This is a genomic window from Winogradskyella wichelsiae (assembly GCF_013403925.1).
GTDB classification, from domain to species: domain Bacteria; phylum Bacteroidota; class Bacteroidia; order Flavobacteriales; family Flavobacteriaceae; genus Winogradskyella; species Winogradskyella wichelsiae.
Map to the genome: position 1 here is coordinate 346,029 of NZ_JABFDJ010000002.1, position 57,671 is coordinate 403,699.

Here is a 57,671-nt window from a genome sequence, read left to right on the forward strand (position 1 = left end):
ATTCAGTACCAGTAGTTATATTTCCCCATTGGTCACTTCCTCCCATTTGTAATTTACAACCCATAGTTTTGTACAAATGATGAAAATCGTAACCTTGAATTAATTGGTAAGTAAACTCCGTAAAAGACATTCCAACATTACCTTCGTCACCACTTAAACGTTTCTTTACAGAATCTTTAGCCATCATGTAGTTTACTGTGATACGTTTACCAACATCACGAGCAAAATCAATGAAACTAAAATTTTTCATCCAATCGTAGTTATTAACTAAAACCGGAGCATTATCATTTGTTGAATTAAAATCTAAAAAACGAGATAATACACTTTTTATTCCTGCTACATTATGAGCTAAAGCTACTTCATCTAACAAGTTTCTTTCGTCACTTTTCCCTGAAGGATCGCCAATCATACCAGTAGCACCACCGACTAAAGCTACAGGTTTATGACCTGCCTTTTCTAAATGGACTAATAAAATTATTGGCACCAAACTACCGATATGTAAAGAATCTGATGTAGGATCAAAACCAATATAAGCCGTGGTCATTTCTTTATCTAATTGCTCTTCCGTTCCTGGCATCATATCATGTACCATTCCTCTCCAACGTAACTCTTCTACAAATTTATTTGCCATTGCTTTTTTCTTTCAAAATTGATTTGTACAAAGATAAGTTTCCACTCTTAAAGACAAAAGACAATTTTAACTCAATTTACTTCTTCATATTTATTAGAAGTAAAATCTTTAAAACAAAAAATGCCTCATAAGAAAAGTCTGAAATTAATGTAACTTTGCTTTATGATTTTAGTTACAGGAGGTACAGGTTTGGTTGGTTCGCATTTACTTTTTCAACTTTTGAAAAGTGATCAACCGATACGTGCAACTTATAGAAATGAAAAGACTTTAAAGCGTGTAAAACATGTTTTTTCTTATTTTTCAGAAGATGTAGAAATGCTTTTCAATAAAATTGAATGGATCGAAGCTGATATCAATAATGTTCCTCAACTTCAAGATGCTTTTAAAAACATTACACATGTATACCATTGTGCTGCTTTTGTATCTTTTGAGCCCAACAAATACAAATTATTACGAACCATAAATATTAAAGGAACTGCAAATATTGTTAACCTATGCGTAGCATATAAAATTAAAAAGCTCTGCTATGTTAGTTCTATTGCAGCTGTAGGACACCATACCGATCCTGAAAAACTGATTGATGAGGAAACTGATTGGAATCCCGAAGATGACAATACTATTTATGCTATTACAAAATATGGTGCTGAACTAGAAGTTTGGCGAGGCACACAAGAAGGCTTAGACGCTGTTATTGTAAACCCTGGAATTATATTAGGCGCTGGTTATTGGAACGGTGGCAGTAGTGGTAATTTATTTAAACGCATCTATAACGGATTACCTTTTTACACTAACGGAATTACGGGTTATGTTGATGTTTGGGATGTTGTAAGTATTATGGAAAACCTCATGAAAAGCACCATTAAAAATGAAGGATTTATTTTGATCTCTGAGAGTTTAACTTTTAAATCCTTTTTTATAAAAACAGCAAAAGCGTTAAAAGTAAAAGCACCAAAAAGAGAAGCAAAACCTTGGCTACTGTCAATAGGATGGCGATTAGATTGGTTGACTCACAAACTTTTAAGAAGACGCAGAACGCTTTCTAAACAAGCCTCTAAATCTGCAATAAGCATCACTAAATATGATGCTTCAAAAATAAAAGATACTTTGAATTTTAAATTTAAGTCAATAGATCAAAGCATTAAAGAAGTAAGTGAATTATTTATTAGAGACTCTTCTCTTTTTTAAGCTATCACGAACTTTTACGTCAATTTTACTCTTCTGTAAATCCTTCTTTACTTTTTTCTTTTCATTTAGAGAGTCTTTCCTATTTTTTATAGAGTCGGTTTCTTTAACTCTTAAATCTTCTAAAATTTCCTTTTCAGATTCTAAACGTGCTTTTGCAACATCTACTATAGTTTTATATGTTTCTGAATCATGAGCATAATACGTATTACTTTTTGCAAACTGAATACTATCTACATTATATTTAGCTAAAATAAAAGCCTCTGGATTAAATTTATTATCCTCTAATACTTTTCTATTAACTCCTTTAGCTCCATTAACAATATATAAGTCGTACAATAAATCAGACATTTGCTTCTTAGATATCAAATTATCTGGCTTATCAATTTTTTTGTGATTATTACAAGCTAAAACCAAAGCCCCTAAAACTATTATAATACCAATACGCTTCAACATCCTTAATTCTATCTATCAAAAGTTAATCGTTCACCTGCTTTAACATCTAAAATATTAAAATTATTGTAAACCAACCTTCCATTTACAAAAGTATGTGTAATTCTACTTTTAAAGGTATTGCCTTCAAATGGAGACCAGCCACATTTGTAAAGAATGTTACTCTTATTCACAGTCCACGGACTCTGGGGATTTATAATGACTAAATCTGCAAAATAACCTTCTCTTATATAACCACGCTTTTCTACATTAAATAATATAGCTGGGTTATGACACGCTTTCTCTACAATCTTTTCTACTGAAATTTTACCTTGATGATGCGCTTCCATCAGCGCCATTAGTGCATGTTGAACTAAAGGTCCACCAGAAGGTGCTTTAGTGTAAGGATTCGTTTTTTCTTCTAAAGTATGCGGTGCATGATCTGTAGCAATAACATCAATTCTATCATCTAATAAAGCTTTCCATAATTGATCTCTATCTTTAGTCGATTTTACGGCAGGATTCCATTTTATATGACTTCCTTTTTTTTCATAATCTTCATCAGAAAACCATAAATGATGAACACAAACCTCAGCCGTAATCTTTTTATCTTTTAATGGAATTTTATTTGAAAACAAACTCGTTTCCTTCCCTGTTGAAAGGTGAAATACATGTAATCGTGCTCCGGTCTTCTTAGCTAACTCAATAGCCTTAGAAGACGAAATATAACACGCTTCTTCACTTCTAATTACAGGATGTAATTCCATTGGAATATCATCACCATATTCTGCTTCGTATTTGGCCAAGTTTTTTTTAATGGTAGCTTCATCCTCACAGTGTACAGAAATAACCATATCTGTACTCGAAAATATTTTTTCAATAACCTTAGGGTCATCAACCAACATATTTCCTGTAGAAGAACCTAAAAATAATTTTAAACCTGCCACTTTTTTAGGATCGACTTTTAAAATTTCCTCTAAATTATCATTTGTACCACCAAACATAAACGAATAGTTAGCGTAAGATGAGTTTGCTGCGATTTCAAACTTTTCGTCTAACTTTTCTATTGTTGTTGTTTGCGGATTGGTATTGGGCATCTCTATAAAAGACGTAATACCACCAGCAATTGCTGCTTTAGACTCCGTTTCTATATTCGCTTTATGTGTTAGTCCAGGCTCTCTAAAGTGCACTTGATCATCGATCATTCCTGGAAATACATAGTTACCCTCAGCGTCAATCACTAAAACATCAGCCGACTTAACACTAATAGAACTATCAATTTTTTTTATAATATTATTTTCAATAAAAATATCACCTTCAACAATTTTTCCTTCGTTGACGATTCTTGCATTTTTTATGAGGGTATTTTGTATCATGCTTTTTTTTACTTACTAAATAAACTTTTAATCTTTAAACTAATCACTCCAAAAATAGCTTCAGTGATTATACCTCCACTCATTTTTGACTTTCCTTTTGTTCTATCTTTAAATATAACAGGTATTTCTTCTATTTTAAAACCTTTTTTATAAGCTTTAAATTTCATTTCAATCTGAAAAGCATAACCTACAAATTTTATCTTTTTAAGGTTAATCGCTTCTAAAACAACTCTTTTATAACAAATGAATCCTGCTGTAGAATCCTTAACTTTCATTCTTGTTATTAATCTTACGTAACGTGAAGCACCATAAGACAAAAGAATACGAGATAAAGGCCAGTTTACCACTGTAATTCCTTTAACATATCTAGATCCGACTGCTATATCTGCACCAGCCACACACGCATTATATAATCTAGGAAGATCATCTGGATTATGCGAAAAATCGGCATCCATTTCAAAAATGTATTGATAAGATTTTTCTAATGCCCATTCAAACCCAGAAATATAAGCCGTACCTAAACCACTCTTTTCTTTGCGCTCTAAGATAAACAATTGATTTTTAAATTCTTGCTGTAAACCCTTAACAATTTCTCCAGTTTTATCTGGTGAGTTGTCATCTACGATTAAAACATGAAAGTCTCTTTTTTGAGAAAATACTGCTCTAATGATTGATTCTGCATTTTCAATCTCATTATATGTAGGGATGATGACAATTACGTCTGACATTAACACACTTTTAGATCCACTTATTTGTGGTATTTTAGAATTTCAACAAAAATAAAGTTTTTAATGGATAAAATGTGCGAATTAACTTTTTTGATAGATATGAATACGACTATTCATAATAAGCGCATTTTTTTATAATTTAGCAGCATGCGAAATTATATAACACACGAGTGGTTTACCATCTTTACAGTCATTGGATTGTTTACCATTGCTGTTGCTAAATACTTAAATACACTTCGTTTTAAGGACTTTATGTATGTTATAGGAAATTCTAAATATTTAAAAATATATTCTAAAGATCAGAAATTTGTAGATCAATTTGATAGTTTTCTTTTTGTAAACCTTACTTTATCTTTAAGCATTTTTATCTACTTTGCCTACACAACGTTTGTTACCCCTGTTGACTTTGAATTGATTTCATTTTTAAAATTAATCTTCGCAATTTCTACAATTATTATAATAAAGACACTTTTAGAACGGTTAATAGGAAGCTTATTTGAAATGGATCGGTTAATTGACAACTATTTGTTTCAAAAAACAACATTCAAAAATTTCTCGGGGCTCATTTTTTTAGTGGCTAATTTGTTTTTGCTTTACACAGATATAGGCATGGAAATCACTCTAATAACTGCATTTACTATAGTTTGCATTATAAACGTTATAGGCTTTTTTTCTTCATTTAAAACACATCAAAAGTTAATAAATCTTAATTTTTTCTATTTTTTGTTGTACCTTTGCGCTCTCGAAATTAGCCCTTATATTCTTTTATATAAGGTTATTAGCGAGTATAACGCTTAAAAACACAAGCATTCCGTATGAAAGTGAAAACAATTTTAGTATCACAACCAGAGCCTAAAATAGAGAACTCACCATACTTTGATTTGCAAGAAAAGCAAAAAGTAAAAGTAGACTTTAGACCCTTTATCCATGTTGAAGGTGTATCTTCTAAAGACGTGAGACAACAAAAAGTTGACCTAAGTAAATTCACAGCTATAATTCTTACAAGTAGAAATTCAGTCGATCATTTTTTTAGAGTTGCAGATGAAATGCGCTTTAAAGTTCCTGATTCACTAAAGTACTTCTGTCAGTCTGAAGCTGTTGCTTATTATTTACAAAAATACGTGGTGTATAGAAAACGAAAAATCTATGTTGGTAAACGTACGTTTGAAGATCTTATCCCTTTAATTAAAAAATATAAGGACGAGGCTTTTTTATTACCAACTACAGATAAGGTTAAACCTATTATACCAGAATCTTTAGACGCCTTAAACGTAAATTGGAAGCAAGCTACTTTTTACAAAACAGTGATTAGTGATTTATCTGATTTATCAAATGTTACTTATGATATCTTAGTCTTTTTTAGCCCTTCTGGCATTGAATCTTTATTTCATAATTTTCCAGACTTTAAGCAAAACGAAACGCGAATTGCTGTATTTGGGAACACCACAGTTCAAGCGGTTAAAGAAAAAGGATTACGTGTAGATATTTCTGCACCAACACCAGAAACACCTTCTATGACTATGGCTTTACAGAAATATATTGATTCTGTAAACAAAGGGAAGTAGTTAAGACATTAGTAAAAAGCATAAAAAAAGCGATTCTAAATTTAGAATCGCTTTTTTAGTTTATATAAGTTTTTATTTAAAACGAATAACGTTGTGGACCTCCACGCCTTACCTCCTCAGAAGCGTAAGACTCAAATTCCTTAAAGTTCTTTCTAAATGCATTTGATAACTTAAATGCCATAGTATAATAAGCTTTGTCATCGTTCCATGTTGTTCTAGGACTTAATACTTCTGTTGGTACACCAGGACAACTTCTTGGTTGTGCCACACCAAATACTGAATGAATGTGGTAATCCTCGTAAGTATAATCTCCGAGATCACCATTTAAAGCTGCATTAATCATAGCACGCGTATATTTTAATTTCATTCGTGTGCCTATACCATAAGGACCACCTGTCCAACCTGTGTTTACCAACCAAACATTTACGCCTGCATCTTTCATCTTTTTACTTAGCATTTTAGCATATTCTGTTGGATGCAAAGGCATAAAAGGTGCACCAAAGCAAGCTGAGAAACTTGGCACAGGCTCTACAACACCAGCTTCTGTACCAGCAACCTTAGCGGTATACCCAGAAATGAAATGGTATGCGGCTTGACTTGGTGTTAGTTTAGATATTGGAGGTAATACACCAAAAGCATCTGCTGTTAAGAAAAATATGTTTTTAGGATTTTCACCTATTGAAGGTTTTCTTATATTTTCTATATGATAGATTGGATAACTAACTCTTGTATTTTGTGTAATCGATGTATCTTCAAAATCAACCTGACCTCTAGCATCCATTATTACATTTTCTAAAATTGCTCCTTTTTTAATTGCAGCAAAAATTTCAGGTTCTTGTTCTTTAGATAAGTTAATGACTTTAGCGTAACAACCTCCTTCAAAATTAAAAACGGTGTTTTCAGCAGTCCAACCATGTTCATCATCACCAATTAAACTACGATTAGGATCTGTAGAGAGTGTTGTTTTACCGGTTCCTGATAAACCAAAGAAAATAGCAGTATCATCATCCTTACCAACATTTGCACTACAATGCATTGGTAAAGTATTTTTTAATACAGGAAGTATAAAATTTAAGGCTGAGAAAATTCCTTTTTTAATTTCACCTGTGTAACCTGTCCCTCCAATTAAGGCAATTTTACGTGTAAAATCTAAAATGGCAAAGTTATGCTGACGTGTTCCGTCAACTTCAGGATTTGCCATAAAACCTGGCGCATTAACAACTGTCCATTCTGGTGAAAAATCTTTTAATTCTTCCTTGGTAGGGCGTAAAAACATGTTGTAAGCAAACATATTGCTCCAAGCATATTCATTAATGACCCTAATATTTAACTTATAATTCTCGTCTGCACATGCATAACTGTCTCGCACGTAAATTTCTTTCTCTGATAAATAAGCGACCACTTTATCATAAAGCTTTTGAAACTTATCAGGGTTAAAAGGAATATTAATATCACCCCACCAAATTTTATCTTTGGTAATAGCATCTTTTACAATAAACCGATCCATTGGAGAGCGTCCAGTAAATTCGCCTGTATTAACTGCTAGAGCACCTGAAGATGATTCTACGCCTTGACCTTTAGAGATTGTTTCAGCATGAAGTTCTTCTGATGATAGTTGATAATTAACTTTTGCATTTGTAATTCCATATTGATTTAACGAAATCGTTTTCGTAAATTGGGAATGCTTTGCCATAATATTAGTGTTGTTTAGTTATGCAAAACTAAAATATTATTTTGAAACACCACATTTGAATGCATTTAATTAACCTTATTTGTAATTATACCGACCAATAACAACACCCATCCAATAATAAGGAACAAACCTCCTAATGGAGTAATTAAGGCAATCGTCTTAAAGTTAAAAGCCGAAAGTACATTTGTTGCCAATCCATAAATAGAGCCAGAAAAGCATATGACACCAAAAAGGATAAAATAGAAAATAATCTTTTTCATTTTTAAACTCACCATAGAGGTACTTCCTATAATTAGTAGAAAAAAGGCATGATAAAGTTGATATCGCACACCTGTTTCAAAAGTTTGAATAGCATCTACACCAACTAATTTTTGAAGACCATGAGCCGCAAATGCTCCTAAAATAATCCCTAAAATTCCAAAAATAGATCCGGTAACTAATAGCTTCTTGTTCATAAGATAAATGTGGTTTGCCTCTTTATTACTTATTGTATTTCTTATTTTCGTAGGACACAAATTTAGTCATATATACTCATTATGCGAAACATATTAATTATCGGAGCAGGTAAATCTTGCTCTTATCTTATAAAATATTTACTAGACCATTCTAAAACAGAAAAACTACATCTTACCATAGGAGATCTTAATGTAGAAAACGCAAAAAAACTCGTTGGATCTCATCCTAACACAGCAGTTATTCCCTTAGATGTTTTTAATTCAGAATCTAGAACTGCTGCTGTAAAAAAAGCAGATATTGTTATTTCAATGCTTCCTGCTCGTTTTCATATTGAGGTAGCTAAAGATTGTATTACTTACAAAAAAAACATGGTAACGGCTTCTTACGTAAGCCCAGAGATGCAAGCCTTAGATGAAGATGCTAAAGCCAACAACCTTATTTTTATGAATGAGATTGGGGTAGATCCAGGTATTGACCATATGAGTGCCATGCATGTTATTGACCGCATTAGGGATAAAGGCGGAAAAATGATTTTATTTGAATCTTTTACGGGGGGTTTAGTTGCACCTGAAAGTGATAACAACCTTTGGAATTATAAATTCACCTGGAATCCTAGAAATGTGGTGGTGGCAGGACAAGGCGGTGCAGCTAAATTTTTACAAGAAGATCAATTTAAATACATTCCTTACAATAGATTATTTAGACGTACTGAATTTTTAGATGTTGAAGAATATGGAAGATTTGAAGGCTATGCCAATAGAGACTCTTTAAAATACCAAGAAGTTTATGGATTAGAACACGTAAAAACGCTGTACCGTGGTACTATTAGACGTGTAGGATTTAGTAGAGCATGGAATGTTTTTGTACAATTAGGAATGACCGATGACAGCTATACTATTGATGATAGTATTAACATGAGTTATCGCGATTTTGTAAATGCATTTTTACCCTATAGCCCAACAGATTCTGTAGAACTAAAGTTTAGACATGCGCTTAAAATTGACCAAGATGATATGGTTTGGGACAAATTTTTAGAACTCGATATTTTCAATCCTGAAAAAATGGTGACATTAGACAAAGGAACGCCTGCTCAAATTCTACAACAAATTTTAATGGATAGTTGGACGCTTAATTCTGACGATAAAGATATGATTGTAATGTATCATAAGTTTGGCTACGAACTTAACGGTGAAAAACACCAAATTGATGCCACTATGGTAACACTTGGTGATGACCAAACTTATACTGCGATGTCTAAAACGGTTGGTTTACCTGTAGCTATAGCAACGTTAGCCATATTAAATGGAAAAATAAAAACTCCAGGTGTTCAAATTCCGATTACCAAAGAAGTTTATACTCCAATTTTAAAAGAATTAGAAGCTTACGATATTGTCTTTAAAGAATATGATGTCCCCTATTTAGGTTATAACCCTTTAAATGTTTAAAATTGAGAGTCATTAACTTTTTTTATTAAAAGTCAACACCAAATAAACGGTTATAAAATAAATTGTATATTGTCCGTCTTATTTATTTATAACCAAATTAATACTTAAACCAAATCGAAAACACATGAAAAACCTACGTCAATTACCCATTTTTATTTTAATAATTTGTTTTATGTCTTGCAGTAGCGATGATGATGGAGAGAACACATCACCACTTAATGAAGACCCAGGAGTAAGTGCAACTATAGATGGAGGCACTTACAATAATTATTCATTTAACGATGGTATTTCTCAAATTATAACAGGAACAAATAACACCTTGAGTATTGAAGCTTCAGATACTAGTGGTGAACAGATTACATTATTTCTAAATAGCACTGGAGGTTTTGATTCTGGAACAGTAAAAACAATGGGAGATGTAGACTCTAATAATTCTGTAACTTATGCACTTATAAGACAATCTAATCCACAAACCAGCTACTATTCTACAACAGGTAACGTTACAATTACAGAAAATAGAACACACCCTACTGAAGCAGGAATTCGTTTGCTTTCTGGAACTTTTAATATCTCAGCATCTACTATAAACGGAGAAAACAGTACAACTTTAGGTGGCTCATTTACAGAATTAGAATACGAAGATTAAATTTTAAATGACTTATAATTGACTTGTTATTACGAACCTGTCATTTTATAAACAAAGCGACCAATGAAGGTTAATGAGAATGGTATTTACATAGACGGTATTGACAAAAAAATACTAAGAGCCTTAATGCAAGATGCAAGAACTCCAATTCTTGAAATTGCACGTAATGTCGGTATTTCTGGTGCTGCAATACATCAGCGTCTAAAGAAATTAGAAAAATCGGGATTGATTGCTGGGTCTAAATTTATAATCAACCCTAAAGTCTTAGGATATACCACCATGGCTTTTGTTGGCGTATATCTTGATAAGGCCATTAGTAATCCTGAAGCTGTAAAACAATTACAAAAAATACCAGAAGTAATTGAATGTCACTATACCACAGGTAACTGGTCAATTTTCATTAAAATACTTTCTAGAGATAATGAGCATTTAATGCATGTCCTTAATTCTGAAATACAAAGTATTAAAGGGGTTTCTAGAACAGAAACATTTATTTCTTTACAAGAACAAATTAATCGTCAGATTAAGATCTAAAAAAAGCACGTATTTTCATACGTGCTTTTTTAATTTTGTTTATTTCAATATTATGGTGCTGGATTAGGAATCTCTGCATGCACCGCGTTAATCGCTTTCATAACCTCATCTGACAATGAAATATTAATACTCTCAATATTTTCTGTTAACTGACTAAGATTGGTTGCTCCAATAATATTACTGGTAATAAATGGCCTTTCATTCACAAAGGCTAAAGCCATTTGTGCTAACGATAAATTATTATCTTCCGCAATTTTTAAATAGCGCTTAGTGGCCTCTGTGGCTTGCGCACTATTATAACGTGAAAATCTTGGAAATAATTTTAAACGCGCATCATCTGCAGCAGTACCCTTAATGTACTTTCCAGATAATACACCAAATGCCATTGGCGAATATGCTAAGAGTCCAATATCCTCGCGATGAGCAACCTCTGCCATATCACCTTCAAAAACCCTATTTATTAAAGAGTAGGCATTTTGAATGGTAATCATTCGAGGTAAACTATGCTGCTTAGATTCTTCTAGATAACGCATGGTTCCCCAAGCTTTTTCATTAGAAATACCAACTTGTCTAATTTTACCCGATTTTACAATGGCATCTAAACTTTGAAGAATTTCATTAAAATTATCTTCCCACTGATCGTCAGTATCTGGTGTATAATCACGTGTACCAAATGTGTTTGTATTACGTTCTGGCCAATGTAATTGGTATAAATCTATGTAATCTGTTTTAAGGCGTTTTAGACTGTTTTCTACAGCTTCATTAAGGGCATCTTTACTAAAACCATTAGTTCTAATATGTGCTGTATAATCTCCTGTTCCTGCAATTTTTGTAGCTAAAACAACCTTATCTCTATTTCCTGATTTTGCAAACCAATTACCGATAATGCGTTCCGTTGCTGCATAGGTTTTTTCTTCTGCAGGAACTGGGTAAAGTTCTGCACAATCAAAGAAATTAACACCTTTATCTAATGCTAAATCCATTTGAGAAAACCCTTCTTCTTGGGTGTTTTGGTTTCCCCAAGTCATGGTTCCCAGACAAATTTTACTAACTTTTATATCTGTATTTGGTAATGTTGTGTATTTCATAGCATTTCCCATAAAAAGGGATTATTTTAGTTGAATCTAATTTTTTATCTGTTTTAATTCTGACTCCGGAAACATCAACATTTTAGTTTTTACATACCTATAATCTACAATAACTTCATTTTTGCCAAACCCCAAAGTTTCTACATCTCCAATAAATTCATTACCGTATAATAGTTCTGGTGACACCTCTATTTTATCACCTTCTGTAGGTTTATAGGTCACAAATAATCGATTGTTTTTGTATTCTACAGTAAATATTTCAGGTAAAATTGGATCATCTGAAAAACTCCAAAAACTACTTTGAACTTCTGCACATGAAAAACATTTTAATCTGAGTTTATCAAATTTAAGCGTTTTAGCAAGCACATCTAATTGATCCATTGACATCACCTCATATTCATCTGTATTTACAACAGATCTAATTAACCTTAATTCACTATTATACACATAAGACTTATTCTTTACCTTACCAATGAACAAATGAAAAGAGCGATAATCTTCACCATAAACAAAGTCAAATTCATCAAACTTTTTTTGAGCAGCTAATGGTAAATCTTTATTGTTTTTTAATAACACCATCTTTCTAGAAGCTAATGCACCTACAATATAATCACGCTTCTTATTTGTCTTAGGGTCTAACAAGCTTACATTATACATTCTATCATATTTTAGAGATAAATTGATTGTATCCTGTCGCTTTAAATCTATTAAGGTTGATTTTTCATCCGTATTGAATAAAAAATAACGATGCTCTTCAATAGTTATACCGTTAGCGTAAATTCCTTCTGAATCTATTTTAACACCTTTATTAATATCAAAAAGTTGTTTACCATCAAATTGAACATAATCTAAATCTCCTAGCACCCTTAACCGCTTATATTGTGGTTCTATTATAATTTGCTGTGTTGTGTCAATAACACCCCAAAGGTTATCTTGTTTATAAGGTAAACTTCCTTTAAAATTTTGAGAAAAAGCTGTTAACTGATAACAAGACACAATTAATACTAAGATTTTAATTTTCATATTTTATATCTATTATTTCTAATTCGTAAAAGTTTGATATTAAATATAAAAATACCCTAATTTATTAGATATCATTTAAAAGCTTAGAAATCTCATCTAACTTAGGTGTTAAAATCACTTCAATTCTTCTGTTTTTAGCTTTACCTTCTGAAGTATCATTAGTTGCAACTGGCGCATATTCACCACGACCAGCCGCTGTTAAATTCTCAGGATTAATAGCATCATTTTCTCTTAAGATATTTACAATAGCTGTAGCACGTTTTGCAGATAAATCCCAATTACCACTTAATTGTGCATTTCCTTTATAGGGTACATTATCTGTATGTCCTTCAATTAATACAGAAATCTCAGGGTTTTCAGCTAAAACACTCCCTAATTGTTTTACGGCTTGTTTTCCTTGTGATCCTACGTACCAACTTCCAGATTCAAATAATAATTTGTTTTCCATTGAAATGTAGACTTTTCCGTTGCGTTGCTCAACCGTTAACCCTTTACCTTCAAAATTAGTTAAGGCTTTAGAAATTGCATCTTTTAATTTACGCATTGCTGCATCTTTACTTGCTATTACGTTTTCTAATTCTGCAACACGTTGTGAGCGGCTCTCTAATTCTTGTTTCAGTGTATTTAGACGTTCAATTTCTGCAGCTAATGCTTGTTCTTTTGCCTCTAATTCTGCTAAGAGTTCTCTATTTTTCTGTGAATTTTTGGCTATAGAAGCTGAACTATTTTCTTCTAAAGCTTGATAAGATGCCTTTAAAGTTTCTAAATTAGATTTGGCAGCAGCATAATCTGATTGCAATTTATCGCGCTCAGCAACAGCTTCATCATAAGATTTCTGTAAATCATTTAAATCATTAGTCAATTGTATTTTATCTCCAGACAATGTTTCCAACTCATCAGATAAACCTCTATTTTCTTGTTTTAAATCGGCATACTTGTCTTCAAGTTCTGTATATATTTTTTTAGACACACACGATGTGAATAAAGTAATGGTTAAGGCTAATATTGAAAGTTTTTTAATCATGATTCTTGTATTAAATGATGTTATATAAATTGTTGTTTGGAGTCTAATTTAATTTTTAAAGATCGAGTTCTAATAAAATAGGACAATGGTCACTGTGCACGGCCTCGGTTAATATAACGCTGCGTTTTATTTTTTCTTGTAACGGTGCGCTTACCATCGCATAATCTAATCGCCAACCTTTATTGTTTGCTCTAGAATTTGCTCTGTAACTCCACCAAGAATATTCTTGACGCTCTGGATGTAAGAATCTAAAACTATCTACAAATCCACTTTCTACAAATTCCCCTAACCATTCGCGCTCTTCTGGTAAAAACCCAGAAACACCTTTCATTTTAGGGTTATGAATATCAATTTCTTCATGACAAATATTATAATCGCCACAAACCACCAAATTTGGTTTTTCTTTTTGTAGCTCTATTAAATACTGTTGAATAAGGTTCATATATTCAAACTTATGAGATAATCTAGCGGCATTAGTTCCTGAAGGCAAATACATACTCATTACAGAAACCTCATCATAATCTACTCTTATATTTCGACCTTCAAAATCCATAGATTCTATTCCGGTTCCAAATTCTATATGCTTAGGTTCTTTTTTACATAAAACCGCTACACCACTATATCCTTTTTTCTGAGCACTAAACCAATAATTAAAATTATAACCTGCTTCGGTAAACAAATCTAAATCGAGTTGTTCTTCCATCGCTTTAATTTCTTGCAAACAAATAACATCAGGGCCTGTGGCTTTTAACCACTCTATAAATCCTTTGTTTATTGCTGCTCTGATACCGTTTACGTTATAAGAAACTATTTTCATGTGTTTAAATTTATTGTTTATTAATGCCTGCAAACTACTTACAATTAATCACGCTTTTAGGTGATAAAACTCTAAATATGTCCGTTTCATTTCGTCATTTTCAGATTAACTGCTAAATTAAATAATACTGTACTTTTACCCTATAATTTTATACTGCATTTAACGATAAAATATTTTTAGCTTTAAACAGTTATTATTCCACATGAAGTTTGCTCTACTTTTTATATTCATTCTGTCTACCACCTTGGGGTTTTCCCAGGATCAGGATGGTAATTTTAGACAAAAAAAAGTTGCTGTAAACGATTCTATTCAAATTGACTCTGTAAGTATTAATCCATCTCGATTTAAAATATTAACCAAAGATAATAAGGTCATAGATTCTACTTTATATGAAGTTGACTTCGCTAGATCAATATTGCGTTTTAAGCTTCCGACTGAAATAGACACCATTAAAATTGAATACTTGCGCTACCCCAAGTTTTTAACTAAAGTATATAAACAATTAGATGATGCTGTTGTTATAGACCGTTCTTCTAATGGGTATCGTCAATTATATAGCTTACAGAACAGTACAAAAAACAACACATTTACACCTTTTGATGGACTTACCACCTCTGGAAGTATTTCTCGTGGAATTACCATAGGAAATAATCAGAATTCAGTATTAAATAGTGAACTCGATCTACAAATCTCAGGAAAACTAAGTGACAAAGTTACACTTAGGGCTTCCATACAAGATGCTAATATTCCGCTTCAAGAGAGTGGCTATTCACAAAGCTTAGATGAATTTGACCAAGTATTTATTGAATTATTTAGTGATGATTGGAATATTAGAGCAGGGGATATTGATTTAGAAAATACCAAAAGTTATTTCGCTAATTTTTCAAAACGTGTACAAGGATTATTAGTCAATGCCAATTTAAGTGATAAAACCTCTGTTTTTGCTTCTGGTGCTTTAGTACGCGGACAGTTTACAACCACACAATTTACAGGAGAAGAAGGTAACCAAGGCCCCTATAAGTTAACAGGTTCTAATGATGAACTTTATGTTCTAGTCGTTTCTGGAAGTGAAACCGTTTACGTGAATGGTGTACCTTTAGAACGTGGTGAAAACAACGATTATGTAATTGATTATAGTGCAGGCGAAATAATTTTCAACTCTACATTTCCTATAACTTCAGAAATGCGAATTACAGTCGATTACCAATTTAGCGAACGTAATTATTCTAGATTTACTGTTTTTGGCGGTGCTAATTTTGTAACAGAAACCTTAAAATTAAATGTTTCTGTTTACTCTGAAAGCGATGCTAAAAACCAACCGCTACAGCAAAATTTATCTACAGAACAAACTCAAATTTTAGCTAATGCTGGTGATGACGTAGACTTAATGTCTGCATCTTCAGCATCACTCACAACGTATTCTGAGAATCGAATTTTATACCGAAAAGAATTTATAGGAACAGAAGAAATATATATTTACTCTAATAATTCTGAAGACGAATTGTACAGCCTCACCTTTACTTTTGTAGGAACAAATGAAGGAAATTATATATTAAGCAACACAAATGCGATTAATAATATTTATGAATATGTAGCACCAATTTCTGGTGTTCCACAAGGAAATTATGAACCTATCACGCAATTAATTGCGCCAGAACGTTTACAAATAGCAACAATTAACGGCCAATACAATCCCAGTACAAAAACCAATATCTTTTTTGAATTGGCAGGAAGTAAAAAGGATGATAACTTATTTTCAAATTTAGATGATGATAACAATGATGGTTATGCGGGAAAATTTACTTTGAATCAAAATCTTATAAAATCGGATAGCCTTTGGAACCTTTCTGCTTTGGTTGATGCTGATTTTATTCAAAAAAACTTCAATACGATAGAACGTCTATATAGAGCAGAATTTACGCGCGATTGGAATTTAGACACCTCTGAAACAACAGACGAAACTTTAGACTATGGAAACCAATTATTATTTACTTCCGGACTAAGTTTATCGCACATAAAAAAAGGGGTTGTTACTTATAATTTTGAACATTTAAACTATTCTGAAAACTTCATTGGAAACCGCCACAACGTTTCTGCTAATTTAAGACTGGGCGATTTCAAAATTTATTCAAACTCCAGTCTTCTAAACAATGAAAGCACTATTAATCGTTCTACATTCTTAAGATCCTTTAATAATGTCACTTACGGAAAGAACGACAAATGGACAGGCATAAAATTCTCAACTGAAGACAATGAGCAACGAGCCATAGAAACAGATTCATTAACCGAATTAAGTCAAAAATTTAAATCTTACGAAGCTTTTGTTGGTATCGGAGACAGCACAAAAGTTTATGCAGAAGTGGGGTATATTAAACGTTTTAACGACAGTTTACGAAGTAATAATCTTAAACGTGTAAATAGCTCTAATACTTATTATTTAAAATCACGCCTCGTTCAAAATAAAAATACAAGCCTTCAATTATTTTTAAATTATAGAGATTTAAAATCCGAAGATAGCAGCACAGAAAACGAGCAAAGCTTTAATAGCCGCTTGACTTTTAATCAAAAATTATGGAAAAATCTTGTTATTTTAAATACTAGTTACGAAACCAATTCTGGAACTTTAGCACAACAAGACTTTACTTATGTAGAAGTTGAAGCCGGACAAGGAGCTTACACTTGGATTGATTACAACGAGAATGGCATTCAGGAATTAGACGAGTTTGAAATTGCACAATTTACTGATCAAGGGAGTTACGTTAGGGTCCTATTACCTAACCAAGTTTATGTACAAACCCATCAAAACACTTTTGGACAAACCGTTACAATTAATCCACAAACCTGGAGTGTTTCAGAAGATAAAACGAGACAATTTTGGTCGCATTTTTATGACCAAGCGTCATTTATTGTAGATAGCGAAAAATATAAAGAAGATAATTCTTTTAATTTAGATCCGTTTGAAGCTTTAAAAGACGATTTAGACATTGAAGATTTTGTTGCCCTAAATTACAGCATTAGAAATGTTTTGTTTTTTAATAGAGGAAAACAACGCTATACCACATCTTACACCTACTTAACTAATAAAAGTAGAAACTTACTAACTACAGGAATTCAACAAAATAAAACAAATAGTCATCAGATAAATTTCAACCATAAAATTGATGTTAATTGGTTGGTTAACACGTTAGCCAGCTTAAGTAATGACGATAGTAAAAGCGAGAATTTTACGAGTAGAAATTACAACTTAGATGAATACCAATTTCAACCTAAATTAAGTTATTTATTTAGTGAAAACGCTCAGTTTGATATCTTCTATCAATATACTTCTAAAGAAAATACTATAGATAGTTTTGAAACCTTAATACAGAATAACTACGGACTATCCTTTACTTATAACAACGCACAAAAAATAGCATTAACAGGAGAGTTCAACTTTTTTGAAAATGATTTTGAAGGTGATTCAAACACACCTGTAGCCTACCAAATGCTTGAAGGTTTACAAGCTGGGAAAAACTTTACATGGAGTTTATTAGCTCAAAAAAAACTAACTAAATATTTAGATTTAAATTTGAATTATTTTGGACGAAAATCAGAAACTTCAAAAATGATCCATACTGGAACAGTTCAACTAAAAGCTTATTTCTAAGAAATAAAACACTTTTATATGCCGCTTTAATTTGTATAAAACTTTTAAAAACGGTATACTGTGCAAAGACCAACAAAAACTATTAATGAAAGACTTTGTAATCGTAGGAGCTGCACAAGCTGGTCTCTCTATGGCTTATTTTCTTAAACAGCAACAGAAAGATTTTTTAATCATTGATAAAGAAAAAGAAATCGGAGCTTCGTGGCTTAAACGTTGGGATTCTTTAAAACTATTTACACCTACCGAGTTTAATCATTTAATAGGAATGCCATTTCCGGCAGCAAAAGGTCATTATCCAGATAAATATGAAATAGCATCTTATTTTAAACAATATGCCAAAAAATTTGAATTCCCTATTCAATTAAAGACTCTAGCAGAAAGTATTGAAAAAATTGACCATGGGTTTCTTATTAAAACCAACCAAAAAGACATCGTTTGCAAACAAGTTATTATTGCTACAGGTCCTTTTCACATTCCTTTTACCCCCAAATTTCACAAAAACCTTTCAAACAGCATATATCAAGTTCATAGCAATTTTTATAAAAGCCCAAAGCAATTACAAAAGGGGCCTACTCTAGTTGTTGGTGGAGGAGATAGTGGATTTCAAATTTTAGACGAAGTTTCTAAAAACACAACAGAAACCACTTATTTTTCGGGGAGCACAGACATAAGAACATTGCCTCAAGAGATTTTAGGAAAAACCCTTTGGTGGTGGTTTACTAAAACAGGATTTTTAAGTTTTAGTAAAACATCTTGGATTGGTAAAAAAATCAATCAATCGAAGCAACCTATTATTGGTACGGATGTAAAAAGCATTATAAACCGTGACAATGTAGAAGTTGTGGGCCACACACTTGATACTGATGAGAACATCATAAAAACAGCAACCAAAGAACTGAATAATGTAAAAAACATTGTTTGGGCTACAGGTTATAAACCCAATTTTGAATGGATTAGAAACATTGAGCTTTGTAAGGATGGTTATCCAATTCACAAAAGAGGAATTAGCACTACAAAAGGGCTTTATTTTATTGGTTTACCTTGGTTACACACTAGAGGCTCTGCTACTTTAGGTGGCATAAAAAAAGATGCAACTTACTTAGCTGATAAAATTTTATAAAATCACTTTATCTAAAAAATGCCCAAACTTTAATAGTTTGGGCATTTTTTTATGTTTGAAAGCTTATTTTATTTCATTCTCTTTAGCCAATGCTTTACATCAACCTCAGCTTTAATAATATCTTTTAAATCTTCAATCTTCACACGTTTTTGTTCCATCGTGTCTCTATGACGAATCGTAACTGAATTATCTTCTAAAGTATCGTGATCTACAGTGATACAAAATGGTGTTCCGTTAGCATCTTGTCTTCTATAACGTCTTCCAACCGTATCTTTTTCTTCGTAGGCAACATTAAAGTCCCACTTTAAATCTTCAACAATTTGTTTTGCAACTTCTGGTAAACCATCTTTTGCTAACAAAGGAAATATTGCCGCTTTTACAGGTGCCAATACTGCTGGTAATCTTAAAACAGTACGTGTTTTTCCATCTTCTAGCTCTTCTTCTACTAAAGCGTTAGAAAACACAGCTAAAAACATACGATCTAAACCTATAGAAGTTTCTAAAACGTAAGGTGTATAGCTTTCTTTATCTTCTTGATCAAAGTACTGAAGTTTTTTACCAGAAAATTCTTCGTGTTGCTTTAAATCGAAATCTGTACGCGAATGAATTCCTTCTAATTCTTTAAACCCAAATGGGAATTTGAATTCGATATCTGTAGCCGCATCTGCGTAATGTGCTAATTTTTCATGATCGTGAAAACGGTAATTATCAGCGCCCATCCCTAGAGATAAATGCCATTTCATTCTAGTTTCTTTCCAATGCTCAAACCATTTTTTTTGTGTTCCTGGCTTAATAAAAAACTGCATTTCCATTTGTTCAAACTCACGCATTCTAAAAATAAATTGTCTAGCAACAATCTCGTTTCTAAAAGCTTTACCAGTTTGTGCAATTCCGAAAGGAATCTTTAAACGTCCTGTTTTCTGAACGTTTAAGAAATTAACAAAAATACCTTGAGCTGTTTCTGGTCTTAAATATAAGTCCATTGCAGATTCTGCTGAAGCACCTAATTTAGTCCCAAACATTAAGTTAAATTGCTTAACGTCGGTCCAGTTCTTACTTCCTGCTACAGGACAAGCAATACCCAACTCTTCAATCAACGCTTTTACGTCAGCTAAATCTTCTTTTTCTAAAGACTGACCTAAACGTTTTAAGATGGTATCGATTTTTTCTTGATAACCTACAACACGTCCGTTAGTAGAAACAAATTCTTCTTTATTAAAAGATTCACCAAAGCGTTTTTCTGCTTTTTTAACTTCCTTTTCAATTTTTGCTTCAATTTTTAAGCAATAATCTTCAACTAAGACATCGGCTCTATAACGTTTTTTAGAATCCTTATTATCAATTAATGGATCGCTAAACGCATCTACGTGACCAGAGGCTTTCCATGTGGTTGGATGCATAAATATTGCAGCATCAAGACCTACAATATTTTCATTCATCTGTACCATGGCCTTCCACCAATAGTCTCTAATATTTTTCTTTAATTCTACTCCATTTTGAGCATAATCGTACACTGCACTAAGTCCATCATAGATTTCACTACTCTGAAACACGTAACCATACTCCTTTGCGTGAGAGATTACTTTTTTAAATTGATCGTCGTTTGCCATAATACTGCAAAAATAGAAAACCGCTCTGATTAACAGAACGGTTTTCTAAAAATTATATCGTTAATTGTAAGTATTTATTATTTTAAAACAAGACTTGTACTCGCTAGCTTAGTATTTTCATGAAAAACATTAACAAAGTAGTGCCCTTTGGTTAATGGTTTTTCGTTTTCACTTGGTATAATAGCTGTACAAACTTCTATGTTTTCATTAGCATAATTAACAACTTCTTTCTTACTGAAATTTAAAGTATTATTCCCAAAAACCAATTCTCCTTTATCTGAAACAACATTACCTTGTGGACTTACAATTTGTATATAAATATCTTTTTTACCTTTTAATGTTAAAATATTCTCTGATAAAGTAATGCAGACATCGATAGCATTGGCACGTCTCGCCTTTTCCGTTAAACGTTTCTTACCAGACTTAAGTTTATAAGATTGCACATTGATATGACTAGCTTTTAATACTGCCGCATCAGTAATAGATCTATTTAAAACACTGTTTGTTTTTTCTAAATCACTAATTGTCGTTGTATTTTCTTTAATAGTATTTAAAGCGTATCGTTTCTCTTGTTGTAGTCTTTCATTTTCAGAATTTAAAGAATCAATCGTGCTAAGCAGCACTTTACTTTTAGATTTTAAAACAACAAGCTGACCTTTAAATTTAGTAATTATAGATAAATCTCCTTTAAGTAATCTTAGAGAATCTAATGCATTCTTAGTCTCCTGCTTTGCTTGTTGTAGCTGAGCAGACATAAGACTGTAATCTTCACTAAGTTCGTCGTAACTGGATAAAAGCTCTGATAATTCGGTCTCTATTAAAACTTTTTCTTGATTTAAAAAGGTTTCGTAAGATTCAATGGATTTGTATTTATCAAAACTATAGGCTCCTAAAACGGTTAAGACAATTAATAAAGAACTTATAATTAATCTATAATTTAATAGCTGAGGGTTAACTATCATAATTAATTTTATTAATTTGAAGCCAAAATAAAGGTTCTTATAGTGTAATCCTTATTTTAATCGTTTAAGTGATGAAAAACTTGTTAAACTTGTTCTTTCCAGTGATTTGCGAGGCATGTAATAATGTTCTAGGTGATAATGAGGTTGTTTTATGTACCTCTTGCAGACATCATTTGCCTGTTACCAACTTTCATTTCGATAATAATGATATGGTAAAAAAAACAGTTTATGGCAGGGTTAAACTAGAAAACGCTACAGCATTATTACATTTTTCAAAGAAAGGAATTGTACAACAGATTATTCATAATTTAAAATACAGAGGTCATGAAGATATTGGTGATTTTTTTGGCAAATGGCTAGGTGCTGAATTAGCTACATTAGATGTTTATAAGAAAATTGATGTTGTAATACCAGTACCTCTATATAAATCTAAATTAAGAAAACGAGGTTATAACCAAGTTGCAAAATTTAGCCAAGAAATTGCAAAAGCTTTAAATGCAGAATACAATGACACCGTTCTTGTAAAAATAAAATCTACAAAAACACAAGTTTTCAAAGCTAGAATTACACGATGGAAAGATGATGGAGCCTTATTTGATATCTCTGAAAATAAATCTTTAATCGGAAAACATATTTTATTAGTAGACGATATAATTACAACAGGTGCAACAGTTGAAGCTTGTGCAACGGTTTTACTAAAAATAGATAATATTAAGTTAAGTCTCGCCACCTTGGCAATTGCAGATTGATTTTTTCGTTTCTTTAATTTATAGTTGTTTCTTTGTATTAAATTATTTTAAAATAGATGCGTTTATCTTTTATCCGAATTTTAGGTCTACTATTAATTTTAGTGAGTATTGCAAGTTGTGCAAACCGAGGAACTCCAACTGGTGGAGAGAAAGATATTTTACCTCCTAAAATAACATCTTCTAATCCTAAAAATTTTTCAACCAATTTTAAAGGAGACGAGATTATCATAGAATTTAATGAATATGTTCAAATAAAAGATCTTCAGAAACAACTTATTGTATCACCACCAATGGATACAGCGCCTGTGGTTGCGCCTGCAAGTGGAGCAAGTAAAACAATTTCTATTAAGATAAAAGATACTTTAGATGCTAATACGACTTACGCTTTTAACTTTGGTGAAAGTATTGTAGATTATAATGAAAGCAATCCATATCCTTATTATCGCTACGTATTTTCTACAGGAAACACTATTGATTCACTTTCTGTAAAAGGTTATGTTGAAGATGCACTAAATCAAAAACCTGATAGCTTTATTTCTGTAATGCTATACGAAGTAGATTCTACTTATAACGATTCTATTGTTTATAAAGACAAACCAAGATATATAACAAATACTTTAGATAGCCTTACAAGTTTTAGTATTGATAATATAAAAGCAGGCACTTACAAATTGATTGCTTTAAAAGACAAAAATTCGAACTACAAGTTTAACCAAAAAGATGAAAAAATAGGATTTAAAGAAAGCTTCATTACTGTACCTTCAGATTCCATCTATGGTATAAAGCTTTTTAACGAAGAAGTCAACTACAAGGCTGTTAAGCCATCTCAAGATGGGGAAAAACGAATTATTTTCCCTTACGAAGGAGATTATAAAGATATTCAAATTCAAGTATTAGGTGACACGCCTGAAGATTACAAAACGAGAATAGTAAAAGACACAGAAACAGATACACTGTATTATTGGTACCAGCCAAAATTTGAAATTGACACCACCTTTTTCACGGTTTCTAACGGAAAACAGATTGACACCTTTAAGCATCGTTTTAGAGCTTTAAAAAGCGACTCTTTAAAAATCAAAGCCTTAGTACAAGGAGCTATAAATTTTGAACAAAACTTTACATTAGAGGCTAATACACCTCTATCTAAAATAGATACTACCAAAATCAAAGTTATAGATAAAGACTCTCTAACGGTATCTTATAAAGTAGAATACGATTCTATTTACAATAAATATAAATTTCCTATTAATAAAACTGAAGATCAGAAATACGATTTTACCTTACTACCAGGTACGTTTACTGATTTTTATGATGAAACGAATAAAGATACGCTGACCTATACGATTAGAACAAAATTGAAATCTGATTATGGTAATATTAGAGTTAACCTTATCAATGCAAAATTCCCAATGATAGTGCAATTGGTTAACGAAAAAGGAGATGTTCTATATGAACGTTATACCACAGAATCGCCAATTGTAGATTTCACAAATTTGGTACCAAGAAAATATAAATTACGTGCTATTTTTGATGCTAATAAAAATGAAAAATATGATACAGGAAACTTCTTATTAGGCATACAACCCGAACACGTTAGTTATCCTAAAGATGAATTAGATGATGTACGTGCTAATTTCGATTTTGTTATAGAGTTTAAACTTTTAGACTAAATTGATCACCATCATTTAAAAAATTTAATTTTTCTCGGTATTTAGTAATAGCACCTTTATGTAATGTAACGACTTCTATAGTTTCTTCGTTTTCAAGAATATGATCTAATCTATTTCCTAAAACATCGTAAACCACGGAGTGTCCTGAATGTTCATAATTATTACCATCTAGACCTACTCTATTAACACCAATACAATACGTCATATTCTCTATGGCTCTTGCCTGTAACAAAGCATCCCAAGCTTTAATGCGTACTTTTGGCCAATTAGCAACATATATCAAAAGGTCGTAATCCTCAACATTTCTAGCCCAAACAGGGAAACGTAAATCGTAGCATACCAACGGACAAATTTTCCAACCTTTATAACTAAATATTACTTTTTCTGAACCAGCAGTATATACTTTATCTTCACCTGCTAAAGTAAACGTATGTCGTTTGTCATAAGTCGTAATTTTTCCAGAAGGTTCTACACAAACCATACGATTATAGAAGTTATTATTTTCAGAAATTACAAGGCTTCCCATAATAACCGCATCTTTTTCATTTGCTAATTGTTGTAACCATGTTATGGTTTCTCCATCCATTGTTTCTGCAACTAATGTTGGATTCATCGTAAAACCAGAAGTAAACATTTCTGGTAAAACAATAAGATCAACACCAGTTATGGTATTGATCTTATCATTTAGTAATCGTCTATTTTCCTTTGGGTTCTCCCAAATTAAAGACGTTTGTATTATAGCTACGTTTAAAACGTTAGACATATTTATAATTTTCTTTTTGCTTTATTTACTTTGTCAGTAAGCTTTCCTATCTTATCCAACCACTTGTTTTCATCGACAGGAGACAATTCACCTTTTCTTTTTAATTTCTCATATTTCTTTTGTGTCTTGTCTAATTTATCTTCAGCTTTGGCCAAGTCAGCTTCTAATTTTTCTTCTTTTTTCAATGCTTTCTCAGCTTTCTTTTCTGCTTTCTCTGCCTTTTTCTCAGCTTTCTCAACAGCCTTTTTTTCCTTTTCTAACTCCTTAGCAGCATCTTCTTTTTCCTTTACTGCTTTAGCTTCTTCTTTTTCAAGCTTTTTTGCAGCTGCTTCCTTTTTCTTTATAGCCTCTTCTTCTTCTTTTTTAGCTTTAGCATCAGCAACCTTTGCCTTCTCTTCTTCAGCTTTTACTTTTGCCGCTTCTTCTTTTGCTTTAGCTTCTTCTTTTGCTTTAGCTTCTTCTAATTTTACTGCTGCTTCTACTTTAATTTTTTCTGAAATTGTAGCCGCTTCTTTAAAAATAACAGCTTTTTCTTCTAAACTTAAAGTTTCTGTCACATCCTTTCCTTCTAAAAAGATTTTCTCACTTTTAACCTCGTAGATTTTCCCTTCTTTGGTTACTTCTTGCGCGTTTAAAAACAACGCAAACACTAGACTTACACAAGTTAATATATATTTCATAATTTTTATTTATTTAAGTTATTCATTTTTTCTTTTGCTTCTTCAAACTCTTTTTCTAAATCGTCCAATTTTTCAGACCATTTTTCTTCATCATTAGGGGATAGCTTTCCTTTTTCTTTTAATTTTTCAAATTTCTTCTGTTGATTATCTAAACTTTTCTTTGCCTTTAAAAAATCTTTACGTGCATCTTCTTTATCTTCAATCTTTTTTTCTAATGCCTCTTGTTGCTCCTCTAGTTTTTCTTGTTTTACTTCCGCCTCTTCTTTTGCTTTTTTCAACTCTTTTTGCTGAGCTTTAAGAGACTCTTGTAACTGCTCTGCTTCTGCTTTAGCTTTATTATTTGCTTTTAGTGTCGCTTCTATTTCTGACTTACGTTCCTCCGATAAAGTTTCTGTAACATCGGCACCGTCGTTTTTAAAAGAATTACCTTTTACTTCATAAACTTTTCCATCTGTCATAATAACACGATCACTACTACCACAAGACAGCATTAAACTAAATAAAAAGAAAATAAATACATATTGAAATTTCATACTATATATAATTTTTGTTTCTATAAGTTAGACACTAAAGAATTGATAGCGTCACTACATTACGAAAGTTTTAACATTAAATCCTATTCAAAATTTCAGCAGCTTGTATTAAAGTTTCTTCTGTTTTTGCAAAACAAAACCGTAACACTTTATCATCCTTATTATTAGTATTAAATACAGACAATGGAATAGCAGCTATTCTAAATTCTTTTGTTAATCGTTTCGCAAAATCTACATCATATTCATCTGTAATATCACTATAATCTAATACTTGAAAATAGGTTCCTTTAGAGGCTTGAAATTTAAATCTAGATTCTGAAATTAAATTTAAGAACAAATCTCGTTTCCGCTGAAAAAAAATATTCAAACTTAAATAACTTTCTTCATCTTTCATATAATCCGCAATCCCTTTTTGAGACGGATGATGTACTGAAAACACATTAAACTGATGTACTTTTCTAAATTCGGACATTAATTGTTCTGGCGCACAACAATACCCAATTTTCCAACCCGTATTATGAAACGTTTTACCAAAGGAAGCCGTAATAAAACTACGTTGTTTTAAATCTTCAAATAAACAAACACTTTGATGTTGTTCAGCATCAAATATAATATGTTCATAAACCTCATCACTTAAAATTATAATATTAGTGTTTATTGTTATTTTTTGAAGTTGAAGCATATCCTCTTTAGACCAAATTGTCCCACTTGGATTATGAGGTGAATTGATAATAATCATCTTTGTTTTAGATGTTATTTTTGAAGCAACCTCTTCCCAATTCACTTTATAATTTGGTGCAGATAACTGAATAGCAACTGGTTTACCTCCGTTAATTTCAACTGCAGGCTCATAACAATCATAAGCGGGTTTAAAAATAACTACCTCATCATCTTTTCTAATAAATGTAGAAATAATTGTATAAATAGCTTGTGTTGCTCCTGCTGTTACTGTAATTTCTTTTTCTGGATGGTATTTGTTTTTATATAATAACTCATATTTATGAGCTATAGCCAACCGCAAATCTAAATTACCAGCCATTGGCGCATATTGATTATAGCCTTTATTCATGGCGTCATAAACCAAAGTATTCAGTTTCTGAGAACTAGGATAATTAGGAAAACCTTGCGATAAATTAATTGCATTATACTCTTTAGCCAAAGCACTCATAACAGTAAAAATCGTTGTCCCTGTGTTTGGTAATTTAGATGTGAAATTCATAAAAAAAGTAGGCTTTATGTACAAAAACATTAAAGATATAAAACAAGCTTTTCTATCTTTACAAAAACTAAAAAAATATTGAATATGCGATTTTTTAAAATTCTTTTCTTTTTCGTTGTTTTTCAGGTCTCTGCGCAGCAAGGTGGCATGTGGATCCCTTCACTTTTAGAAGGTATGAACGAAGACGAAATGCAAAGTTTGGGCAGTAAATTAACAGCTCAAGATATTTACGATGTTAACAACTCTAGCTTAAAGGATGCTATTGGTCATTTTAATGGTGGCTGCACAAGTGAAGTCATTTCTGACCAAGGATTAGTACTTACCAATCACCATTGTGGTTTTAGCCAGATACAATCTCACTCTTCTTTAGAAAACGATTATTTAAAAGATGGTTTTTGGGCCATGAATTTAGAAGATGAATTACCAAACGAAGGTTTATATATTGAATTTATTGTGAGTATTCATGATGTTTCAGAAGTGGCTTTAAAAGGTATTACTGAAACCATGACCGAAACAGAAAAGCAATCTCTAATTTCAAAAAACACAAACGCAGCTTTAAAAACTTGGCCAAAAGAATCTTGGCAAGATGTAAAAACTAAAGCCTTTTATGAAGGTAATCAGTACTTTCTCTTTGTAACAGAACGTTTTGATGATATTCGTTTAGTTGGTGCACCTCCAACAAGTATTGGTAAATTTGGAAGTGACACAGATAATTGGGTTTTCCCTAGACATACTGGTGATTTTTCTATGTTTAGAATTTATGCAGATGCCAATAACCGTCCAGCAAAATACAGTAAAGACAACAAACCTTACAAACCAAAACATTTTCTCCCTATCTCTTTAGATGGTGTTGAAGAAGGTGATTTTACGATGGTATTTGGTTTTCCAGGAACTACAAGCGAATATTTACCTGCAGTAGCAATAGAACATATTACAGAAGAATTTAACCCAACAAATATCGCCATTCGTGAAGCCGCTTTACAAGTGATTGACGAAAAAATGAAAACCAGCGACGATGTGCGTATTAAATACGCTTCTAAACAAGCTAGAATTGCTAATGCTTGGAAAAAATGGATTGGTGAGAACTTAGGAATTAAGAAAACTAATGCTGTTGAAAAACGTAGAGAGTTTGAAGCAACGTTTACCAAAGCTTTAAAAGAAAAAGGACTAGAAGACAAATACGGTCATATCCTTCCTGAATTTGATAAACTATATAAAGATTTTGCACCTATAAATATTAAGCGCAGAAACTTTATTGAAGTCTTTTTTACAACCAATGAATTAATGCAAATGACATTTAGAGCTTACCAAATTGAACAAGCTTTAATTGAAAACCCTGCTATTCTTGAAAATGCTAAAGCAAGTTTAACTGGAACTTTAAAAGGGATTCATAAAAACTACGATGTTGACGTTGACAAAGGTGTCTACCTTAATGTTATGCCTTTATATGGTAAAGAAGTAGATGCTACAATTTATGACAAAACAGCCTTTACTCATTTAGACTCTGCTCTAAAATTATTAGAAGGTGATGCTGATACCGTGATAAAAAACCTTAATAATGATGCCGCTTATGCTTATGCAAAACCAATGATTACAGAATTTTTTGATTCAATTAATAAAGATTACGAAGCAAAGAATGCACCTATCACAGCTTTACAAACTGAATACATGACTGCATTAATGGAAGCCTTACCTAACGAACGTTATTTTCCAGATGCTAACAGTACGCTGCGTGTTACTTACGGACAAGTTAGAGGTTATTCGCCAAGAGATGCTGTGTATTACAACCCAGTGAGTTATTTAGATGGTGTGATTGAAAAATATATTCCAGGTGATTATGAGTTTGATGTGCCACAGAAACTAATTGAACTTTATGAAGCTAAAGATTACGGGCAATATGCAGATAGCAACGGAAAGGTACCGGTTTGTTTCTTAGGAACGAATCATACCACAGGGGGAAACTCCGGAAGTCCTGCTATTGATGCCGAAGGAAATTTAGTTGGTTTAAACTTCGACAGAGTTTGGGAAGGGACTATGAGTGACATGAATTACGATCCGGAAATTTGCCGTAACATTATGGTAGATTTGCGTTATGTGCTTTTCATTGTTGATAAATATGCTGGTGCACAACACTTAATTGATGAAATGACCTTAGTGCATCCTAAGAAAAATGATTCTAAGAAAAAGAAGAGAAGAAAGAGTAAAAAGAGTTAAGTAGTATTTAGCAGGCAGTAGCCCGTATATAAAAAAGTCCTCATAAGTTTTTAAAACTCGTGAGGACTTTTTTCATTTCAGATATGTAATAGAGTTACTTCAATATACTCTTCACAATTTTCATATGATGATTAGTATGTGCTTCCAAGAATTGAACAACCCTTGATTTATTAATATTCCCAAATAAGGGATGTTTAAAATAAGCATTATTATCTAAACTAGATATCGTTTTTATCTGTGCTCTCGCTTCTGCTAATTGCAATATAATAGCGTCTTCTAAAATGACTTCGGGTGGTGTAACATATTTCGGTGCTTTAGCTTTTCCTCTTGGAAAGAATCTAAATTTTAATAACAACTTACCTATAAAGCTGAAATTATCCTCATACAACGCTGGATCAGAATTCTGCATCGTTGCCACAACTGCATTAATCACTTTTAAGCTATGATCTAAATGCCATGCAACGTTCGCTTTCGAAATGCTTGTCTTTATAGCTTCACTATTAGGAATTAAACCTTCCATAAGGTCTAATTTATTTTGTAAAACTGTAATATCTACTGAACTCATTTTAGTTTTTTATTGAAAGGTAGTTATAATAAAAAAATCCCAAACACTAATGCTTGGGATTTTTAAAAATTCAATTTCAATTAATGAGATTGCTTCATCACTAAAAAGCGTCTTGCAATGACACTCATTGATTAGTACCTGTAATGTTCTGGCTTATAAGGCCCTTCAACTTTTACACCAATATAATCCGCTTGGTATTCTGCTAATTCAGTCAACTCAACACCAATTTTTTCTAAGTGTAATTTTGCTACTTTTTCATCTAAATGCTTTGGCAACATGTATACATCGTTTCCGTAAGCTTCAGAGTTTTTCCAAAGTTCAATTTGTGCTAAAGTTTGGTTAGTAAATGAGTTACTCATTACAAAACTTGGATGACCTGTAGCACAACCTAAGTTTACTAAACGACCTTCGGCAAGTAAGATAATATCTTTTCCGTCGATGTTGTATTTGTCTACTTGAGGTTTAATAGTATCTTTAGTATGACCATGTTTTTCGTTTAACCAACCTACTTGTATCTCGTTATCAAAGTGACCAATGTTACAAACTATAACTTTGTCCTTCATTGCCTCAAAATGCTCAGCTCTTACAATATCTTTGTTTCCTGTTGTTGTAATAATAATATCAGAATTACCAACTACAGTTTCTAATTTCTTAACTTCAAAACCGTCCATTGCAGCTTGTAATGCACAAATTGGGTCAATTTCAGTAACTGTTACAATAGAACCTGCACCTTTAAAAGAAGCAGCTGTTCCTTTACCAACATCACCATAACCACAAACAGTTACACGCTTACCAGCTAACATAATATCTGTTGCTCTACGAATTGCATCTACTGCAGATTCTTTACAACCGTATTTGTTATCGAATTTAGATTTTGTTACAGAATCATTCACGTTAATTGCTGGCATTGTTAAAGTACCATTTTTTACACGCTCATAAAGTCTGTGAACTCCTGTTGTAGTTTCCTCAGACAATCCTTTAATTCCTTCAGATAATTCTGGATACTTATCTAAAACCATGTTCGTTAAATCACCACCATCATCTAAAATCATGTTTAATGGTTTTCTGTCTATACCAAAAAATAAAGTTTGTTCAATACACCAATCAAACTCTTCTTCTGTTAATCCTTTCCATGCATAAACAGCTGTACCCGCTTCAGCAATTGCTGCAGCAGCTTGGTCTTGCGTAGAGAAAATATTACAAGAACTCCAAGTCACTTCTGCACCTAAAGCTTGTAATGTTTCAATTAAAACCGCTGTCTGAATCGTCATGTGTAAACAACCTGCAATACGTGCTCCTTTTAAAGGCTGCTCATTTTTATACTCTTCTCTAAGACTCATTAAACCTGGCATTTCTGATTCAGCCAATTTAATCTCTTTTCTTCCCCATGCCGCAAGCGACATATCTTTTACCTTATTCGGTACGTAAGCAATTGTTTTTGCACTCATATTCTTTTTCTCGTTTTTTATATATTATAAAACGCCTTTGGGTTTAACACTTAAATAGTTAAATTCGCTAATCTAAAAATGTCAAAACAGACATAGGCGATGCAAAGATAATCAATAACATTAAGAATTCTAAATGCCACTTTATAAAACCATTAGTGTTAACTCACAAACTACTGTTAAAATCTGGAAGATCGAAGAATCTTATGATGATTTAATTTCACCTATTGATTTAAAACCAGACAGTTTAAAACGCGTTTTAGGCATGAAAAGCGAACTACACCAACGTGGCTTTTTAAGTGTGCGTCACTTACTAAATGAGTTTGGTTACACCGACCAAGATTTATTTTATGACGACAACGGAAAACCACATCTTAAGGATGGAAAGCATATTTCAATTACACATTCGTTTATATTTTCTGGCGTGATAATTAGCGACAAAGAAGTTGGAATCGACATTGAAAAGCAACGCGACAAAATTGGCATCATTGCACATAAGTTTGTTGATTATGAAACTAATTATATTAAGCCTACAGACCAAGATTACATTAATAGACTGACTATAATCTGGGGAGTTAAAGAATCACTTTACAAACTCTTTGCAACTCCAGGTATGTTATTTAAAGAGCATTTTTTGGTCATCCCGTTTATGCTTAAAGATGGTAAAACCGTCGCTTGGATAGATTATAAGAATAAAAAATACAGATACAATACAGCCTTTTTAGAATTTGAAGGATTTACCTGTGCTTATGTCGTTCCTTGAAAGAATAGAAATAAATAGAAAACTCCATTTAAACCTAAAATTCCATTATTCGGAATAAATGAAACACTACAACAATATATTAGAGACCATTAAAGCGAATAAGAAAAACTTAGCCGTTTTAATTGATCCAGACAAGATGAAGATTAATTCTGTTTCAAATTTTATTGAAAAAGTGAATCAATCTATCGCTACGCATATTTTTGTTGGAGGAAGTGAGGTGAATAAAGGATTAACTGAAGTTTTAGTTACAGAAATAAAGAAGCACACAACTTTACCTATTATATTATTTCCTGGAGATGTGATTCAAATTACAGACAAAGCTGATGGCATTTTATTTTTATCTTTAATATCAGGAAGAAATCCAGAATATCTAATAGGCAAACATGTTGAAGCAGTTTCTAGATTAACCAAAACGAATCTCGAAATTATTCCTACGGGATATTTACTTATTGAAAATGGAAAAGAAACGGCAGTACAGCGTGTCAGTGAAACAAAACCAATAAGTAGAAATGCTATAGAAACAATTAAGGATACAGCAAAAGCAGGAGAATTATTGGGTATGAAACTCATTTACCTCGAAGCTGGTAGTGGCGCCACACATGCTATTGAACCTCATATTATTTCAGAAGTTAAACAAAAAATAAATATTACATTAATTGTTGGTGGCGGCATAAGAACTAAAACAGAACTAGAATCAGCTTACAATGCTGGTGCCGATTTAGTAGTTATAGGAACTGCTTTTGAAGAGGACGAAACATTTTTTGATGATTTAAAAAAATAACAAAAACATATAATTACTTATAAATTCACCGCTTTTGCGGCAATCACAATGAAAATATCTATAGAATTACAATTATCACCACTAAAAGACGATTACGAACCACATATTATTGATTTCATTAAGTATTTGAGGGCTTCAGAATTTACAGTTCTAGAAAACCCTTTAAGCACACAGATTTATGGTGATTTTGATACCTTAATGCCATTTCTAACACAAGAAATAAAACGATCATTTGTTGATATAGATATTGCCGTGTTACAAATGAAAATCGTAAAAACGGACAGAAGCGACTATGAACCCCATTTTTGATTTTTTTTTAGAACCCTATCGTACAGCAACGACCTTTAATATAATCATCGAAATTATTGCTGTTGTTTTTGGTATAGCAAGTGTTTGGTATGCTCAGAAAGAAAATATTTTAGTCTTTCCAACAGGAATAATTAGCACTGTTTTGTTCGTTTATTTGTGTTACATATTTACACTCTATGGCGATTTAACAATCAATATTTATTACACATTAATGAGTATTTATGGTTGGTATATGTGGAAATATTCTGATAACGGCAATGAATTAGCCGTTACGAAATCATCCATGAAGGATTGGATGAAAGCAGGATTAATTTTCGTAGTAACCATGATTTTCGTAATTTGTGTATATCTCTATTTTAATCGTTTCGATAGAATTACTGATTATATCGATACAATTACAACAGGAATTTTCTTTGCCGGAATGTGGTTAATGGCCAATAAAAAAATAGAAAATTGGTTATTGTGGATTATTGCAGACCTCATCTCTATTCCTTTATACTTTGTAAAAGGATTAGGTTTTACTGGCCTTCAATTTATAATATTTTTAATCTTAGCCGTTCAAGGTTATAACGCATGGAAGAAAAGCTTAGACAAGACCCGTCAAACTGTATAAAAATAGTTTTATTCGGTCCAGAATCGACAGGAAAAACAACCCTTTCCAGACAATTAGCAGAATATTACAATTCGCTTTGGGTACCTGAGTATGCAAGAGAATATTTACAAGAGAAATGGAATAACGAGCGTAAAACTTGCGAACCTAAAGACCTACTACCAATTGCAATAGGACAAATTAAATTAGAGAATGAGTTAAGCAAAAAAACAGATTCTGTTTTAATTTGCGATACAGATTTACTAGAAACGAAAGTTTATAGTGAAGCCTATTACCAAGGAAGTTGTGATCCTATTTTAGACAAGTATGCTAAGAATAATATTTATGATTTATATTTTTTAACCTATATTGACATACCATGGGAAGCTGATGATCTCCGTGATAAACCCGATGAAAGGGAACGTATGTTTAAAGCTTTTGAATCTGCATTAAAGAACCATAATAAACCTTATGTGCTTTTAAAAGGAAATAAACAAGAGCGATTACAATTAGCGGTTAAGCACATAGATAAATTAATTAAGAACAAATGAATTTTACTGATAAAGACCTTAAACAAATAGATGCTAATAATTTAACCTTAGCCAAGGTTGAAAAACAAATAGAAATTTTTGAAACCGGAATTCCGTTTACTAATGTTTCTGGAGCGGCGACATTAAATAAAGGTATAATGCCATTAAGGAAAGCTGAAATGGACGATTTTGTTGCATTATTTGAAGCAGAAAAAGACAACAAATCGTTAGTGAAATTTGTACCCGCATCTGGTGCAGCAACTCGGATGTTTAAATTTCTCTTTCAATATATCAGTGAATATAATGTAGAAGAACAATCATTAAATGCCTATATAAATAAAAATAACTTAAGAGATTTATCGCTGTTTATCGTGGGCTTAGAAAAATTTCCATTTTATAAACAGGTTGCAGAATTATTAAAATCTGAAGGCATAGATTTAGAATCTTTATCTAGTCAAGAAAAAGTTTGGCATTTTGCTAAAGCGATGTTAGATAAAAATGAATTGAATTTTGGTAATCAACCTAAAGGACTACTTCCTTTTCATTATTATAAAAATAATTACATCGCTACAGCTTTCGAAGAACATCTTTACGAATCAGCCCTGTACGCTACAAGTAATGATACAGCAAGATTACACTTTACGATATCAGAGAGTCATGAAGATAAATTCACTCAAGAATTCAATAAAATTAAGGATCGTATTGAAGCAGAAAAAGGAGTGAAATTTAATATTTCATTCTCTTATCAGCAACATGCTACAGATACTATTGCTGTGACTATGGAAAACAAACCCTTTAGAGAAGCTGACGGTTCGTTATTATTTAGACCTTCTGGACACGGAGCACTTCTTAAAAACTTAAACGCTATTGATGCAGACGTTATTTTTGTGAAAAATATAGATAACGTTGTGGTTAATAAATACAAAGAAGAATTAGCAGGCTTTAAAAAAGCTTTAGCTGGAATTTTATTAAAACTACAAGCTAAATCATTTGAATACTTACATGATTTAGACGCTAATAAAGTTGACGAAGGAACCTTAGTTGCAATTGAAAATTTTATAACATATAAATTGAGTATTAAAATATCTGATGAGTATTTTAAATATAAAGATTGTTATAAAGTCGAATATTTAAAAGAAAAACTAAACCGTCCAATCCGCGTCTGCGGAATGGTAAGAAATGAAGGCGAACCAGGAGGTGGTCCTTTTTGGGTAAAGGATGAAAAATCTAATCAATCACTTCAAATTGTAGAATCTGCTCAGATTAATTTAAAAGATTCAAAACAAGAAGAAATCCTTAAAAACGCAACACATTTTAATCCTGTAGATTTAATTTGCGGAATTAAAAATTACAAGGGTGAAAAATTTGATTTAGAAAACTACGTCGATCATAATGCTGCTTTTATAACCAAGAAGACAAAAAATGGTAAAGCATTAAAAGCGCTAGAATTACCAGGGCTTTGGAACGGAAGTATGGCACATTGGAATACTATTTTTGTAGAAGTACCTATCAGCACTTTCAATCCTGTAAAAACGGTTAATGATTTACTTAAGCCACCACACCAAATAAAAGCATAGTGAATATTCAAATTTTAAAATCTGAATTAAACTATAAGTACGTCCGAAGCTCAGGAAGTGGAGGTCAACATGTAAACAAGGTATCATCTAAAGCCGAATTATATTTTGACCTTAACAATTCTGTAGTTTTTAGCGATGAAAAAAAGCAAAAGCTTTCTGAGTATTTTGGTAACCGATTAACAAAAGATGGAATCTTAATTCTAGCCTGTGATGAAAGTCGAAGCCAGTTTAGAAATAAAGCTTTGGTAACCCAACGCTTTATAGTATTAATTGAAGAAGGGTTAAAGAAACAAAAACTACGTATTAAAACAAGAGTTCCTAGAGGCGTAAAAAAGAGACGTTTAAAAAACAAACGTATTAATGCTGATAAAAAAGCAAATAGAAAAACACCTAATATAGAATAGCAAATAAAGAGATCATTTTCAATTAATTATTAAGACTTAAAATTGCATTTTCAAACCTAATCTAGACCTTTATCTAAAAAACAAAAAAACTCACTCTAACTGATATAAGCTTCGTATTCAATATCAACCTCAGTGTTTTTACATTTAAAAAAAATCATAAATCATAATTCTAAAATCATAAATCCTTTCTATCTTTGCCGCGTTCTCAAAAAAGGGGTGCTAAAATTAGTTGGCAATCACAGTAAAAAGTTAAACGTAATTATAAATAACGATTATCTTTCTACACAAGACCACTAACTTTTCAAGCTGAGATCATACCCATTGAACCTAGAACAGGTAATGCTGTTTAGGAAACGAGCATAAAGAAAATATCATATCGCTATTTTTGGCAAATGCTATACGGTTATCAATGTCTATTTTACTTCTGATTTTTAAGCGACATTTGTTTTATGTGCTTAATTTCAAAATAAAATAACATTTTCCATATTGCAGGAATCTAAAGCTCAATATAACTAATTATTAACCAAGAATAATGACCTCTTTTTATTCGATTATAATACTATAGTCGTATGAAATTTTTATTCAACAATCTCTCAAAAATAAATAGACAGAGATTATCAATTTCCATTTTTTTATTAAGTATTTGTTCTATTTATGGACAAGAAAAACCACAAGACTCTACTAAAGTCGAAAAACTAGATGAAGTTCTAGTAAAGGCTGTTAGAGTAGATGCTAAATCACCAATTACACACTCTAACATTAACAAAGAAGCATTAGCTAAACGAAATTTAGGCCAAGACATTCCTATGTTACTTAACTTTCTACCTTCAGTTGTTACCACTACGGATGCTGGTGCAGGTGTAGGCTATACGAGTATAAGAGTAAGAGGTGTTAGCTCACAATCTACCAACGTTACTATCAACGGAATCCCTTATAATGATGCGGAATCTTTAGGGACATTTTGGGTGAATTTAAGCGATTTTGCTTCTTCTACCGAAAGTTTACAATTGCAACGAGGAGTCGGAACGTCTACCAATGGTTCTGGTGCTTTTGGTGCAAGTATTAATATACTTACAGACGCAATATCTAAGGAAGCTTCTGGTGAAATCTCAAATTCTTACGGAAGTTATAACACCAGAAAACATACCGTAAAATTTAGTACAGGACTTATGAATGATCATTTTGAAATTGCTGGTCGTTTATCTAATATCGCTTCTGACGGTTATATAGATCGTGCATCATCGGATTTAAAATCTTACTTTTTGCAAGGCTCTTATGTAGATGACAACACCTTAATTAAAGCCATTGCTTTTGGAGGAAAAGAAGTGACATATCAATCTTGGAATGGTTTAGAAGATTTAGATAAGCTAGAAAATGATAGAACTTATAACTCAGCCGGAGAATATAACGATGCTAATGGCAATCCTCAATTTTATGATAATGAAGTAGATTATTACAATCAAGATCATTACCAATTGCATTGGAACCAACGTTACAACAGCCAATGGTCAACTACAGTAGGCTTAAATTACACTTATGGACGCGGTTATTTTGAGCAATATAAAGAAAACGAAGATTTTGAAACTTATGGTTTACAACCTCTAGATTTTGGATCAGAAACCGTAAACACAACAGATTTAATCCGCAGACGTTGGTTAGATAATGATTATTATGTAGCTAATGTAAATGCGAATTATAAAGATGATAATCTAAATTTAATTTTTGGAGGTTCATTTAGTCATTATGATGGTGATCATTTTGGTGAAATTATTTGGGCTGAATTTGCAAGTCAATCTGAAATCAGAGACCGTTATTATGATGGTAATAGTTTAAAAAATGACTTATCCTTTTTTGCAAAAGCGAATTACCGTTTAAATGAAAAAATAAGTTTATACGGTGATTTGCAAACGAGAAATGTATCTTATAAAACCTACGGAAACACATCTGACCTTGTAGATTTTGAAATCGATAAAACCTTTTCTTTTTTCAATCCAAAAGCTGGTATTACTTACGATGTAAATACAGATAACAGTCTATATTTTTCATATGCTAGAGCAAACAGAGAAGCAAACAGAACGGATTTTGAAAACAATAGCGATATAAAACCAGAACAACTTAATGATTTTGAATTAGGCTGGAGACATAACAAAAACAACTTCACATTTAATGCTAATGTATATTACATGCAGTATAACCAACAACTGGTTTTATCTGGCCAATTAGATGATGTAGGAAACCCTATTAGAACTAATAGTGGTAAAAGTTACCGCTTAGGTTTAGAATTAGAAGCTATAATCCCAGTAACTTCAAAGTTAACATTACAGCCTAACGCAACATTAAGCACTAATAAAAATAATGAAACTGTTATTTCTTTTGATGGAGTAGCACAAAATTTAGGTGAAACAGATATTTCATTCTCACCTAGTTTAGTTGCCGCAAATGCTATTGTTTTTCAACCTATTAAAAACCTTCAAATGTCTTGGTTAAGTAAGTTTGTTGGCGAACAATATATGGGAAATACTGAAGCAGATCGTTCTAAATTAGATAGTTTCTTTACCAATGATTTCAATATTAACTATACTTTAAAAACAGAATCTATTTTTGACTCTATTGTTTTTTCAGGCTTAGTTAACAATATCTTTAATGTAAAATACGTCTCTAACGGATATTACTATACTTATGATGACGACTGGTCTAACCCAGGAAGTATCACAACCATAGAAGGAGCAGGTTTTTACCCACAAGCAACCACAAACTTTTTAGTGGGTGTTACAATGAATTTTTAATTACTAATTAAATATACATTAGTACTGATGGTTTCAACTCTGTACGGTTTTAACGTGCAGAGTTGAGCATCATCATTGATAGCAGTACCCGTTATTAAATTAAACTCATTACCATCACCGCAACCACAAGTCGCATTTATACCATTTATTTCTAAAGTAGAACAAGCTGAGGAAGTATGATTAGGATCTGCTCCATCCCAAGCTAAAAGCGTACTTGAATTTGCTCTAACAAGAATAATTCCGTCATTACCATAATTTGAAACTCTAACCGTATTTACAGGAAAGAGCAACTGATTGTATTGAGGAAGATTAAGATTTACCGTTAAATTAACGCCAACATCTAACAAATAGTTACAATTGTATTCCGTATCATTTTTGCTACAACCAAAAACAACCACACTTACTAGTAATAAAAATAATTTCTTCACAGCTTTAATTCTTCTTTTTAAGGGTTTGAAATTTAATGACTTAATAAAACACTATTTTTAAAAGCCACGAGAATGCTCATATCTCAATTGAGACTTCGAAATATCTATATTTATTATAAATTTTTCATTCAAATTCTAATGGGCAATTTACTATTAATTCAACAATACCGTAAATATTTTATATATTTGCATAGTAATCTCGTCAGCGCGAGGTTTTTTTTATGCTAACATTATAATTATTAATAACAAACTTCTAAGAAGTATATTATATCTACTATCTTTTTTGAGCCTGTCTGTTTTTTCAGACAGGCTCAAAAACAATAAAGAATCTACCTTTTTAGAACTCGTTATGTTTAAAACGATTGAATTATGAGTAAAGTATCTTATTACACAGCTGAGGGTTTAAAAAAATTAAGAGATGAGTTAAACCAGCTTAAAGATGTGGAGCGTCCAAAAGCCTCACAAGCTATTGCAGAAGCTAGAGACAAAGGTGATTTGAGTGAAAATGCAGAATACGATGCTGCAAAAGAAGCACAAGGCATGTTAGAAATGAAAATTTCTAAAATGGAAGAAGCTTTATCTGGTGCAAGAGTCATTGATGAATCGCAATTAGATTTAACTAAGGTTTTAGCATTATCAAAAGTTAAAATTAAAAACCAAACTAATGGCATGGAAATGACATATACTTTGGTCGCCGAAAGTGAAGCTGATATTACTACAGGCAAAATTTCTATAAACTCACCAATTGGTAAAGGTTTATTAGGAAAATCTGTGGGAGATGTTGCTGAAATACAAGTACCAAGTGGTGTTATGAAATTTGATATTTTAGAAATTTCTAGATAACAAACTTCAAAATTTCAACAACTTACTAAAGTTATATTACAAAAAAGATTCCTCTTAACAGGAATCTTTTTATATTTATAAACATAATAAGCTCTACATATGGCAACACTATTCACAAAAATAATAGCAGGTGAAATCCCTTCTTACAAAATAGCAGAAACTGAAGATTTCTATGCTTTTTTAGATATTAATCCAAACTCTAAAGGGCATACACTTTGTATTCCTAAAAAAGAAGTTGATAAGATTTTTGATTTAGATGAAGCTACTTATTTAGGCTTAATGAAATTCTCCCATCGTATTGCTAAAGCCATAGAAAAAGCGATTCCTTGTCAGCGTATAGGAATGACGGTTATAGGCTTAGAAGTGCCGCATGCACACGTTCATTTAATTCCGCTACATACTATGGAAGATGCTCGTTTTACAAACAAACAAAAATTAAGCTCTGAAGATTTTGAAACTATTGCTGATAAAATTTCTTCTTACTTATAAATTATATTGAAATAATACCTGTTGCAAATAAAACAATTGCAGATAAAGCAACAACACAAATAGCAACTAAACCCCAAGCTATAGGTTTTAATTTTGTAGACTTCGTTTTCGTTTTTAGACCTCTTAAGTGATAATCTACCACACGCTCTATATCATCTGTCCAACTAACAGGGAAAATTTGTAATTCACAGTTATGACAGAGTAATTCACTCGCTGTTTCTTCAGTAATTGCTTTATAAAATTTAGTTTCAATTAGCTTCTGCTTTAATGTGAGCTCAAGGCTATCATTAGAGTAACATTCCGGACAGTTATTACCTATTCGGGCTTCTTTTAACGTGAAAAATTTTGACGAATTCATGGTCAAATTTAAACTAAATTTTCAATAATTCTAGTTTTATAATTTTCACACTCTTCAAGCATAACAAGCATTTTGTAAGTATTCCTTTCAATTTATATCAATCAAAATCTTAGTAAAGCAACGTCTTTATTACAGAATCTCAAGGACTTCAAACTCTAAGTTAATTTACTTTCTTGTCCGTATTTTTCTGTTTTTATAACCTTAATTTTTTTCAAAAAAATAAATAGCATTCAAACTTAAGATTGTTTTAATTTAATCTGCAAAGTGGTTCCTTTATCTATTTCAGAAGTCAACACCTTTATTCTACCGTTATGATAATCTTCTACAATACGCTTAGACAGCGATAGCCCAAGTCCCCAACCGCGTTTTTTAGTGGTATATCCTGGTTCAAAAATTTTAGTGAAAGACGATTTCGGAATTCCTTTTCCTGTATCAGAAATATTAATGTAAACGTATTGTTCTAGCTGCGCTAATTCTACTTTTAAATCACCTTTACCTTTCATGGCATCGATAGCATTTTTCACTAAATTTTCAATCGTCCAGCTAAAAAGCTGCTCATTTAGGTTAACATTAATTTTTTGATCAGGAATTTTTATTTCAAAATTAATTAACTTAGAAGTTCTCGATTTTAAATACTCGTAAGATGATTTGGTAACTTCAACGATATCCATATTTTTAAGTGTAGGAACAGAACCAATTTTACTAAAACGTTCTGTTATGGTTTGAAGCCTATCAATATCTTTCTCTATTTCTAATATATATTCTGGATTAACATTTTCCATCTTTAAAATTTCGGCCCAACCTACAAGTGAAGATAAAGGTGTTCCTATTTGGTGTGCTGTTTCCTTTGCCATTCCTGTCCAAAGTTTATTTTGTTCAGCGATTTTAGAACTCCGATAAAAGAAATACACCACAGCGGCAAAAAGGAAAATAATAAGCAATAAAGCCAAAGGATAAAATTTCAACTTGTTTAGTAACGGTGAATTCCCATAGTAAATAAGTTGTTTAGAGTTAGAATCCATGTTAACTTCTATCGGTGTGTTTTCGTTTTTAAACTGATCTACTAATCTCTTAACATCAAGAGAATCTCTCAGCATAGACTCGTCAATATTTCTAGAGGTGCTTAACTCCCCATTTTCGTTAATTACCAGTACCGGTGTATTAATTATAGTCTCTGTAATAACATGATCTGTAACGATGTTGACTTCATCATTTAACCTAGGTGTTCCTATATCTCTAACAGCCACAGACCACGTATTCATTTTAGAACGTTCTTCAACTTTAAAATTTTGAAAAAACGTATACGTATTCCAAAGAATAAGAGAGATAATGATGAAAGAAGATACAATAATAATCCACCGGATTATATTTCGGTTGAAGCTAAATGTCATTAGTTAGTTTAATTTCAGTTTTAAATATACTAATGTAAATATGTTGAAATTATTGTTCTAATACTACCGTAAAATAGTTTTATTCCCAATCTATAATTTTTATATTTGTTAAAAACCAACAAACCATATGGCATCATTCAATCCAGAAGATCTTAATACCAGCGTTTTACACAGCTACTTGCTAAGTGCGGTTTCACCGAGACCTATTGCGCTTGCGAGTACTATTGATGCCAACGGCCAACCCAATTTATCACCATTTAGTTTCTTTAATGTGTTTAGTGCCAACCCACCCATTCTTATTTTTTCGCCAGCAAGACGTGTAAGAGACAATACTACAAAACACACTTTGCATAATGTAAAAGCTACTAAAGAAGTTGTTATAAATGTTGTGAACTACGATATGGTTCATCAAGCATCTTTATCTAGTACGGAATATCCTGAAGGTGTAAATGAATTTGAAAAAGCAGGATTATCAATGCAACCTTCAGATAAAGTAAAACCTTTTAGAGTGGCAGAATCGCCTGTGCAATTAGAGTGTAAAGTCAATCAGATTATTGAACTAGGAACAGAAGGTGGAGCTGGAAATTTAGTGATCTGTGAAGTGGTAAAACTTCATATTTCTGAAGAAGTCTTAAACGAAAATCAGACCATTAACCAAGAAGCTCTAGATTTAGTTGCAAGAGCTGGAGGAAGTTATTATAGTAGAGCTAAAAATGGATTTTTTGAAATCCCAAAACCATTAGCTTTAATGGGTATTGGCGTAGATGCGCTACCTGAAAACGTTAAAAACAGTATGATTTTAACAGGAAATGATTTAGGTATGCTGGGTAATGTAGATACCTTACCAAATACAGCAGATGTTAATAAGTTTATTAACGACATCAGTGAGCGCTATCCAGACATAAAATCAGCGTCTCACAGAGAAAAACACAAATTAGCGCAAAATTATTTGAGCTATGGAGACGTAAAAAGTGCTTGGAAGTTATTACTTTCGTAGCCTCAAAATATTTAAGTATTATATAATTTATAGATTAAGAAAAGATGGAAGTACAAGGACGAATTAAGATGGTAGGAGAGACTCAAACCTTTGGTAGCAATGGGTTTAGAAAAAGAGAAATAGTTGTCACTACAGAAGAACAATACCCACAGCATATTATGGTGGAATTTGTTCAAGATAAAACAGACTTATTAAACAGTTATAAAGCTGGTCAGCAGGTAAAAATTAGTATAAACTTAAGAGGTAGAGAATGGGTTAATCCACAAGGTGAAACTAAATATTTCAACTCTATTCAGGGTTGGAGAATTGAAGCTGCACAAGCAGAAGCTGCAAGTGGAGATATGCCTCCTGTACCTCCAACAGAAGCTTTTGAGCCCGTTAAAGATTTAAATGAAGGTGATAACGACGATTTACCTTTCTAAATAAAACGATCATTATAGATACAAAAGACTTGTTTTTTAATTAAAACAGGTCTTTTGCATTTTATTAATTAGTATAGAATAAAAAAATCTTATGCTTAGTCTAAACTTCGTAATTTGGGTTAAGATTTGACCTTTACATAAAAGCAATAATGAACAAAAAAAAAGAGTATCTCAAGCTCACTCAAATATCAATAAAATTCTTTTGAGCATCAAAACTAAAGTCTTAATTTTAAGATAAGCAAACCCATATAGTTGTTCTAATTTATGCACTTTTTAAATCATAAAATTGAATTTCCAGATCTTTCTGAAGCAACTTCAGACGGCCTTCTAGCTGTTGGCGGTGATCTATCTCCAGAACGCCTTATACACGCTTATTCTAATGGAATATTTCCGTGGTACCAAGATGAAGAACCTATACTTTGGTGGTCTCCAGATCCTCGATTTGTTTTGCTTTCTGAAGATCTCAAAGTCTCTAAAAGCATGAAACAAATTCTAAAAAAAGAATTATTTCAGGTTACCGAAAACAAAGCTTTCAGGCAAGTTTTAGAAAATTGTGCTGCTACTAAACGCATTGGACAAGACGGAACATGGATAACCGAAGACATGATTAAAGCTTACGTTAAACTGCATCAATTAGGCTACGCTAAATCTGTTGAAGTTTGGCAAGATGACATTTTAGTTGGTGGCCTTTATGGCATTGCCATTAACAATACCGTATTCTGTGGTGAAAGTATGTTTGCAAAAGTTAGTAATGCCAGTAAAATAGGATTTATCACTTTTATTCAAAATTCAAATTATAAATTAATTGACTGTCAGATATACACCAATCATCTTGAAAGCTTAGGAGCTAAAGATATGCCAAGAGCAGAATTTATAAAACACCTTAAACTTCATGATATCTAAAACAAGACATTTCATGATCATTAACCATACCTGTAGCTTGCATTTGTGCATATATCACAGTAGAACCCACGAATTTAAAACCACGCTTCTTTAAATCTTTGCTAATAGAATCACTTAATTCTGTATTATTTGGTGAATCTTTAAAACTTTCAAAACTATTTTTTATTGGTTCTCCATCCACAAAATTCCAAATGTATTTAGAAAATGAACCAAACTCTTTTTGAATTTTCATAAAAGCCTGTGCATTGCTAATCGTCGCTTTTATCTTCAGCTTATTTCTAATAATTCCTGCATTTTGCAGCAACTCTTCTTCTTTAGAAACTTGGTAATTTGCTATTTTCTTATAATCAAAATTATCTAATGCCTTTCTAAAGTTTTCACGTTTTCTTAAGATTGTAATCCAGCTTAAACCGGCTTGAAATGTTTCTAAAATTAAAAACTCAAACAACTTGTCATCATCAAAAACAGGAACTCCCCATTCTTCATCATGATACGCTTCATATAAAGGATCACCAACACACCAACCACATCTGTTTTTACTCATCTTGTAAGGAATTAAATTTAGTGCTACTAATGTAACAACTGTTGCACAAAATACAGCAACAGAATCTTATTTTTGTTATATGGAAACAGATACACTTAATTTAACCGATATCATTTCAGAAAGTCTAAAAAAGAGTATGACTTATACTGAATACCGCACATTAGTAACGGCTTTAGTTGAAGAAAATTCGAATACTGGAATTGAAAAAACTGAAGCTTTAGCAGAATATACGCAACTTAACGACAGACGTATGAGACGTTGGGATAAAACGGCGAAAGTATCTGAAGGTGATAAAATCAAGATTCAAAATTCTGATAAAAAAGTGACTTGGTTAGTTATTTCAGAAAGCTGGTGTGGTGATGCAGCTCATATAATGCCAATTATTAATAAAGTTGCAGAATTAAACGATGCTATTGATTATAAAGTTGTGCTTAGAGACGAAAATGAGGCACTTATGGATCAGTTTCTAACTAATGGCGGCAAATCTATTCCAAAGCTTGTTATGTTAGATTCTGAAACTCATCAGGTATTAAAAACATTTGGACCTAGACCAATGGTTGCAACAAATCTTGTCTTAGATTATAAAGCTAAGCATGGCAAATTAACTCCAGAATTTAAAGAAGATTTACAGCGCTGGTATAATAAAGACAAAGGACAGTCTACAGTTGAAGATTTAATTGATTTAATAAGATAATTACATAAGCTATTTTCCCTTAAATAAAAATGTAATTGTTCCTAATTGATCTTGCACATCTGAAGCATTAAATTTAACAGATTCTGCATACGCAATCGCATGGTCAATTAGGCACTTGTTATTAGAGTTAGACGAGCCATTAACATAGGCATCATAGACATTTCCTTCTGTATTTACTTTAATGTTAACCACAATTTTCCCGGCGACTTCACATAGATAGCGCGGAATTTTGTAATAAGCCAAAGTCCTTCCTTTTAAAGAATAGGTTAGAGTCCCTCTAGTTTTGGCATGTTCGTCTGCTTGTCTTTTATTGTCTAGGCGTTGTTTTAATTCTTCTTGTAGTTTTTTGTAAGATTCTGTTTCTTCCGAATTTAACGAATAGTCTTCACCGCTATCATAAGACTTAGAAAAACTTGTTTCAGTTTGTGCTTCTTTGCTTGCTTTAGCCGCTTCCATAGCCTTAGTAGTCCGTTCAAAGTCATTTGCGCTAACCGTTTTAAAATTACGCATCATCTCTTTATACTCTTCGTCTTCGTTGAAGGCTTTATTTGTAGATTCTGAATTTAAATCTTCTTTTATCTGAGGTTCTTCTTTTCTTATTTCAGGCTCGGGATCCATGAGATAATAACTTTCTGTTATTAAATCTTGATGACGTTTAATCTGAAAACTAAACAGGCCAAGAACTACAATTCCCGCTAAGAGAAATGTAATTAATGCTGCTTTATGTTGTTCTATGAAATTCAGTACAAAAAGTTTTAGGCTACTAATATATACGAAAAGAATGAAGAAATAGTCTAAGACAACCTCTTAAACCCGTGTTAAATCAGTCTTTAGAAGGTAAACTTGCAATAAAATCTTCAGGAGTAAGTGCGTCTTCAACTTTAAAATCACCAATACGAGTACGGCGTAATTCTGATAAATGTCCACCAGAATTTAAAGCTTTTCCAAAATCATTTGCTAAAGATCTAATGTAAGTTCCTTTACTGCAAACGACTCTAAATTTCAACTCTAAACCATTGATTTCTGTAATCTCAAATTCAGTAATTTCAACTTGTCTTGGTTTTATTTCAACCTCCTCACCTGCTCTTGCAAATTCATATAAACGTTTTCCATCTTTCTTAATGGCAGAAAACACCGGTGGATATTGTTCTATCTTACCTATAAATTGTGGAATTGCATTTTGAATTAATTCCTCTGTAATATGATCTGTGGGGAATGTTTCATTCACTTCTGTTTCTAAATCAAAAGAAGGTGTTGTTCCTCCTATAACAAAAGTTCCTGTATATTCCTTTTCCTGACCTTGAAAAATATTGATTTGCTTAGTCATTTTACCTGTACAGATCACAAGTAAACCTGTTGCTAAAGGATCTAAAGTCCCCGCATGACCCACTTTAATTTTCTTAATACTAAAGGCTTGCCTTATAGACCAACGCAACTTATTAACCGCTTGAAACGATGTCCAAGTTAATGGTTTGTCTATTAATAAAACTTGTCCGTTTTTAAAATCTTCTTCCGTTTGCATTAGCTTAATGACCAGATTATAGCTGCAGTACCAGCAATGACACAATAGATAGCAAAATAACTTAATTTACTCTTTTTTACCAGTGCTATCATCCAAGTACAAGCAAATAAACCTGCTACAAATGCAGCAATAAAACCGACGCTTAAAGCCGTAAAATTAGAACTATCAAAAGTTAATTCTCCTCCTAAAAGATCTTTAGCAATTTTACCAAAAATTAAAGGCACAACCATTAAAAATGAAAAACGTGCTGCTTTTGTTTTATCGTTTCCTAATAAAACTGAGGTAGAAATTGTAGCTCCAGAACGAGAAATACCTGGCAGCATTGCAATGGCTTGAGATATACCAATGATAAAAGCGTTAGAAAACGAGACTTTCTTTTGGGTATCCTTTGCTTTATCTGCCAAGAAAAGTAAAACGGCTGTTACGATAAGCATACAACCTACAAGTAGAATATTTCCATTAAAAAGTTGTTCTAATTCTTCTTCAAAAAAGAGACCAACAATAACTGCTGGTAACATGGATAAAGCAATTTTAGAAATAAACTGAAGATCTTCATTCCATTCAAATTTCAAAATACCTTTTACAATATCAAAAATATCTTTTCTAAAAATCACCATTGTACTTAATGCCGTAGCAAAATGAAGTACAACCGTAAATAATAAGCTTTCTTTTGGCACAGAATGATCACCAAGTATAGCTTTTCCGATTTCTAAGTGACCACTCGATGATACTGGTAAAAACTCAGTAAGACCTTGAATGATTCCTAAAACAACAGCGTCTATAATTTCCATGAAGCAAAAATATCAAATAAGCGCAGTTTACGCTTTAGAAGTAGATAAAATATGGATTATTTCTCCGATTTTTTATTCGGGTTTAAAAGAATAGCATACACCTGTATACCAAACCCAATTAACACTAAAGTTGGTGCTAAACGAATACGTCTCCAACTGTAAATAGATTCATCAAAAACATTTGGATCATCGCTACCGCCACCAGACATAAGAACAAAGCCAATAACAATACATGCCAAGCCTATAAATAAGAATTTATAATTTTTCTTCCCGAAAATGAATTCAGATTTAGAATCGTCCTTACGTTTTTGTTCTCCCATGGTCTTTCAGTTCTACTTTAGTATTATGCAAAGTAACAGTTTTATTTATAAATAGAGGTTGACATTAATATTTTCCTAACATCTAATAATACAACTGATCGGTCTTTAAGTTTAAGAAACGTTGTGTTGCTATAAACGTACTAATCCAAGTAATTACAATACCTAAAAGGAAAATACCTAGAAAAAGCGCTGCGATAGATATCGTATTTTTCAGTAATTCTAATTCTGGAAATGTAAGATCTAAATAATATAACACAACGGCCATACCTGCTAAAGCAACTAATGCACCAATAATACCCAGCTGTACACTTTTCCAAACAAATGGTCTACGGATAAAACGTTTTGTTGCACCAACCATTTGCATGGTTTTAATGATAAATCGTTTAGAATAAACGGCTAAACGGATAGAACTATTAATTAATAAAACAGCTATTAAGGTAAATAATCCGCTAATAATCAAAACCCAAAAAGTAATTTTCTTAACGTTATCATTCATTAATTCTACCAAATCATTATCGTATCTAGTTTCTTCGATAAATTCTTTATTAGAAAGCCCTTCTGTAATTTCTGCTAACTGTTCTGTAGTTACAAAATCTGCTTTTAAATGAACATCAATCGAATTCTTTAAAGGATTATAACCCACAAAATCCATAAAATCCTCACCAGTTTCGGCCTTCATAAATTCTGCAGCTTCTTCTTTAGAAACATAAAGTGCATCTTTTGTATAATCTGCCATCGCTAAACTCTTTTTTAGCTGATTGACTTCCACCTCTTTAGCAGTATCATTCAAATAAATAGTCATTACCACTTGCTCTTTAAAGTGATCCGCGACTTTTTTAGAATTGATAACCAAAAGCCCTAAACAGCCTAAAAGAAACAGTACCAAAGCAATACTTATCACCACAGAAACGTAAGACGATATCAATTTACGTTTTTGATATTTATCAAAAGATGATGCCATAAATGAATTTGAATTTAAGATGTAAAAATAATAAAGAATTTGCTTACACACTATTTAATATTTGAAATTGCTATAAGAGAAAAAGATGATTTTCTTCTTTGTGTGCAAAAGAAAATTAAAGCATAGTTTTAGCTACGGTTTTATTTTATTTTAAAGCAGAAAGGAAAAAAGGGCTTTTTATCATAGTTATTTTAAGTATTTTATAGTGTAAAACAATACAACGTTTAGTTTTTTATTGTGTTGTAATACTGTTAAATTTGTAGCTTCATTACAAGGAAAACAAGACAATGACATACGATTTTAACAGCATAGAAAAAAAGTGGCAAGACTACTGGGCAAAAAACGAAACGTTTAAAGCCTCAAACAACAGTGATAAACCAAAATATTACGTTTTAGATATGTTCCCTTATCCTTCAGGAGCAGGTTTACATGTTGGCCACCCACTAGGTTATATTGCTAGTGATATCTATGCGCGTTACAAACGTCATAAAGGTTTTAATGTACTACACCCCCAAGGTTACGATAGTTTTGGTTTACCTGCAGAACAGTATGCTATTCAAACAGGTCAACACCCGGCGGTTACTACAGAAACGAACATTAAGACCTACAGAAGACAGTTAGACCAAATTGGTTTTTCTTTCGATTGGAGTCGTGAAGTACGTACTTCTAATCCTGAATATTACAAATGGACACAGTGGATTTTTATTCAATTATTTGAGTCTTGGTATAATAATGAAACCAATAAATCTGAAGCGATTGGCACCTTAATTTCAAAATTTGAAGTAGAAGGAAATGCCACCGTAAATGCAGCTTGTGATGATAATATTGAGCCTTTTACAGCTGAAGAATGGAATAATTACACCTCAGAAGAACAACAAAGCATCCTTTTAAAATACAGATTAACATATTTAGCCGAAACGGAAGTAAACTGGTGTCCTGCATTAGGAACTGTTTTAGCAAATGACGAAATAGTAAATGGCGTTTCCGAACGTGGTGGACATCCTGTTGTTCGTAAAAAAATGACACAATGGAGTATGCGAATTTCTGCTTATGCAGAACGTTTACTACAAGGTTTAGATACAATTGATTGGACAGATTCTTTAAAAGAAAGTCAACGTAATTGGATTGGTAAATCCGTTGGAGCATCAGTATCATTCAACGTAAATGGTTATGATGATATTATTGATGTCTTCACTACAAGACCAGATACTATTTTTGGTGTGTCTTTTATGACCTTAGCACCAGAGCACGAATTAGTTTCTAAAATTACAACAACAGAACAAAAAGAAGCGGTTGAAGCTTATATTGAAAAAACAGCAAAACGTAGCGAACGCGATCGTATGGCCGATGTAAAAACCATTTCTGGTGTATTTACTGGCGCCTATGCAGAACATCCGTTTTCTAAAGAACCGATCCCCATCTGGATTGGCGATTACGTGTTAGCAAGCTACGGAACAGGTGCCGTTATGGCGGTTCCTTGTGGTGACCAACGTGATTACGATTTTGCAAAGCATTTTGATATTGCCATTCCAAATATATTTGAAGGTGCAGATATTTCTGAAGAAGCTTATGCCTCTAAAGACAATGTAAAAATTACAAATAGTGATTTCCTTAACGGCATGAACTACAAAAAAGCCTCTAAACTGGCCATTTACCAATTAGAGCAATTAGGACAAGGAGAAGGAAAAACAAATTACCGCTTACGTGATGCTGTTTTTTCTCGTCAACGTTATTGGGGTGAACCTTTCCCAGTGTATTATGTTAATGGGATGCCTCAAATGATAGATAAAGCACATTTACCAATTGTGTTACCTGAAGTTGAAAAGTATTTACCAACCGAAGAAGGCGAACCACCTTTAGGACGTGCAGATGTTTGGGCTTGGGATACGAAAACCAATACTGTAGTTTCTAATGATAAAATTAACAATATAACCATTCATCCTTTAGAGCTTAATACCATGCCAGGTTGGGCAGGCAGTTCTTGGTATTTCTTCCGTTATATGGAAGACACAATTAATAGAGGCGATGCTTTTGCAACTGAAGACGCACTTAAGTATTGGGAAAATGTAGATTTATATATTGGTGGTAGTGAACATGCTACAGGTCACCTACTTTATTCGCGTTTTTGGGTGAAATTACTAAAAGATAGAGGTTTTGTAACTGTTGAAGAACCTTTTAAAAAGTTGATTAACCAAGGGATGATTTTGGGGACTAGTGCTTTTGTTTATAGAATCGGATTTAATGTTAATATACAGCCAAATGATTCGAAGGGTGTTGTTCTTTCTAAAGAAGAAAAAGAAAAAGTTGAACCAATACTCGAAAAGTATAGGTTTATTAAAAATAGATTTTATTCTAAAGGCTTAAAGAAATTTTTCAAAAAGAGAATATATTCTGATATGGGATCAGAAGTTGATGAAAACTACGTTACTCATCAGAAAAAGATGATTGAAGAAGATGTTGAAAATTTAAAGAATGAATTAGGTTTAGCACTTAATAGTTTTGATAAAAATTATTCTATTAATTTTAATCCTTTACAGCCATTTTCAATATTTAAAACTCATGTAAAAGTCCAATATGTAAATTCATCAGATGAATTAGATATTGAAGGCTTAAAAACTGATGGTGAATTTGGGGAAGATTTTAAAGATGCTGAATTTATACTTGAAGATGGAGTCTACAAAGTAGGAAGAGATGTTGAAAAAATGTCTAAATCCAAATACAACGTGGTTAACCCAGACCAAATTGTAGAAGATTACGGAGCAGACAGTCTAAGACTTTACGAAATGTTCTTAGGACCTTTAGAGCAATACAAGCCCTGGAATACAGCTGGTATTACAGGTGTGCATAATTTCCTTAAAAAATTATGGAAATTATATATTGGTGATAATGGCTTAAAAGTTAATAATGCGCAACCAACTGTAGACAACTTAAAGACCTTACATAAAACCATTAAAAAAGTAGCAGAAGACATTGAGAATTTCTCATTTAATACTTCCGTGTCTACCTTTATGATTGCCGTAAATGAGTTAACGGCTCAGAAATGTACAAGCAAAGACATCTTAGAACCTTTATTGGTTTTAATTTCACCTTATGCGCCACACATCTCAGAAGAATTATGGGATCAATTAGGCAATCGTGATTCCATCTCAACGGTTCAATTCCCTATATTTGAAGCAAGTCATTTAGTAGAAAGTAGTAAAGAATATCCTATCTCTTTTAATGGTAAAATGCGTTTTACCTTAGAATTGCCAATGGACATGAGCAAAGATGATATTGAAAAAACCGTTATGGCTCACGAAAAAACAATTGCACAATTAGATGGTAGAACACCTAAAAAAGTCATTGTGGTTCCTGGTAAAATTGTAAATATCGTTGGGTAAACTTTTCAAATATATCAGCGTGGTATTGTTTCCAATTTTAGGTTGGTCGCAATCTTATGTTGGTACTATTGACAGATATCCAATTCATTTAGAGATAAACAATTATAAAAATGATGACGATTCCGATTCCGGAACATTAGATGGTTATTATTTTTATGATTCTCAATTAATCAGCATTCCTTTAAGCGGAATTTATAATAGAAATACCTTAACAATTACAGATGGGTATTTCTATAATGAAGATAGCATTGAGGATGCTGATGAATTTTTTCAATTTAAAAAAGAAGGACAACAGCTTACCGGAACTGTAAAATTAAAAGAAAAAACACTTCAAGTTGTTTTAACAGAAACCCAAGAAAAACCATTAGAGGATTTTAGGAATCCAAAACTTACCTTTATAAAAGATAGTATTTCTAACTATAACGGAAAGGAATTGGTTTGGTTTCATGAGAAATATTCTAAACTACCATTATTCCGATTAGGTAACGGGTTTACAAAAGCGCAACGCAATACTTTTAATCCTATTCTAGATGTTAATCATTTAGAAGATTCTAAAGACAAACTTAACTGTAATTCTTGGTTTGATATTTCTTATGATATCAATCTTGTAAACGATGAATTTATAAGTTATTTACAGTATTATAGTATTTATTGTGGTGGCGCACACCCTTCTCATGGAAGTGCAGATTACAACTTTAACCTTCAATCTCTAGAAGTCGTTGAAGATATTGAAGCTTTATATCCAAATGTTAATTTTTTTCAACTCTTAAAAAACAAGTATTACAATAAAGAAGAAGAACAACAGCAAGAATGCGAAACCTTTACAGATACAACTCATTGGGATTATAAGAAGTGGAACTTAACAGTAAAAGGTGTGATTCTTATTCCACAATATCCACACGCTATGACGCCTTGTGAAGAAGATTATTTTATAAGTTATTCAGATTTTATAAAAAACTAGGACTATGCCATTAACTGAGATAGCCCCTAAACAAAAAGATAAAATTTCTAAAAAGCTATTTCAGTTTAATTTCCATCTTAAACAAAATGATCAAATAGGCTTAATATTTTTTATTGCTTTTATAATTAGCACATCTTTAATATGGTATTTTGATCAACGTTTTGATAGTGAAACATGGAAAACACAACCATTATCTAGATATGAAATGGTTGATGATATTTTCTACAAAGATTTATTTTTAGATAATACCAAAGAAGAAATTACAGATAAGCTTGGAGGTCCTGATGAATATCACACAAAAAATAAAGATGCTTTTATTTATTATTTAGGACACGAACCTAGATTTAGCAATCAAGAACTGATGGAATTTATTCTAATTTTCAAAGATGGAAAAGTCATTAAAATGGATATGCAACCTAGATTACAAAAATAATTCATTCAAACGTTAAAATGTGTTAAAATACTGATTTTCAAAACCTAAAAACTTAGACAACACAATATTACACTTCAAAATTCGAATTTACACGTTTATTTTAGTCACTCTACATTCAATATTAAATCACGTTAAAAAATAGCTCAATTTTCTAAATTTTTCAAAATAAAAGCTTCAGAATAGCAATTTCATAAAAATTTTTTTATCCTGCTTCTTGCATTTGCACAGCTAATTTTTTTAGCGGTACTTTCTTACTGTTTACAAACCTCAAAATCCACAAAAAAATGAAAATAGGCGTTCCAAAGGAAATCAAAAACAATGAAAACAGAGTTGGTATGACACCTTCTGGAGTTTTCGAATTAACCAAAAATAAACATACCGTATATGTCCAAAAAGATGCAGGTTTTGGTAGTGGTTTTTCGGATTTAGATTATATAAATGCTGGTGGTATTATTTTAGATACTATAATAGACGTTTACGCTTCTAGCGATATGATTATAAAAGTTAAGGAACCTATTGAAGAAGAATATCCTTTAATACAAGCACACCATGTGGTGTTTACTTATTTTCACTTTGCTTCTAGCGAGCCTTTAACTAAAGCAATGTTAAAAAGCCAATCTGTTTGTATTGCTTATGAAACGGTTGAGGACAAGGATGGATCTTTGCCTTTATTAACACCAATGTCTGAGGTTGCAGGAAGAATGGCAATTCAGCAAGGTGCAAAATATTTAGAAAAACCAATTAAAGGTCGTGGTGTATTATTAGGCGGAGTTCCTGGTGTACCACCAGGCAAAGTATTAATTTTAGGTGCTGGTGTTGTTGGTATTCAGGCTGCAAAAATGGCTGCTGGTTTAGGAGCTCAGGTTACCGTTATGGATATAAACATGAAACAATTACGTTATGTCAATGATGTAATGCCGAGCCATGTTGTTACAGAGTTTTCAAGTGAATATAATATCAGAAAACGTATTAAGGATCACGATTTAATTATTGGTGGTGTATTAGTAAGAGGAGCGGTTGCACCAAAATTAATCACTAGAGATATGCTTAAAGACATGCGTCCTGGCACTGTTTTAGTAGACGTAGCCGTCGATCAAGGTGGTTGTATGGAAACAACTAAAGCAACAACTCACGAAGATCCTACTTTTATTATTGATGATGTAGTACATTACTGTGTTGCAAATATGCCAGGTGCCGTACCTTATACATCTACTTTAGCATTAACTAATGTTACATTACCTTACGTCTTACGTTTAGCCAATGAAGGCTGGGAAAAAGCTTGTAAACATGATAAAACACTTGCCAAAGGACTTAACATTGTTAATGGAAGAATTGTGTATGAAGAAATAGCAGAAGCTTTTAATTGGTCTATTGACGCTATGTAACACAAGTAATTACGTTTTACTGACAAAATTTCTTAACTCAAATTTGGCTTACTATTTGCTATTCATTTATTAAATTTACATGAATTAAAAATTTCAGATTATGAGTGGAATGATAGGATATTATATACTAATTGGTGCCATCGCATTAGTAAGTTGGTTAGTGAGTAATCAATTGAAGCGCAAATTCGCTAAGTATTCTAAAGTGCAATTGAGAAATGGATTATCAGGAAGAGAAATTGCAGAAAAAATGCTAGCCGATAATGGTATTTATGATGTTCAAGTAATTTCTACACCAGGGCAATTAACAGATCATTATAACCCAAAAAATAAAACCGTTAACTTAAGTGATTCTGTTTATAATAAAAGAAATGCTGCTTCGGCTGCTGTTGCTGCTCACGAATGTGGACACGCTGTACAACACGCACAAGCTTATAGCGCCTTAGGGATGCGTTCTGCGTTAGTACCAATTGTAAGCGTTACCTCTGGTATGTCGCAATGGCTTGTTATTGGTGGTTTAATTTTAGGAGCTGCTGCAGGCGTTGGCTTAGGTTATTGGGTTGCTGTTGCTGGTTTAGTATTTATGGGCTTCGCTACGTTATTTAGTTTTATTACTTTACCTGTAGAATACGATGCAAGTAATAGAGCATTAGCATGGTTAAAAAATAAGAATATGTTAACACCAGACGAATATAAAGGTTCTGAAGACGCACTTAAATGGGCTGCAAGAACTTATTTAGTTGCTGCTATTGGTGCATTAGCTTCTTTATTATATTGGGCACTACAAGTGTTTGGTGGTAGAGATTAATTTTATAAATACAATTATAATAAAAGAGCTTTGAGGAATCAAAGCTCTTTTTATTTGAAATACAAAAGAAAATATTTATCTTGAAAACCTCAAATTAAATTAAACTATGGACAATCAATTACCTTACCAATCATCAGAAAAAATAATGCTAAGTAATATTTCTGAAGTTGAACGCGTTGGATTTTACAAAAAGACTTATGGACACGTAGCAGGAGGTGTATTAGCATTTATTTTATTCGAATACCTGTTACTACAAAGTGAAACCGTAGTGAGTTTTATGCTGTCTATGACACAAGGCTATAAATGGTTACTCTTACTTGGTGGTTTTATGGTAGCTACAAATTTTGCGGAAGGAATGGCTATGAAAACTTCAGATAAAAACACACAGTACTTAGCTTATGGTATTTATATCTTTTTTGAAGCATTAATTTTTGTACCTATGCTGTATATAGTAACGCAATTAATGGGACCTTCTGGTACAGAAATTCT

General features: G+C 32.2%; 58 protein-coding genes (2 of these 58 cut by a window edge). 31 read left to right on the forward strand and 27 right to left on the reverse strand.

Translation table 11 applies throughout. The features are described 5' to 3' along the window. On the reverse strand, positions 1-631 hold the beginning of the coding sequence (gene tyrS, locus HM985_RS05140; protein ID WP_179375222.1) for a tyrosine--tRNA ligase. Its footprint begins 680 nt before the window's first position; the window shows 631 of its 1,311 coding nt (coding positions 1-631); the start codon lies at positions 629-631; the stop codon falls past the left edge of the window. Positions 632-793: 162 nt separating this feature from the next. Here tyrS and HM985_RS05145 point away from each other — a divergent pair, with 162 nt between their 5' ends. Then, a complete protein-coding gene (locus HM985_RS05145) occupies positions 794-1,816 on the forward strand; it encodes an SDR family oxidoreductase (RefSeq protein ID WP_179375223.1) in 1,023 nt (340 codons plus the stop codon). Here HM985_RS05145 and HM985_RS05150 read toward each other — a convergent pair. Genes HM985_RS05150 through HM985_RS05160 form a run of 3 tightly spaced genes read right to left on the reverse strand, consistent with a single transcriptional unit; the run spans position 1,787 to position 4,349 of the window. Then, complete coding sequence (locus HM985_RS05150) at positions 1,787-2,269, reverse strand: DUF4296 domain-containing protein (protein WP_179375224.1); 483 nt, start codon at positions 2,267-2,269, stop codon at positions 1,787-1,789. The genes HM985_RS05145 and HM985_RS05150 overlap by 30 nt on opposite strands. Before the next feature lie 8 nt (positions 2,270-2,277). Next, a complete protein-coding gene (locus HM985_RS05155; protein WP_179375607.1) occupies positions 2,278-3,618 on the reverse strand; it encodes a dihydroorotase in 1,341 nt (446 codons plus the stop codon). Positions 3,619-3,629: 11 nt separating this feature from the next. Further along, a complete protein-coding gene (locus tag HM985_RS05160) occupies positions 3,630-4,349 on the reverse strand; it encodes a polyprenol monophosphomannose synthase (protein WP_179375225.1) in 720 nt (239 codons plus the stop codon). Between the two features lie 147 nt (positions 4,350-4,496). On the opposite strand from HM985_RS05160, the gene HM985_RS05165 reads away from it, so the two are divergent. Together HM985_RS05165 and HM985_RS05170 are read left to right on the forward strand one after the other, a co-directional pair. Beyond that, positions 4,497-5,147, forward strand: a complete 651-nt coding sequence (locus HM985_RS05165; RefSeq protein ID WP_179375226.1) for a DUF4271 domain-containing protein — start codon at positions 4,497-4,499, stop codon at positions 5,145-5,147. 17 nt (positions 5,148-5,164) lie between these two features. Beyond that, the gene (locus HM985_RS05170; RefSeq protein WP_179375227.1) at positions 5,165-5,914 is read left to right on the forward strand and encodes a uroporphyrinogen-III synthase; all 750 of its coding nucleotides are present in this window, start codon (positions 5,165-5,167) and stop codon (positions 5,912-5,914) included. Positions 5,915-5,990: 76 nt separating this feature from the next. On the opposite strand, the gene pckA is transcribed toward HM985_RS05170, so the two are convergent. Further along, positions 5,991-7,607, reverse strand: coding sequence for a phosphoenolpyruvate carboxykinase (ATP) (gene pckA / locus HM985_RS05175; protein WP_179375228.1), 1,617 nt, complete (start codon positions 7,605-7,607; stop codon positions 5,991-5,993). Between the two features lie 65 nt (positions 7,608-7,672). Beyond that, on the reverse strand, positions 7,673-8,062 hold the full coding sequence (locus HM985_RS05180) for a DUF423 domain-containing protein (RefSeq protein ID WP_179375229.1): 390 nt from the start codon (positions 8,060-8,062) through the stop codon (positions 7,673-7,675). 81 nt (positions 8,063-8,143) lie between these two features. Here HM985_RS05180 and HM985_RS05185 point away from each other — a divergent pair, with 81 nt between their 5' ends. From HM985_RS05185 to HM985_RS05195, 3 genes are all read left to right on the forward strand, one after another. Continuing rightward, positions 8,144-9,508, forward strand: coding sequence for a saccharopine dehydrogenase family protein (locus tag HM985_RS05185; RefSeq protein WP_179375230.1), 1,365 nt, complete (start codon positions 8,144-8,146; stop codon positions 9,506-9,508). Between the two features lie 124 nt (positions 9,509-9,632). Beyond that, positions 9,633-10,154 carry a DUF6252 family protein gene (locus HM985_RS05190; protein WP_179375231.1) on the forward strand — a complete coding sequence of 174 codons (522 nt, stop codon included), beginning with the start codon at positions 9,633-9,635 and terminating at the stop codon, positions 10,152-10,154. Positions 10,155-10,217: 63 nt separating this feature from the next. Beyond that, complete coding sequence (locus tag HM985_RS05195; protein ID WP_179375232.1) at positions 10,218-10,688, forward strand: Lrp/AsnC ligand binding domain-containing protein; 471 nt, start codon at positions 10,218-10,220, stop codon at positions 10,686-10,688. A 50-nt stretch (positions 10,689-10,738) separates the two neighbouring features. On the opposite strand, the gene HM985_RS05200 is transcribed toward HM985_RS05195, so the two are convergent. From HM985_RS05200 to HM985_RS05215, 4 genes are all read right to left on the reverse strand, one after another. Further along, positions 10,739-11,776, reverse strand: coding sequence for an aldo/keto reductase (locus HM985_RS05200; RefSeq protein WP_179375233.1), 1,038 nt, complete (start codon positions 11,774-11,776; stop codon positions 10,739-10,741). Positions 11,777-11,812: 36 nt separating this feature from the next. Then, on the reverse strand, positions 11,813-12,799 hold the full coding sequence (locus HM985_RS05205; RefSeq protein ID WP_179375234.1) for a hypothetical protein: 987 nt from the start codon (positions 12,797-12,799) through the stop codon (positions 11,813-11,815). 64 nt (positions 12,800-12,863) lie between these two features. Continuing rightward, complete coding sequence (locus HM985_RS05210) at positions 12,864-13,823, reverse strand: OmpA/MotB family protein (protein WP_179375235.1); 960 nt, start codon at positions 13,821-13,823, stop codon at positions 12,864-12,866. Positions 13,824-13,878: 55 nt separating this feature from the next. Continuing rightward, positions 13,879-14,640 (reverse strand): exodeoxyribonuclease III, encoded by a 762-nt coding sequence (locus tag HM985_RS05215; RefSeq protein ID WP_179375236.1) that lies wholly within the window; start codon positions 14,638-14,640, stop codon positions 13,879-13,881. Positions 14,641-14,842: 202 nt separating this feature from the next. Between HM985_RS05215 and HM985_RS05220 the strand changes: the two genes are divergently transcribed. Together HM985_RS05220 and HM985_RS05225 are read left to right on the forward strand one after the other, a co-directional pair. Next, positions 14,843-18,286 carry a hypothetical protein gene (locus tag HM985_RS05220; RefSeq protein WP_179375237.1) on the forward strand — a complete coding sequence of 1,148 codons (3,444 nt, stop codon included), beginning with the start codon at positions 14,843-14,845 and terminating at the stop codon, positions 18,284-18,286. Between the two features lie 85 nt (positions 18,287-18,371). Further along, entirely contained in the window at positions 18,372-19,406 is a 1,035-nt protein-coding gene (locus HM985_RS05225) for a flavin-containing monooxygenase (protein ID WP_179375238.1), read from the forward strand. Positions 19,407-19,474: 68 nt separating this feature from the next. Here HM985_RS05225 and HM985_RS05230 read toward each other — a convergent pair whose 3' ends face one another. Both HM985_RS05230 and HM985_RS05235 read right to left on the reverse strand, forming a co-directional pair. Next, positions 19,475-21,016 (reverse strand): glycine--tRNA ligase, encoded by a 1,542-nt coding sequence (locus tag HM985_RS05230; RefSeq protein ID WP_179375239.1) that lies wholly within the window; start codon positions 21,014-21,016, stop codon positions 19,475-19,477. A 77-nt stretch (positions 21,017-21,093) separates the two neighbouring features. Next, positions 21,094-21,978: a hypothetical protein gene (locus tag HM985_RS05235; RefSeq protein ID WP_179375240.1), complete on the reverse strand. Its 885-nt coding sequence runs from the start codon at positions 21,976-21,978 to the stop codon at positions 21,094-21,096. A gap of 71 nt (positions 21,979-22,049) precedes the next feature. Here HM985_RS05235 and HM985_RS05240 point away from each other — a divergent pair, with 71 nt between their 5' ends. Both HM985_RS05240 and HM985_RS05245 read left to right on the forward strand, forming a co-directional pair. Next, a complete protein-coding gene (locus tag HM985_RS05240) occupies positions 22,050-22,727 on the forward strand; it encodes a ComF family protein (RefSeq protein ID WP_218843370.1) in 678 nt (225 codons plus the stop codon). A gap of 56 nt (positions 22,728-22,783) precedes the next feature. Next, positions 22,784-24,397 (forward strand): Ig-like domain-containing protein, encoded by a 1,614-nt coding sequence (locus HM985_RS05245; protein WP_179375242.1) that lies wholly within the window; start codon positions 22,784-22,786, stop codon positions 24,395-24,397. Here HM985_RS05245 and HM985_RS05250 read toward each other — a convergent pair. The 4 genes from HM985_RS05250 to HM985_RS05265 all read right to left on the reverse strand — a co-directional run bounded on the left by HM985_RS05250 (position 24,381) and on the right by HM985_RS05265 (position 27,592). Further along, positions 24,381-25,160: an amidohydrolase gene (locus tag HM985_RS05250; protein WP_179375243.1), complete on the reverse strand. Its 780-nt coding sequence runs from the start codon at positions 25,158-25,160 to the stop codon at positions 24,381-24,383. The genes HM985_RS05245 and HM985_RS05250 overlap by 17 nt on opposite strands. A 2-nt stretch (positions 25,161-25,162) precedes the next feature. After that, positions 25,163-25,840 (reverse strand): hypothetical protein, encoded by a 678-nt coding sequence (locus HM985_RS05255; RefSeq protein WP_179375244.1) that lies wholly within the window; start codon positions 25,838-25,840, stop codon positions 25,163-25,165. Positions 25,841-25,845: 5 nt separating this feature from the next. Further along, the gene (locus HM985_RS05260; protein ID WP_179375245.1) at positions 25,846-26,373 is read right to left on the reverse strand and encodes a hypothetical protein; all 528 of its coding nucleotides are present in this window, start codon (positions 26,371-26,373) and stop codon (positions 25,846-25,848) included. A gap of 76 nt (positions 26,374-26,449) precedes the next feature. Further along, positions 26,450-27,592 carry a methionine aminotransferase gene (locus HM985_RS05265; protein WP_179375246.1) on the reverse strand — a complete coding sequence of 381 codons (1,143 nt, stop codon included), beginning with the start codon at positions 27,590-27,592 and terminating at the stop codon, positions 26,450-26,452. 84 nt (positions 27,593-27,676) lie between these two features. On the opposite strand from HM985_RS05265, the gene HM985_RS05270 reads away from it, so the two are divergent. Beyond that, positions 27,677-29,806 carry a S46 family peptidase gene (locus HM985_RS05270; RefSeq protein WP_179375247.1) on the forward strand — a complete coding sequence of 710 codons (2,130 nt, stop codon included), beginning with the start codon at positions 27,677-27,679 and terminating at the stop codon, positions 29,804-29,806. A 94-nt stretch (positions 29,807-29,900) separates the two neighbouring features. Here the strand turns inward: HM985_RS05270 and HM985_RS05275 are convergent, their stop codons facing one another. Beyond that, complete coding sequence (locus tag HM985_RS05275) at positions 29,901-30,371, reverse strand: DUF1569 domain-containing protein (RefSeq protein ID WP_179375248.1); 471 nt, start codon at positions 30,369-30,371, stop codon at positions 29,901-29,903. A gap of 131 nt (positions 30,372-30,502) precedes the next feature. After that, positions 30,503-31,819, reverse strand: coding sequence for an adenosylhomocysteinase (gene ahcY / locus HM985_RS05280; protein ID WP_179375249.1), 1,317 nt, complete (start codon positions 31,817-31,819; stop codon positions 30,503-30,505). A 133-nt stretch (positions 31,820-31,952) separates the two neighbouring features. Between ahcY and HM985_RS05285 the strand changes: the two genes are divergently transcribed. From HM985_RS05285 to HM985_RS05320, 8 genes are all read left to right on the forward strand, one after another. Beyond that, entirely contained in the window at positions 31,953-32,579 is a 627-nt protein-coding gene (locus HM985_RS05285) for a 4'-phosphopantetheinyl transferase family protein (RefSeq protein WP_179375250.1), read from the forward strand. Positions 32,580-32,637: 58 nt separating this feature from the next. After that, positions 32,638-33,360, forward strand: a complete 723-nt coding sequence (locus HM985_RS05290; RefSeq protein ID WP_179375251.1) for a geranylgeranylglyceryl/heptaprenylglyceryl phosphate synthase — start codon at positions 32,638-32,640, stop codon at positions 33,358-33,360. Positions 33,361-33,408: 48 nt separating this feature from the next. Then, positions 33,409-33,669, forward strand: a complete 261-nt coding sequence (locus tag HM985_RS05295) for a hypothetical protein (RefSeq protein ID WP_179375252.1) — start codon at positions 33,409-33,411, stop codon at positions 33,667-33,669. Beyond that, positions 33,653-34,282, forward strand: coding sequence for a nicotinamide riboside transporter PnuC (gene pnuC / locus HM985_RS05300; protein WP_179375253.1), 630 nt, complete (start codon positions 33,653-33,655; stop codon positions 34,280-34,282). The genes HM985_RS05295 and pnuC overlap by 17 nt, the downstream gene beginning before the upstream one ends. Then, entirely contained in the window at positions 34,243-34,809 is a 567-nt protein-coding gene (locus HM985_RS05305; RefSeq protein ID WP_179375254.1) for an AAA family ATPase, read from the forward strand. Before pnuC ends, HM985_RS05305 begins: the two co-directional genes overlap by 40 nt. Continuing rightward, a complete protein-coding gene (locus HM985_RS05310) occupies positions 34,806-36,365 on the forward strand; it encodes a DUF4301 family protein (protein ID WP_179375255.1) in 1,560 nt (519 codons plus the stop codon). The genes HM985_RS05305 and HM985_RS05310 overlap by 4 nt, the downstream gene beginning before the upstream one ends. Then, positions 36,365-36,769 carry an alternative ribosome rescue aminoacyl-tRNA hydrolase ArfB gene (gene arfB, locus HM985_RS05315; RefSeq protein ID WP_179375256.1) on the forward strand — a complete coding sequence of 135 codons (405 nt, stop codon included), beginning with the start codon at positions 36,365-36,367 and terminating at the stop codon, positions 36,767-36,769. The genes HM985_RS05310 and arfB overlap by 1 nt, the downstream gene beginning before the upstream one ends. 569 nt (positions 36,770-37,338) lie before the next feature. Then, positions 37,339-39,555: a TonB-dependent receptor gene (locus tag HM985_RS05320; protein WP_179375257.1), complete on the forward strand. Its 2,217-nt coding sequence runs from the start codon at positions 37,339-37,341 to the stop codon at positions 39,553-39,555. On the opposite strand, the gene HM985_RS05325 is transcribed toward HM985_RS05320, so the two are convergent. Continuing rightward, on the reverse strand, positions 39,552-39,983 hold the full coding sequence (locus HM985_RS05325) for a Rieske (2Fe-2S) protein (protein WP_179375258.1): 432 nt from the start codon (positions 39,981-39,983) through the stop codon (positions 39,552-39,554). The genes HM985_RS05320 and HM985_RS05325 overlap by 4 nt on opposite strands. A gap of 369 nt (positions 39,984-40,352) precedes the next feature. On the opposite strand from HM985_RS05325, the gene greA reads away from it, so the two are divergent. Then, a complete protein-coding gene (greA, locus tag HM985_RS05330) occupies positions 40,353-40,826 on the forward strand; it encodes a transcription elongation factor GreA (RefSeq protein ID WP_179375259.1) in 474 nt (157 codons plus the stop codon). A 99-nt stretch (positions 40,827-40,925) separates the two neighbouring features. After that, entirely contained in the window at positions 40,926-41,315 is a 390-nt protein-coding gene (locus HM985_RS05335) for an HIT family protein (RefSeq protein WP_179375260.1), read from the forward strand. Position 41,316: 1 nt separating this feature from the next. Here the strand turns inward: HM985_RS05335 and HM985_RS05340 are convergent, their stop codons facing one another. Both HM985_RS05340 and HM985_RS05345 read right to left on the reverse strand, forming a co-directional pair. Continuing rightward, on the reverse strand, positions 41,317-41,673 hold the full coding sequence (locus HM985_RS05340; RefSeq protein ID WP_179375261.1) for a hypothetical protein: 357 nt from the start codon (positions 41,671-41,673) through the stop codon (positions 41,317-41,319). A gap of 236 nt (positions 41,674-41,909) precedes the next feature. Then, a complete protein-coding gene (locus HM985_RS05345; RefSeq protein WP_179375262.1) occupies positions 41,910-43,064 on the reverse strand; it encodes a sensor histidine kinase in 1,155 nt (384 codons plus the stop codon). A 127-nt stretch (positions 43,065-43,191) separates the two neighbouring features. Here HM985_RS05345 and HM985_RS05350 point away from each other — a divergent pair, with 127 nt between their 5' ends. The 3 genes from HM985_RS05350 to aat all read left to right on the forward strand — a co-directional run bounded on the left by HM985_RS05350 (position 43,192) and on the right by aat (position 45,386). Continuing rightward, entirely contained in the window at positions 43,192-44,061 is an 870-nt protein-coding gene (locus HM985_RS05350; protein WP_179375263.1) for a flavin reductase family protein, read from the forward strand. Between the two features lie 44 nt (positions 44,062-44,105). Further along, complete coding sequence (locus HM985_RS05355; RefSeq protein ID WP_179375264.1) at positions 44,106-44,483, forward strand: DUF3127 domain-containing protein; 378 nt, start codon at positions 44,106-44,108, stop codon at positions 44,481-44,483. Positions 44,484-44,747: 264 nt separating this feature from the next. Then, positions 44,748-45,386 carry a leucyl/phenylalanyl-tRNA--protein transferase gene (gene aat, locus HM985_RS05360; RefSeq protein ID WP_179375265.1) on the forward strand — a complete coding sequence of 213 codons (639 nt, stop codon included), beginning with the start codon at positions 44,748-44,750 and terminating at the stop codon, positions 45,384-45,386. Here the strand turns inward: aat and HM985_RS05365 are convergent. Beyond that, positions 45,367-45,930, reverse strand: a complete 564-nt coding sequence (locus HM985_RS05365; protein ID WP_179375266.1) for a DNA-3-methyladenine glycosylase I — start codon at positions 45,928-45,930, stop codon at positions 45,367-45,369. The two genes, aat and HM985_RS05365, sit on opposite strands and share 20 nt — an antisense overlap. Before the next feature lie 79 nt (positions 45,931-46,009). On the opposite strand from HM985_RS05365, the gene HM985_RS05370 reads away from it, so the two are divergent. Further along, the gene (locus HM985_RS05370; protein WP_179375267.1) at positions 46,010-46,624 is read left to right on the forward strand and encodes a thioredoxin family protein; all 615 of its coding nucleotides are present in this window, start codon (positions 46,010-46,012) and stop codon (positions 46,622-46,624) included. Between the two features lie 9 nt (positions 46,625-46,633). On the opposite strand, the gene HM985_RS05375 is transcribed toward HM985_RS05370, so the two are convergent. The 5 genes from HM985_RS05375 to HM985_RS05395 all read right to left on the reverse strand — a co-directional run bounded on the left by HM985_RS05375 (position 46,634) and on the right by HM985_RS05395 (position 50,218). Further along, positions 46,634-47,242 (reverse strand): hypothetical protein, encoded by a 609-nt coding sequence (locus HM985_RS05375; RefSeq protein WP_179375268.1) that lies wholly within the window; start codon positions 47,240-47,242, stop codon positions 46,634-46,636. A 205-nt stretch (positions 47,243-47,447) separates the two neighbouring features. Next, a complete protein-coding gene (truB, locus tag HM985_RS05380) occupies positions 47,448-48,146 on the reverse strand; it encodes a tRNA pseudouridine(55) synthase TruB (protein ID WP_179315937.1) in 699 nt (232 codons plus the stop codon). Beyond that, positions 48,146-48,937, reverse strand: coding sequence for an undecaprenyl-diphosphate phosphatase (locus HM985_RS05385; RefSeq protein ID WP_179375269.1), 792 nt, complete (start codon positions 48,935-48,937; stop codon positions 48,146-48,148). The genes truB and HM985_RS05385 overlap by 1 nt, the downstream gene beginning before the upstream one ends. A gap of 56 nt (positions 48,938-48,993) precedes the next feature. Then, positions 48,994-49,257 (reverse strand): DUF3098 domain-containing protein, encoded by a 264-nt coding sequence (locus tag HM985_RS05390; RefSeq protein ID WP_179375270.1) that lies wholly within the window; start codon positions 49,255-49,257, stop codon positions 48,994-48,996. An 82-nt stretch (positions 49,258-49,339) separates the two neighbouring features. Beyond that, on the reverse strand, positions 49,340-50,218 hold the full coding sequence (locus HM985_RS05395) for a cell division protein FtsX (RefSeq protein ID WP_179375271.1): 879 nt from the start codon (positions 50,216-50,218) through the stop codon (positions 49,340-49,342). Between the two features lie 287 nt (positions 50,219-50,505). Here HM985_RS05395 and HM985_RS05400 point away from each other — a divergent pair, with 287 nt between their 5' ends. The 6 genes from HM985_RS05400 to HM985_RS05425 all read left to right on the forward strand — a co-directional run. Then, positions 50,506-53,598, forward strand: a complete 3,093-nt coding sequence (locus HM985_RS05400) for a leucine--tRNA ligase (RefSeq protein ID WP_179375272.1) — start codon at positions 50,506-50,508, stop codon at positions 53,596-53,598. Between the two features lie 19 nt (positions 53,599-53,617). Continuing rightward, a complete protein-coding gene (locus HM985_RS05405) occupies positions 53,618-54,559 on the forward strand; it encodes a hypothetical protein (protein WP_179375273.1) in 942 nt (313 codons plus the stop codon). 4 nt (positions 54,560-54,563) lie between these two features. After that, complete coding sequence (locus tag HM985_RS05410) at positions 54,564-54,992, forward strand: hypothetical protein (protein WP_179375274.1); 429 nt, start codon at positions 54,564-54,566, stop codon at positions 54,990-54,992. Between the two features lie 284 nt (positions 54,993-55,276). Then, positions 55,277-56,377 (forward strand): alanine dehydrogenase, encoded by a 1,101-nt coding sequence (ald, locus tag HM985_RS05415; RefSeq protein ID WP_179375275.1) that lies wholly within the window; start codon positions 55,277-55,279, stop codon positions 56,375-56,377. A gap of 109 nt (positions 56,378-56,486) precedes the next feature. After that, on the forward strand, positions 56,487-57,182 hold the full coding sequence (locus HM985_RS05420) for a zinc metallopeptidase (RefSeq protein WP_179375608.1): 696 nt from the start codon (positions 56,487-56,489) through the stop codon (positions 57,180-57,182). Between the two features lie 106 nt (positions 57,183-57,288). Then, positions 57,289-57,671 carry the 5' portion of a Bax inhibitor-1/YccA family protein gene (locus HM985_RS05425; RefSeq protein WP_179375276.1) on the forward strand. Its footprint extends 337 nt past the window's final position, so 383 of the gene's 720 nt are visible here — the first part of the coding sequence; the start codon lies at positions 57,289-57,291; its stop codon lies beyond the right edge, outside the window.

What these genes read in the sequence shown, in the direction of transcription:
- HM985_RS05275 (WP_179375248.1), bottom strand. Translation starts at nt 30,371, where the DNA reads ATGAGTTCAGTAGATATTACAGTTTTACAAAATAAATTAGACCTTATG.
- HM985_RS05375 (WP_179375268.1), bottom strand. Translation starts at nt 47,242, where the DNA reads ATGGATCCCGAGCCTGAAATAAGAAAAGAAGAACCTCAGATAAAAGAA.
- HM985_RS05265 (WP_179375246.1), bottom strand. Translation starts at nt 27,592, where the DNA reads ATGAATTTCACATCTAAATTACCAAACACAGGGACAACGATTTTTACT.
- HM985_RS05310 (WP_179375255.1), top strand. Translation starts at nt 34,806, where the DNA reads ATGAATTTTACTGATAAAGACCTTAAACAAATAGATGCTAATAATTTA.
- HM985_RS05355 (WP_179375264.1), top strand. Translation starts at nt 44,106, where the DNA reads ATGGAAGTACAAGGACGAATTAAGATGGTAGGAGAGACTCAAACCTTT.
- HM985_RS05365 (WP_179375266.1), bottom strand. Translation starts at nt 45,930, where the DNA reads ATGAGTAAAAACAGATGTGGTTGGTGTGTTGGTGATCCTTTATATGAA.
- HM985_RS05190 (WP_179375231.1), top strand. Translation starts at nt 9,633, where the DNA reads ATGAAAAACCTACGTCAATTACCCATTTTTATTTTAATAATTTGTTTT.
- HM985_RS05390 (WP_179375270.1), bottom strand. Translation starts at nt 49,257, where the DNA reads ATGGGAGAACAAAAACGTAAGGACGATTCTAAATCTGAATTCATTTTC.
- pnuC (WP_179375253.1), top strand. Translation starts at nt 33,653, where the DNA reads ATGAACCCCATTTTTGATTTTTTTTTAGAACCCTATCGTACAGCAACG.
- HM985_RS05285 (WP_179375250.1), top strand. Translation starts at nt 31,953, where the DNA reads ATGCCACTTTATAAAACCATTAGTGTTAACTCACAAACTACTGTTAAA.
- HM985_RS05170 (WP_179375227.1), top strand. Translation starts at nt 5,165, where the DNA reads ATGAAAGTGAAAACAATTTTAGTATCACAACCAGAGCCTAAAATAGAG.
- HM985_RS05320 (WP_179375257.1), top strand. Translation starts at nt 37,339, where the DNA reads ATGAAATTTTTATTCAACAATCTCTCAAAAATAAATAGACAGAGATTA.
- HM985_RS05150 (WP_179375224.1), bottom strand. Translation starts at nt 2,269, where the DNA reads ATGTTGAAGCGTATTGGTATTATAATAGTTTTAGGGGCTTTGGTTTTA.
- HM985_RS05420 (WP_179375608.1), top strand. Translation starts at nt 56,487, where the DNA reads ATGATAGGATATTATATACTAATTGGTGCCATCGCATTAGTAAGTTGG.
- HM985_RS05145 (WP_179375223.1), top strand. Translation starts at nt 794, where the DNA reads ATGATTTTAGTTACAGGAGGTACAGGTTTGGTTGGTTCGCATTTACTT.
- HM985_RS05255 (WP_179375244.1), bottom strand. Translation starts at nt 25,840, where the DNA reads ATGAAATATATATTAACTTGTGTAAGTCTAGTGTTTGCGTTGTTTTTA.
- HM985_RS05210 (WP_179375235.1), bottom strand. Translation starts at nt 13,823, where the DNA reads ATGATTAAAAAACTTTCAATATTAGCCTTAACCATTACTTTATTCACA.
- HM985_RS05215 (WP_179375236.1), bottom strand. Translation starts at nt 14,640, where the DNA reads ATGAAAATAGTTTCTTATAACGTAAACGGTATCAGAGCAGCAATAAAC.
- HM985_RS05295 (WP_179375252.1), top strand. Translation starts at nt 33,409, where the DNA reads ATGAAAATATCTATAGAATTACAATTATCACCACTAAAAGACGATTAC.
- greA (WP_179375259.1), top strand. Translation starts at nt 40,353, where the DNA reads ATGAGTAAAGTATCTTATTACACAGCTGAGGGTTTAAAAAAATTAAGA.
- HM985_RS05260 (WP_179375245.1), bottom strand. Translation starts at nt 26,373, where the DNA reads ATGAAATTTCAATATGTATTTATTTTCTTTTTATTTAGTTTAATGCTG.
- HM985_RS05225 (WP_179375238.1), top strand. Translation starts at nt 18,372, where the DNA reads ATGAAAGACTTTGTAATCGTAGGAGCTGCACAAGCTGGTCTCTCTATG.
- pckA (WP_179375228.1), bottom strand. Translation starts at nt 7,607, where the DNA reads ATGGCAAAGCATTCCCAATTTACGAAAACGATTTCGTTAAATCAATAT.
- HM985_RS05205 (WP_179375234.1), bottom strand. Translation starts at nt 12,799, where the DNA reads ATGAAAATTAAAATCTTAGTATTAATTGTGTCTTGTTATCAGTTAACA.
- HM985_RS05185 (WP_179375230.1), top strand. Translation starts at nt 8,144, where the DNA reads ATGCGAAACATATTAATTATCGGAGCAGGTAAATCTTGCTCTTATCTT.
- HM985_RS05350 (WP_179375263.1), top strand. Translation starts at nt 43,192, where the DNA reads ATGGCATCATTCAATCCAGAAGATCTTAATACCAGCGTTTTACACAGC.
- HM985_RS05195 (WP_179375232.1), top strand. Translation starts at nt 10,218, where the DNA reads ATGAAGGTTAATGAGAATGGTATTTACATAGACGGTATTGACAAAAAA.
- HM985_RS05385 (WP_179375269.1), bottom strand. Translation starts at nt 48,937, where the DNA reads ATGGAAATTATAGACGCTGTTGTTTTAGGAATCATTCAAGGTCTTACT.
- HM985_RS05250 (WP_179375243.1), bottom strand. Translation starts at nt 25,160, where the DNA reads ATGTCTAACGTTTTAAACGTAGCTATAATACAAACGTCTTTAATTTGG.
- HM985_RS05395 (WP_179375271.1), bottom strand. Translation starts at nt 50,218, where the DNA reads ATGGCATCATCTTTTGATAAATATCAAAAACGTAAATTGATATCGTCT.
- ald (WP_179375275.1), top strand. Translation starts at nt 55,277, where the DNA reads ATGAAAATAGGCGTTCCAAAGGAAATCAAAAACAATGAAAACAGAGTT.
- HM985_RS05335 (WP_179375260.1), top strand. Translation starts at nt 40,926, where the DNA reads ATGGCAACACTATTCACAAAAATAATAGCAGGTGAAATCCCTTCTTAC.
- HM985_RS05180 (WP_179375229.1), bottom strand. Translation starts at nt 8,062, where the DNA reads ATGAACAAGAAGCTATTAGTTACCGGATCTATTTTTGGAATTTTAGGG.
- HM985_RS05165 (WP_179375226.1), top strand. Translation starts at nt 4,497, where the DNA reads ATGCGAAATTATATAACACACGAGTGGTTTACCATCTTTACAGTCATT.
- HM985_RS05270 (WP_179375247.1), top strand. Translation starts at nt 27,677, where the DNA reads ATGCGATTTTTTAAAATTCTTTTCTTTTTCGTTGTTTTTCAGGTCTCT.
- HM985_RS05200 (WP_179375233.1), bottom strand. Translation starts at nt 11,776, where the DNA reads ATGAAATACACAACATTACCAAATACAGATATAAAAGTTAGTAAAATT.
- HM985_RS05290 (WP_179375251.1), top strand. Translation starts at nt 32,638, where the DNA reads ATGAAACACTACAACAATATATTAGAGACCATTAAAGCGAATAAGAAA.
- HM985_RS05230 (WP_179375239.1), bottom strand. Translation starts at nt 21,016, where the DNA reads ATGGCAAACGACGATCAATTTAAAAAAGTAATCTCTCACGCAAAGGAG.
- truB (WP_179315937.1), bottom strand. Translation starts at nt 48,146, where the DNA reads ATGCAAACGGAAGAAGATTTTAAAAACGGACAAGTTTTATTAATAGAC.
- HM985_RS05305 (WP_179375254.1), top strand. Translation starts at nt 34,243, where the DNA reads ATGGAAGAAAAGCTTAGACAAGACCCGTCAAACTGTATAAAAATAGTT.
- HM985_RS05240 (WP_218843370.1), top strand. Translation starts at nt 22,050, where the DNA reads ATGAAAAACTTGTTAAACTTGTTCTTTCCAGTGATTTGCGAGGCATGT.
- HM985_RS05160 (WP_179375225.1), bottom strand. Translation starts at nt 4,349, where the DNA reads ATGTCAGACGTAATTGTCATCATCCCTACATATAATGAGATTGAAAAT.
- HM985_RS05400 (WP_179375272.1), top strand. Translation starts at nt 50,506, where the DNA reads ATGACATACGATTTTAACAGCATAGAAAAAAAGTGGCAAGACTACTGG.
- aat (WP_179375265.1), top strand. Translation starts at nt 44,748, where the DNA reads ATGCACTTTTTAAATCATAAAATTGAATTTCCAGATCTTTCTGAAGCA.
- HM985_RS05245 (WP_179375242.1), top strand. Translation starts at nt 22,784, where the DNA reads ATGCGTTTATCTTTTATCCGAATTTTAGGTCTACTATTAATTTTAGTG.
- ahcY (WP_179375249.1), bottom strand. Translation starts at nt 31,819, where the DNA reads ATGAGTGCAAAAACAATTGCTTACGTACCGAATAAGGTAAAAGATATG.
- HM985_RS05345 (WP_179375262.1), bottom strand. Translation starts at nt 43,064, where the DNA reads ATGACATTTAGCTTCAACCGAAATATAATCCGGTGGATTATTATTGTA.
- HM985_RS05410 (WP_179375274.1), top strand. Translation starts at nt 54,564, where the DNA reads ATGCCATTAACTGAGATAGCCCCTAAACAAAAAGATAAAATTTCTAAA.
- HM985_RS05370 (WP_179375267.1), top strand. Translation starts at nt 46,010, where the DNA reads ATGGAAACAGATACACTTAATTTAACCGATATCATTTCAGAAAGTCTA.
- HM985_RS05340 (WP_179375261.1), bottom strand. Translation starts at nt 41,673, where the DNA reads ATGAATTCGTCAAAATTTTTCACGTTAAAAGAAGCCCGAATAGGTAAT.
- HM985_RS05235 (WP_179375240.1), bottom strand. Translation starts at nt 21,978, where the DNA reads ATGATAGTTAACCCTCAGCTATTAAATTATAGATTAATTATAAGTTCT.
- HM985_RS05220 (WP_179375237.1), top strand. Translation starts at nt 14,843, where the DNA reads ATGAAGTTTGCTCTACTTTTTATATTCATTCTGTCTACCACCTTGGGG.